Here is a 54,414-nt window from a genome sequence, read left to right as displayed (position 1 = left end):
CAGGGCGATGGCCGACAACGGCTGCCGGTCGTGGTGCAGCTTGCCCACCAACTCGGCGGTCAGGTGCTGGGCCTCGGCGGCGCTACCGCCGTTGCCGGCGACCAGCAACCGGCCGCCGGCCACCAGCCGGTGGGCCAACTCGGCGCCCCAACGCGCCAACTGCGGCTCGCAGAGCCGGTACGGCACCAGCGCCGCGGCCAGGTTCGTCAGGTGGGTGTCCAGCAGGCTGCCGGTCGGCATCAGGCCACCACCCGGGTCGGCCGGCGCACCGCGACCACCTCGCCGTAGACCTCCGCCAGCCGCTCCGCGGTGGCCGCCCACGAGTACCGCGACCGGGCCCGCTCGCGCGCCGCCGTGGCGTACGCGAAGCGCCGGATCCGGTCGTCGAGCAGCCCCTGGATCGCGGTGGCCAGCGCCCGCGGGTCCCGCGCCGGTACGAGGTCCCCGGTCGTCCCGTCGACAACGGTGTCCCGGATGCCGCCCACGGCGGTGCCGACGACCGGCACCCCGCAGGCCATCGCCTCCAGCGGGGTCAGGCCGAACGGCTCGTACCAGGGTGCGGCGACGAGCAGGTCCGCCGAGCGGTACCAGCGGCCTATCTCCTCCCGGGGCACCGCGCCGACCAGGTGCACCCGGTCAGCCACCCCGCACGTCTCGGCGAGCGCCCGCAGCCGCCGGGCGTACGGGTCGGTCTCCAGCAGCCCCTCGGGCGGGCCGCCGACCACCACGCACTCGGCGTCGGGCACCAGCGCCATCGCGCGCACGACCGTCTGGAAGCCCTTGCGCTCGACCAACCGACCGACGGTCAGGATCCGGGCCCGGCCGGGCTCCCGGTCGGCGGCCGGTCCGAGCGGGGCGAACGTGGTGAGGTTGACGCCGGAGGGCACCACAGTCATCCGGGACCGGGGCACCCCCATCCGGACCAGCTCGCCGACCTCGTCGCGGCACTGCGCGACCACCCGGTCCACCGAGCGGCCCAACTCCCGCTCGTAGGCGATCCGCCGGGCCGGGCTGGTGTCCTGTACGCCCTGGTAGCGGCGCTTCACGGTGCCCAACGCGTGGTACGTCTGCACCACCGGCACCCCGGTCTGCCGCCCGGCGGTCAACGCGGCGAGACCGCTCATCCAGAAGTGCGCGTGGATCACCTCGGGCGTCCAGTCGCCGCCCCGCCACCGATCGACCAGCCAGCGGCTGAACTCCCGCATGTGCGGCAGCAACGCGTCCTTGGCCACCGGCTCGGCAGGCCCGGCGGGTACGTGCACCACGTCGTACCCGTCCGGGCTGCGGACCGTCACCGGCAGGTCGAGCGCGTCGCGGCGGGTGTAGACCCGCACCTCGTGGCCGGCGGCGGCGAGCGCGGCGGACAGCTCCGCGACGTGCGTGTTCTGGCCGCCGGCGTCCTCGCCTCCGAGGATGGCGAGCGGGCTGGCGTGCTCCGAGATCATCGCGATCCGCATACTTCCTCCTCCAGCAGCCGGTCCCAGTCAGCGAGGAAACGGTCGAGGCCGTATCTGTCCCGTGCGGCGGTCCGTGCCACCGCGCCGGCCTGACGCGCGGCCTCCGGTTCGGCGATGAACCGGCGGGCGGCGTCGAGCAGGGTGTCCGTCCGGGTGGCGAGTGCCCCCGCCGCCGGGGGTACGGCCGTCACCGCCTCGGTGGTGGCGAGCGCGACGACCGGCATGCCGATCGCCATGGCCTCGATGAGGCTGAGCCCGAGCGAGGTCCAGCGGCACAGGTGCAGGTACGCGCGCCGCCGGGCCAGTTCGGCGTGCATCCGGTCCTGGGGTACGTCGTCGTGGCTGGTGAGCCGGTCGGCGCTCAGGCCCAGGTGGTCGGCGAGGCCGGCGACGCCCATGCCGAACACGTCCAGCGGCGCGATCTCGGCGAAGCGGGGCAGCAGGTCGGTGCCGGTGACCCGCCCCCGGCGCACCGGCTCGTTGATCACGACGGCGAGCCGGTCCAGCTCGCCGGTGTAGGACACGGCGGGGGCGACGATGCCGTGGTCGACCACTGTGGTGCGGCTGGCGCCGGTGTCCCAGAAGATCTGGTTGAAGCCGGTGACGTGGGCGATGAGCAGGTCGTCACGGCCGGCCATCGGGTGGCGCGTGTTCGGCACGTCGCCCTTGGGGGTGTTGTGCTCGACGTAGATGGCGGGGACGTCCCGGCCGGGGCGGCGGCCCAGCCACTGTTCGGCCAGGTCGATCTCCTCGGGCCGTTGCAGGATGACCAGGTCGACGTCGGTGCCGGGCAGCTCGTCGGGGCTGACCTCGATGGCGGTGTCCGGCCACGGGTAGGTGCGGGCCCGGCCGAGGCCGTAGGGACCCCGGTCGGGTGTGGTGGGGATGAGGTAGCGGTGACTGCCGTGCACGAACGACGTGGTCCAGGAGCCGTGCACGTGCCAGAGCAGGACGTTCATCGGCCGCCACCACCGGTGACGGCGAACGCCCGCAGCGCCTCGACCACCTCGGCCGGCTCCACGTCGCTCAGGCACGGGTGTCCGGGGACCGGGCAGCTGGCGGCCCGGGTGTCCCGGCAGGGCGCGGCGGCGTCCCCGAGTCGGACGGTCGGCACCCGGTACGGCCCCCACTGTCCGAACGGGACGGTCGGCGCGAACAGGCTCACCACCGGAACCCCGGCGGCGGCGGCGAGGTGCGCGGGGCCGGTGTTGCCGACCACCACCGCGCCGGCGTCCGCCACGATCGCGGCGAGGCCGGCCAGATCGGTCCGGCCACCCAGGTCGATGCCGCCGGCCGCCGCGACGCGGGCGGTGACCGCGCGCTCGTCGGGGCTGCCGGTGACCAGCACCCGGTGTCCGGCCGCGCTCAGCGCGCCGGCGATCCGGGTCGCCAGTTCGGGCGGGCAGGCCCGGCTCGACGCGGCCGAGCCGGGATGCAGCACCACGTACCCGGGGTCGCCGAGACCGGCCGGGCGCGGGGGCAGGGCATCCGGCCGGAGCCGGAGCACGGGTTCGTCGCCGTCGGGCAGCCGGTGGCCGGCGGCGGCGGCGAGGGAGAGCGCGCGTTCGGGTTCGGGGACGCCCACCGGCACCCGGTGGCGTACGTCCAGCAGGGAGCCCGGGTAGTCGTCGCTGATCGCCGCGATTCGGCCGATCTCGGCCATCCGCAGCAGCAGCGCCAGGGGCAGGGCCGACTGGTGGAAGGAGGTGAACACCACTGCCTGGTCGGCGCCGACGGCGGCGAGGCGCGCGGTCAGGTCGCGCACGGCCGCCGGGTCGACCGGCGCCGGAGTCGGGTCGATCCACGGCAGCGGGTGTTCGATGATCTCGTCGACGCCGGGCAGCAGCTCGGCGGCGGCTCGGCCCCGCGGCCCGCACAGCAGCACCACCCGCTGCGCGCTCGCCGCCACCGCCCGGATCGCCGGCCCGGTGACCAGCACGTCCCCGGCCGAGTCTGACCGCACCACCAACGCCGTCCCGACCCGCGCACCGGCCGGCTCGGGGCGTACCGCCTCCTGGCGGCGCAGGATCTCCCGCGCCGCCGAGGGCAGATCGGCGGCCACCCACCCGGCGGCGGCGACCTCCTCCGGCCGGGTCACCGGTGTGGGCACCAGCACCCCCGCCGCGCCGGCGGCCAGCGCGGCGGCGACGTCCCGGCCGATGTCGCCGACCATGACGCACCGTGACGCGCTCGTGCCCAGCTGTCGGGCGGCGGCGTGCACCAGACCCGGCGCCGGTTTACGGCAGTCGCACCCGTCGGCGTCGTCGTGCGGGCAGACCAACCACGCGTCGAAGCGGCCCAGCAGCTCCTCGACGCGGGCGTGCACCGCCCGCATCTGCTCCTCGGTGAAGTAGCCACGGGCCAGACCCGACTGGTTGGTCACGACCGCCAGTCGCAGGCCGGCCGCCCGCAACCGGTCCAGCGCCACCCGCGCGCCCGGCACCGGCCGCACCTTCTCCGGATCACCGTTGTACGGCACGTCCTCGATCAGGGTGCCGTCCCGGTCGAGCAGCACGGCGTCGTACAGGACCCCGCAGGGGCTCCCGACGGGCCCGGACCAGGCCTGGCCAGCGCGGGCGTACACCCGGGCTGACCTGCGCTGATCCGGATCCTCCTGGTCCTGTCGCACAGGCGGCGGGTTCCCTGCGCCCCGAGGAGTAAACGTCGCCGTGGACGCGGTGGGCCAGCGCCGCAAGCGGTGCCCCGCGTCCGCCTTACCCGCCGCCCCGGAGAAGCTAACCCGCAGGTCGTTAGCCCCACCGCCGCGTGGGTACGGGAGTCCAGTGGCGATTGTGGAGAAAGTGATCGAAGCTCCCCCGCAGCAGGTTTTCGACGTGCTGGCCGACGGGTGGACGTACAGCGACTGGGTGGTCGGCACGGCACACATGCGGGACGTCGACGACGCGTGGCCGAGAGTGGGCACTCAGCTGCACCACCGGGCCGGCCCGTGGCCGTTCTCGTTGCAGGACGCCTCCACGGTGCTGGCCTGCGAACCACCGCGCCGGCTCGTGCTGCGGGCCGGTCTGTGGCCGGCCGGCGAGGCGATCGTGTCGTTCACCCTGGAACCCGTGGGCGACGGCGCCACCCGGGTCCGGCTCGGGGAGGACTTCGCCGCCGGCCCGCTGCGCTGGATCCGCAACAAGGCCAACGACCTGGTGCTGCACCTGCGTAACCGGGAGACGCTGAACCGGCTGTCCGACATCGCCACCCGGCAGAAGGGGTGACCGTGACGCAGACCGTGGTGGTGACCGGCGCGAGCGCCGGCGTGGGCCGGGCGGTGGCGCAGGCGTACGCGGCCCGGGGCGCCCGGTTGGCGTTGCTGGCCCGGGGCGAGGCCGGGCTGGCCGCCGCCGAGCGGGACTGCCGGCTGCGCGGTGCCGCCGACGTGCGCGTCTACCGGGTCGACGTGGCGGACGCGGGCGCGGTGCAGCAGGCCGCCGACGACGTCGTGCACCGCTGGGGCGGCATCGACGTGTGGATCAACAACGCCATGGTGTCGGTGTTCGCACCGGCGTGGGAGATCCCGGCCCGCGAGTTCCGCCGGGTCACCGAGGTCACCTACCTGGGCACGGTGCACGGCACCCTCGCCGCGCTGCGGCACATGCGCGCGCACGGCCGGGGCGCGATCGTGCAGGTGGGCTCCGCGCTGGCGTACCGGGGGATCCCGTTGCAGTCGGCGTACTGCGCGAGCAAGCACGCCGTCCAGGGGTTCAACGACTCCCTGCGGGCCGAGCTGCTGCACGACTGCCCGGGGGTGAAGCTGTCGATGGTGCAGCTGCCCGCGGTGAACACGCCACAGTTCTCCTGGGTGCGTACCCGGTTGCCCCGGCATCCGCAGCCGGTGCCGCCGATCTTCGCGCCGGAGGTGGCCGCCCGCGCGATCGTCTGGGCCGCCGACCACGGCCCCCGGGAACTAAACGTCGGCGGTCCGACCTGGCGTGCCCGCCTCGGCGACATCCTGATCCCCGGGCTGCTCGACCGGAAGCTGGCCCGCGACGGGTACGACAGCCAGCAGACCGGCGAGAAGATAGACCCCGGCACGTGGCGGGACAACCTGGACCACCCCGGCGACGAGGACCGGGACCGGGGCGCGGCGGGCGTGTTCGTGGACCGGGCGCGCGACCGCTCGGCGGCGCTGTGGGTCGGCACCCACAAGCCGGAGCTGTCCGGAGTCGCGCTCGCCGGTGTGGCGCTGGCCCTCACCGCCGTGGCCCGGCGACTGCGTTGACCCGCGCTGTGGGCACCCGCCGCCATTGGGATGACCTCGCCCGCAACGCCCGGAAGGGGAGCGTTTTCCACTCGGGCGCGACAACTGGATACCCTCTCAGGTAGCCCTGTCCGCAAACCGAGGATGTCCGACATGATCGAGCCCGTGCAGCTGCCGTCGCCGTGGCGGGACGCACGCCTGACCGTCGTGGTGCCCACCTACAACGAGGCGGGCAACCTCCCGGCGCTGGTCGAGCGGCTGCTCGCGCTGCCGCTGCCGGGGCTGCGCATCCTCGTCGCCGACGACAACTCCCCCGACGGCACCGGCGAGGTGGCCGACAAGTTGGCCATCGAGCACCCGGATCGGATCGAGGTGGTGCACCGGGCCGGCAAGGAGGGCCTGGGCCGGGCCTACGTGGACGGGATCGGGCGTGCCCTCGACGGTGGCGCCGAGTACGTGGCCCAGATGGACGCCGACCTGTCGCACCCGCCGGAGGCGCTGCCGGGGATGCTGGGCGCCCTGCTCTCCACCCAGGCCGGCGTGGTGATCGGTTCCCGGTACGTGCCCGGTGGCGAGCTGGACGAGAACTGGCCGCTGTACCGCCGGGCGCTCAGCGGCTGGGCGAACCTGTACGTGCACACCCTGCTGCGGGTGCGGATCCGGGACCTGACGGCCGGCTTCAAGATCTGGCGGGCGGACGCCCTGCGGGACATCGGCCTGGACCGGGTGCAGTCCAACGGCTACAGCTTCCAGGTGGAGATGCACTACCTGGCGACCAAGCTGGGGCACACCATCCTGGAGGTGCCGATCCGCTTCGAGGAGCGGCGCGACGGCGAGTCGAAGATGACCACCGCCACCAAGATCGAGAGCGCCCTGATGCCGTTCCGCCTCCGCAACAAGCACCGCAACATCACCCGCTGACCCACTCCACCCACCCCTCATCTCGCGGGTGATCAAGAGGTTTGCGTCATCAGCACGCCGAAATCTGACGCGAACCTCTTGATCACCGAGGCCGGGGCGGGGGCGGGTCAGGTGGGGTAGACCGCCTGGTGGGCTTTCGCGATGGCTGCCGCGTAGGCGCGGCCGGTGAGCGCGCGGTCGCGGGCCAGCGCCGCGCGGGCAGCGTTCGCGCCGGGTGCGCCGTGCACCCCGCCACCGGGGTGCGCCGACGAACTGGCCAGGAAGAGCCGGTCCACCGGGGTGTCCGCCCGGCCCAGGCCTGGGATCGGACGCAGGAACAGCTGCTGGTACGCGGCGGCCGTGCCACCACCGATCGCACCGCCGACCAGGCTCGGGTTCTGCTTCTCCAGGTCGGCCGGCCCGGCCACGTGCCGGCCCACGATCAGCTGCCGGAAGCCCGGAGCCGCCGCCTCCAACACGTCCTCCATCCGCTGCACGTGCCCGACGACGTCGTCGGCCCGCCAGTCCCGCCGGAACGGCAGGTGGGTGTACGCCCACAACGACTCGGTGCCCGGCGGGGAGTGACTCGGGTCGGCCACCGACATCTGCCCCACCAGCAGGAACGGGTCGCGGGGCAGCTCGCCCCGGGCCAGCTCGCCGGCGTAGTGGGTGAGCCCGTCCAGGTCCGCGCCGAGGTGCACGGTGCCCGCGCCGGCGACCTGCCGGTTCGTCCACGGCACCGGCGCGGAGAGCGCCCAGTCCACCTTGAGCGTCGAGCCGTCCCACCGGAAGTGCGCCAGGTCCTCGACCAGCCGGGACGGCAGCGCCGCCGCGCCGACCAGGTCGAGGTAGAGCGCGGGGGCCGGGACGTCGGCGAGCACGGCCCGCCGGGCCCGCCACAGCGCCCCGCCGACGGTACGGACGCCCATCGCCCGACCTCGGGCGGTGAGCACCCGGTCGACCTGGGCGCCGTAGAGGATCGCCCCGCCGCGCTCCTGGAGGCGGGCGACGAGCGCGTCGGTGATCCGCTGCGCGCCGCCGTCGGGCACCGGCCAGCCGACCTGCTGCCCGAGCATGGCCAGCAGCCACCCGTACACCCCGGAGCCGGCCTCCTCCGGGGACAGGTCGGTGTGCAGGGCGCAGCCGGCCAGCAGCGCCGGCCCGCCGGGGCCGTCGAAGAGTTCGTCGCCGAGCTTGCGCACCGGCACCACGAGCCGACGGGCCAGCCGTAGCGCGCCGGCGATCCGCAGCCGGCGCAACAGACCCAGCCCGCCGCGTACCGGCGGGAACGGTGCGGTGATGGTGTCCAGCATCGGCTCGGCCACGTCGAGCCAGTCGGTGTACGCGTTGAGCCAGCGCTTGCCGTCGCCCGGGGCGAACTGCTCCAGAGAGGCGGCGGTGACGTCCGGATCCCGGTTGATCACCGCGGCCCGTCCGTCGGGCAGCAGGTGCGCCAGCACGTCCGGGGCGTGCCGCCAGGACAGGCCATGCCGGCCCAGGTCGAGCCCGCGCAGCACCGGCGAGGCGTACCCCAGGGGGTAGAAGGAGCTGTAGAGGTCGCTGAGGTAGCCGGGCGCGGTCACCTCGGCGGAGCGGACGGCGCCACCGGGCACGGCGGTGGCCTCCAGCACCACCACGTCCCATCCGGCGTCGGCCAGCAGGTTGGCCGCGACCAGGCCATTGTGACCGGCCCCGACGACGACGGCGTCCGCGCTCTGCGCGCCGGTGGTAGTCATCCGATCCGGCTACCCGGCGCGCAACCGGGCGAAACGCGTTTGCCTCGCCCGGGCCGGGGCATCCAGCGCCGCATGTACACGATTGCGCAGCTGGTGGGCGGGGTGTGGGGTGCGGGCGGCGACGGCGGTGAGCTGGTCGTGCACGACCCGGCGGACGGTTCGCCGGTCAGCACGGCGCCGGTGGCCACGGCCGACGAGGTCGGCAAGGCGGCACAGGCGGCGCGCGGCGCGGCGGCGGAGTGGGCGGCGACCGCGCCGGCCGCACGGGCGGCGGCGCTGCACCGGGCCGCGGACGCGGTCGCCGCGGCCACCGACGAGTTGGCGGCGGTGGTCACGGCGGAGATGGGCAAACCCCTGGCGGACGCCCGCGGCGGCGTCGAGGCGGGCATCGGCACCCTGCGACAGTACGCGGAGCTGGCCCCGCTGCGCGGCGGACGGACGCTCAACGGCGCGGGGGACGCGCTGGACTTCATGACTCCGCAGCCGCGCGGCGTGGTGGCCGCGATCACCCCGTGGAACGACCCGGTGGCGGTCTCCTGTGGGCTGCTCGGCGCGGCCCTGGTCACCGGCAACGTGGTGCTCTACAAGCCCAGCGAGCGGACGCCGGCGACGGGTTGGCTGCTGGCGCGGGCGCTGGACGGGGCGCTGCCGGCCGGGGTGCTGTCGCTGCTCACCGGCGGTCCGCAGGTCGGTGCGGCGCTGGCCGCCCAGGAGGTCGACGTGGTGGCGCACGTGGGCTCCACGGCGACCGGACGGGCCATCGCCGCGGCGGCGGCCGGCACCGGCGCGAAGGTGCTGCTGGAGAACGGTGGCAGCGACCCCCTCGTGGTCGACGCGGGCGTGGATCCGGAGTGGGCGGCGGAGCAGGCGGCGCTCGGCGCGTTCGCCAACGCCGGGCAGATCTGCGTCGCGGTGGAACGCATCTACGCGCACCGGGACGTGGCCGAGGACTTCGTGGCGGCGCTTGTGCGACGGGCGGGCGCGCTGCGGACCGGACCGGGGCGGAACCCGGACACCGAGCTCGGTCCGCTTGTCGACCGGCGGCACCGGGACCACGTGCACGGGCAGGTTGCGGCCGCCGTGGCCGCGGGTGCGCGGGTACGCGTCGGCGGGGAGGTGCCGGACGGGCCGGGGGCGTTCTACCCCGCCACCGTGGTCACCGACTGCCGGCACGACATGCCGCTGGTGCGGGAGGAGACGTTCGGGCCGGTCGCCCCGGTGGTGGTCGTCGACTCGTACGAGGAGGCGCTGCGCTGCGCGGCGGACTCCCCGTACGGGCTGGCCGCCACGGTGCTCACCGCCTCGATGAGCCACGCGCAGCGGGCGTGGCGGGAGCTGCCGGTGGGCACGGTGAAGATCAACTCGGTGTTCGGCGGGGCGCCGGGCGGCGCCGCGCATCCACGCGGTGCCAGCGGGCAGGGCTTCGGCTACGGCCCGGAGCTGCTGGACGAGTTCACGGCCACCAAGGCGGTGCACATCGAGGCGCCGGCCGGCGGGCACTGGTGACGAGGCACGGGCGGACGCGGGTGTGCCGCGTCCGCCCGTGCGTACCGTCGTGGGTGGTCAGTCGCCGCGGGCCTTGCGGGTCGCGCGGTCGTTGGCCTTCTCGATGGCCTTGACCAGCTCCGGCTTGGTCATGCTGGACCGGCCGGGCACGTCCAGCTTACGGGCCACCGACATCAGGTGGTCCTTGCTGGCGTTGGCGTCCACCCCGCCCGCGGTGGGCGCGCGGCGTTCCGGTCCACCGCCTGCCGCCTGGGCGTCGCTCGGGCCCTTGCGGCCCTTGGGCTCCCAGTGGTCGCCCACCTTCTCGAACTCGTGCTTCACCGCCGCGAAGGCGGTGCGGTGCGACCGCTCCCCCTCGCCGTAGGTCTGCACCGCCGAGTCGTGCGTCTTCTCCCAGGTGCGCTGCGCCTTGTCCGGGGAGCGTCGCAGCGTGCTGGGCATGTCCTCGCGCCCGGGCATCTCGTCCTCCTCCGTGTCGGTCAGATTCCCCTGCCGTTCCCCTGACGCCCGCGGGCAAACCGCCGGGCGGGTTTGCCGATTTCCCGGCTGGGGTACCGGCCGGCCAGGCCCGACCGGACGACCGGTCATCCGGCGGCCGGGCGCACATGGGAGCGGCATGACGACCACTGAGTCGGGTACGACCCTCGGCGGCGCCTCCGGCGCGCGGCTGCCCCGGCGGGTGCGCCAGCTCAACTGGCGGACCTGGCGTGGCGTGCTGGTCCGCAGCGTGCGGAACTTCGTCACCGACAACTGCTCGGACTGGGCCGCCGCGTTGACGTACTACGGCGTTCTGGCGCTCTTCCCGTCCGCCATCGTGGTGGTGGCCCTGGTCGGCCTGGTGTCCTCCGGCGAACAGACCGTCGACACGGTGGTCGACCTCGCCGACCAGGTGGGCGCCGGGTCGGTGCTGACCGACGACGAGGGTGGCGTGGTCGGGGTGATCCGGTCGGTGGTGGTCGAGCAGAGCAATCCCAAGCTGCTGCTGAGTTTCGGTCTGCTCGGTGCGCTGTGGTCGGCGTCGGGCTTCATCGGGGCGTTCACGCGGGCCTCGAACGCCATCTACGGGGTGACCGAGGGCCGGGCGGTGTGGAAGCTGCGGCCGCTGCAGATCGGTCTGGCCGCGATCACGTTGGTGCTCCTCGCGGTGGTCGCCCTCGGGCTGATCGTCAGCGGCCCGGTCACCGACGCGGTCGGCGACCTGGTCAACGCCGGTGGCCTGGCCCGCACGGTGTGGAGCGTGGCGAAGTGGCCGGTCCTCGCCATGATCATGATGGCGCTGCTGTCGCTGCTGTTCTGGATCGCCCCGAACGTGCGCCAGCCCCGGTTCCGCTGGCTCACCCCGGGCGGCGCGGTGGCGCTCGTCTCCTGGGCGCTGGTCTCCTTCGGCTTCGGTCTGTACGTGGCCAACTTCGCCTCGTACGACGCGACATACGGCAGCCTGGGCGCGGCCATCGCCTTCCTCGTCTGGCTCTACCTGTCGAACTCGGCGCTGATGCTGGGCGTGCAGATCAACGCCGAGGTGCAGCGGGGGCGGCAGTTGCAGGCCGGCGACCCGGACCCGGAGGAACCGGTGCTGCCGCCCCGCAAGCCCGCCGACGACTGAACCGCCGTGCCCGGATGTCCGGTCCGGGGGCCGCTTCGTGGTCGGGTTCCGGTTTACCGGCCCTGGCGTCGGGTAGCGCAGAAGGCATGGAGCGTGGCAACAGCAAGCACGGACCGAGGATTGACGAGCAGATGAGCCAGGAGGTCAGCGGCCTCGTACAGGGGCCGGGGACCGGCGGCTCTCGGGTCGACGAGTCGCGGGTCCCGGAACCGGCGGGCGAGGACCAGCCGGAGACGACGACCGCCCCGGCCGGCGACCTGCGCACCGGCACCCCGCAGGGGATGAGTTCCACGGATGTCGAGCAGCGCAGCCGGCTCGGCCGATTCATCTCGATGAGCGCCCTGCCGGGCGACCGCCTCGTCCTCATCGCCAGCGCCCGCGAGAACGAGGCGCCGGACGACATCGTGGCGGCCCTGGAGCGGTTGCCCGAGGGCACCGAGTACCAGACCGTCTCCGAGGTGTGGGCCGCGCTCGGCCACAAGAACGAGACAACCCGCTGGTGAGGCAGGGATCGCCCCCGATCCGCGCGCTCACCGGCCGAAGGAGGTTCCCCAGATGAGTGGCGTTACCGAACACGTCGACGTTGCCGTACCCGTCCGCACCGCCTACGACCAGTGGACGCAGTTCGAGGAGTTCCCCCAGTTCATGGAGGGTGTGCAGGAGGTCCGGCAGCTCTCCGACACGATGACCCACTGGACGGTGGACATCGCCGGGGTGAAGCGGGAGTTCGACGCCGAGATCACCGAGCAGCTGCCCGACGAGCGGGTGGCCTGGCGTTCCACAGGCGGTACGCAGCAGGCCGGTGTGGTGACCTTCCACCGCCTGGACGAGGACAAGACCCGGGTCACCCTCCAGCTCGAGTTCGAGCCGCACGGGGTGGTCGAGCAGGCCGGCGACAAGCTCGGCATCGTCGACCGGCGGGCCAAGGGCGACCTGGAGCGGTTCAAGACCTTCATCGAGCGGCGCGGTCAGGAGACCGGCGCCTGGCGCGGGTCGGTGGACCGCCCGCAGCCGTGACCCCGAGTAGCACCCACGCGATGGCCGCCGGAGTTCCCGGCGGCCATCGCCGTGTCCGAGCCCGCCCGCGCGGCGCCGTTTGCGATCATCGCGCCCGGGTACGGCTGAGGGCATGACCGACGACAACAGGGTGTGGCGGGACGAGGAACGACTCCCGCTGGAGGAGTTGGAACGCGCCGTGTCGGGCTCCAGCCTCGACGGGCAGGCCGACGACGTGACCGGCAACGACGCCGGCGAGGAGGCCGCGTTCGGGCACGGACCGGCGGCGGCGGACCGCGCCGGGCAGGCCCGGGGCGCCGGCCGGGAGCCGACCGACCCGGAGCGCGCCTACCGTCCCTCCACCACCGGCCGTACCGGACCGGACAACGGCTGAGCCGACTCGGGCCCGGGGCGTCCGACCGGCCGGGTGGGACGGCGGGCACCCAGCTCGTACAGCACGAACAGCGCCACCGCGAGCACCACCAGGGCCGGGCCGAGCACCTGCACCGACAGGGCGTCGATCAGGACGCCGAGCACACCGGGGACGAGCGCGGCGCCCAGCCCGGCGGCGCCGATCTGGAGGCCGATGGCGCGGTCCGCGTGGGCCGCGCCGACCCGGTCGGCGGTGGTGAGGGTGAGCAGCGGGAACACCGGCGCGGCGGCGAAGCCGACCACGACCAGGCCGACGACGGCCAGGGCCGCCGACCCGGGTACGGCGATCAGCGCCGCCCCGACGACCATCCCGGCCAGGCTGGCGCGCAGCACGAGTCGGGTGCCCAGCCGCTCGGCCACCACGCCCTGCACCACCCGGCCCACGAAGAGACTCCCCCAGTACGCGGACACGCAGCCGCCGGCGACCGCGCCGCTGAGCCCGCGCCCCTCGGTGAGCAGCAGGAACGCCCACAGCCCGGCGGACACCTCGATCGCCACGTACAGCGCGAAGCCGACCGTCCCCGACCAGACCGCCGGCAACCGCAGCGTGGCGCGTACCGGCACGCGGACCGCCGGTGTGGTCGGCGCCGGCGCGGCGCCCGGATCGGTGGGTGCGCGGCGCCAGGCGCGCACGGTGAGCGCGAACGCGGTGGCGAGGGCGAGTTGGGCGGCGGCCACGATGCCGTACCCCCAGCGCCAGGCCAGCCCGGCGCTCAACGCACCGGTCATGATCAGCGGGCCGATCGCCACACCCAGGCCGAAGAACGCGTGCATCCAGTTCATGTGTCGCGGGCCGAACGCCCCGGCGGCGTACGCGTTGAGCCCGGAGTCGATCGCGCCGGAGCCCAGCCCGAGCAGCAGCGCGCAGCCGACGATCACGGCGAGCCCCGGGCTCACCGTGTAGCCGGTCAGCGCCAGGCTGGCCAGCAGGGTGCTGCCGGCGAGCAGCGCGCCCACCCCGACCCGGGCGAGCGTGAACCCGGCCAGCACGCTGGAGGTCAGGTAGCCGACGGTGCCGGCGGTGAGCAGCAACCCCACCGCCTTGGTCGGCACGTCGAAGTCCGCCCGGATCGAGGGCCAGCCGACGCCGAGCAGCCCGTCCGGCAGGCCGAGACTGACGAACGCAAGGTAGGCCAGCAGCAGCAGTGACGCGCGGGGCGCGGGCGCAGTGGGCACGGGACAGCATCCTGCCGCAGGCGCACCTTACCGTCATCGCCGGCCACGGGCCTCCCGCGACAAGAAGTGGTGTCCGGACGGTCGAGAAAACGGACAGCTCATCCAGAATCGGCCGATCGGAGGACGGCAACCCGGTTGATTCGCGTAAGAATTTCGGAATGCATCAAGGCTCCGGAATCCTCTCCACGCGTCAGCGCCGGCTCGCCTGGCTCGGCTTCCTGCTCGCCGCGCTCCAGGCGCCGGTCTCGGCCCGACTCGTCTCCGACGACTCCTGGCTGTTCAGCCTCTGCGTCGCGCTGATGGTGGCCACCGTGATCATCGCTGACGACGCGACACGGCGCCGGCCCACCGGCGCGACCGGCGACTAGCCGCCGCTTGCCGGCCGGGCCTCGTGCCCCGGCCTGCCCCGGCTGCGGCGGCGCTCCTTCATCTCGGCCTCGTAGAGGTGCCGCCGCCCACCCACCAACTCGTCCCGGGCCTGCTGGTCCAGCTCCCGGAACAGCGCGTGGTAGCCGTCGTCGAAGTCCTCGACGATCTGGAACGTCCACCGCCCGGCGATGACGTTGCGGCCCACCAGCTCGGTGGCGATCCGGTCGGCGAGCTGCTGGTGCCCGGCCGCGCGGAACCGCTCCACGGCCTCGTCGAGCATCAGGTCGGCGTGCCCGATCAGCTGGTGCAGCGAGTACAGGTGCCCCCGGGCCCTCTCCACGCACTCCAGCGCCTCGCTGAGCTTGCCCAGGGCGGCGACCGTCTCGTCGCTCACCCCGTCCGGCCGGCGGTGCCGCTCGTCCGGCGCGTCCGCTCGCTGTCCCATCGGTGCCTCCGCGCTCTGGTGTGTGCCGTGGTTCTCCTGCTGCCCCGTCTGTGCCGGATCAACCCTCGCGGCCAGCCCGGGGTCGTCCGGTGGCGTGGCCGACACCGCCGAGCGGCCGAGGCCGGCCCGCTCACCTGTCGGTTAGCCTCGGTCACCATGCGTGTGCCGTTCACCCGGGTCGCCTCCCGTACCGCCGTCGACTCGGCGCGGTCCACCCTGGCCGCCCTCACCGTCTCCGTGGGCACCGTCGGGCTCGCCGCGGCCGCCACCCGCCCCGGGCTGCTCGCCCTCGTCGACCAGCACGCCGCGGCCGTACGGGACAGCCTCGACGGCGACCGGCAGCCCCTCACGGCCGCGTCCCTCGCCGGCTACGCCGAGGGCCTGCGCGAGGCGGCTCTGGAGCACGGGTGGACCCCGCCGCGCGGCCCGGTGGACTGGAGTGAGCCGGAGTGGCCGCTCGCCCGACTGCTCGCCGTCTGCGCGCTGGCCCGATCGCTCGACGGGGCCTGAGCCGCAGGCAGGGGGCGTCCGCGCCGCAGCGCGAACGCCCCCTTCTTCGGTTCCGAGCCTGCCGGCGCGTCACCTACGAGCGGTACTGCTGGGCCTCGTCGACCCGGGGCATGGCCTGGGTGCGGTCGCCGCCACGGTCGGCCATCTGCCGCTCCATGTCGCTACGCCCGGCCGCCGTGGCCTGACGCTGCTGCTGCACCGCCCGGGCTTCCCTCGCAGCCCGGTCCAGCCAGCCGTCCCAGCGCTTCTGCATCGGCTTCACCAGACCACCACCGACACCGACGATCAGGATGCCGGCCACCGTGGCGAGCACCGCGATCAGCACCGGGGTGGTCACCGTCGTGGCGATGCCCACCTGGTTCAGCGCGGCGATCACGCCGAGGGCGATGATGAAGATCGCCGTCAGGTCGGCCAGGACCTTGCCGTACGAGAGCCCGCCCAGCGCCCCGGTGACCAGATCCCGGACGGCGTTGGCGATCGCGGCCGCCACCACCACGATGACGATCGCGATGAAGGCCCGCGGCAGCCAGGCCACCACGCCGCTGATCAGGTCACTGATCGCGTTGGGACCCCAGACTCCGAAGGCGAACTGCAGAGTGAACAGCAGTACCGCGTAGTACGCCAGTCTGGCCAGAATGTCGCTGGCGTCGTACTTCGTTCTCTCCAGGGCCCGTTTGATGCCTCCGCGTTCGACCGCTTCGTCGAAGCGCACCCGTTCTAGCACCGTATCCACGATCTTGAGGACGGCTCTGGCGATGAGCCAGCCGACCACGAGGATGACGATGAAGGCCACTGCCTTCGGGATGAAGAGCAGCACCGACCTCCAGGTGTCGGCGATGGCATCGCCGATGTCGGCCTGCCGGACCGCGAGGGTTTTCAGCATGACGTCCCTCCTGTCGCATGGACTGCGCCGGGCGCATACCCGGCCGGGGGTGCGGCAGTCCGCGCGGCTCGCGGAGTTTTTTCCGACAAGCCATAGGAGAAGGGCCCTGAACTGGCCGAACAGTCACCACGGCGGAGCCCACGACGACCCGCCGCCATGATCGGATGCCGTTCTCGCGGGGCCGGATAGGCTGCGGACATGCCAGGAACGGTCGGGCGAGTCCCCACGCCAGCAACTCCGGTCCCCGGCGCATCCACGGAAGCGGGGGCGGACGCCGGCGTGCTCGCCCACGACTGGGCCGGCACCCCGCTGGGCCCACCCGAGGCATGGGACCCGTCGGTCCGGGCCGTGGTCGAGCTGATCCTCGCCTCACCGATGCCTATGGCACTGGCGTACGGCGACGACCTCGTGCTGCTCTACAACGCCGGGTACGCCGAGCTGCTGGGCAGTAGACACCCCGGCGCCCTCGGCCGCCCGGCCGCCGAGGTGTACGCGGAGGTCTGGGCGCTGCCCGGCGTCGGTGAGGTGATCGAGCGGACCTACCGGCAGGGCGTGTCGTTCCTGGAGAAGGAGTCGACAGTCCCCCTGGTGCGGGAGCACTCCGCCGTGGCGGAGCAGGCGGTCTTCACCCGGGGTTACTCGCCGGTGCGGGACAGCGCCGGGCGGATCGTCGGCATGTTGACGGTGGCCGCCGAGACCACCCACGTCACCGAGCAGTTGCAGAGCCTCAGCGAGGTGGCCGCCGCGCTCGCCGGCACGCTCACCCTCGACGACGTGGCCCGGGTGGCGCTGCGGCACACGATCAACACCTTCGACGCCGACCAGGTGGCGTTCGCTGTCGACGAGGGCGGCGGCGGTTGGCGGACCGTGCGCCGGGTACGCGGCGAGCTGATGGACGAGGCCGACGAGCGTCTCCCGCCGCTGTGGCGGCGCGTACCGGCGGACTGGTCGGCCCCGGTGGTGCGGGTGGCGCGGGCCGGTGATCCGTCGTTCCTGCGGGACGGGCAGCCGCTGCGGGAGACCGCGGTCGACCGCCACGATCAGAAGATCCGGTCGATGGCGGCCCTGCCGCTGGGCACCTCGGTGGTGCGTGGCGGGCTGGCGGTCGGCTTTCAGGCGACACATGCCTGGTCGGCCGCTGAGCGGGCGTTGCTGGCCGCCTCCTGCGAGCTGATCGGCCAGGCGGCCGAGCGGGCCCGTCGCTTCGAGACCCAGCACGGCACCGCCCAGTTGCTGCAACGCAGCATGTTGCCGGCGCACCTGCCGGACCTGCCCCGACTGCGGATCGCGGCCCGCTACGACCCGGGGGTGGACGGCAACGCCGCGGGCGGGGACTTCTACGACGCGTTCCTGCTGCCCACCGGCGACCTCGGCGTGGTGCTGGGCGACGTCGCCGGGCACGACGTGCAGGCGGCGGCACGGATGGGACAGGTCCGCGCGGCCCTGCGGGCGCTGGCCCTGGCCGACCCGGCCCCGGACGCGGTGCTGGCCGGACTGGACCGGCTGGTGACCAGCCTGGGCGCGGAGGCCGGTACCGACGAACTGTTCGTCACCGTGGTGTTCGGGGTCGTCGACGCGGACCGCCGGCAGGTCACCCTCGCCAGCGCCGGTCATCCGGCCCCGCTGATCCGCCGCAGCGACCCGGACGGCCGTTCCCGCGCCGAGTACGTGGACCTGCCGGCCGGCCCTCCGCTGGGGCTCGGCGGCCGGCCGGTCACCGCCACCGTGCCGTTCCGTCCCGGCGACACCCTGCTGCTCTTCAGCGACGGTGTGGTGGAGCGCCGTCGGCAGAGCCTCACCGCCGGGCTGGACTCCCTCGTCGACGCGCTCGCGAAGGCCGGCAGCAGTGATCCGCGCGCGCTGTGCGCGGTGGCCACCGCCGCCGTGCCCGGTGGCACCGAGGACGACGTGGCCGTCCTGGCGGTCGAGCACGCGCTCAAGCCGAGCCGATCGGCGAGCATGGAGGTGCCGGCGGAGCCGACCGCGCCGAGCCGGGTCCGGCACTGGATGACCGGCCAGCTCACCGAGTGGCAGGTGCCCGAGTCGGTGATCGGCGCGGCGGTGCTCTGCACGAGCGAGTTGACCACCAACGCCCTCCTGCACGCCGGCACCGCCGCCCGGGTGGAGATCGACCTCAGCCCGGAGCGGCTGCTGGTCTCGGTCGCCGACACCGGCACCCGGGGGACCGTGACCCGTACCCGCACCGACACGTTGAGCAGTCGGGGTCGCGGTCTCGGGCTGATCGAGCAGCTCAGCGACGCCTGGGGCACCGATCCGACGGTCCGCGGCTCCACGGTCTGGTTCGAGATCCTCGTTCCGGCCGTCGAGCGCCGCTGACGTAGCGGGCGTCCGCACGAATCAGCCGACCCCGCAGCGGGTAGGGGGACGCGCATGGCCACTGACCGCCCCGCGGGCGTCCTCTTCGACGTCGACGGCACCCTCGTCGACACCACCTACCTGCACACCGTGTCCTGGTGGGAGGCGCTGCGCCAGACCGACCATCCGGTGCCGATGGCGACCGTGCACCGGTCGATCGGGATGGGCGCGGACAAGCTCCTCGATCATCTGCTGGGCCCGGAGCGCGACCGCGACGCCGACACGAAGCTGCGCGACGCGCACGACACCCTGTACGCCGAGTACTGGGAACGCCTCACACCGCTGCCCCGGGCGGCGGACCTGCTGCGCGCCTGCGCCGAGCGGGGCCTGCGGGTGGTGCTGGCCACCAGCGCGTCGGAGCACGAGGTCGGCGCGCTACGCCGGGCGCTGGGCGCCGACGACGTCGTGGACACGGTCACCTCCTCGGCGGACGCGGAGCAGAGCAAGCCGGCCCCGGACATCCTGGTCGCCGCACTGGAGCAGTCCGGGCTGGCCGCCGAGCGGGTGGTCTTCGTCGGCGACTCGGTGTGGGACGTCGCGGCGGCCGGCAAGCTCGACATCCCGTGTGTGGGCCTGACCTGCGGCGGCACCAGCCGCGGTGAGCTGGCCGGCGCCGGGGCGGTGGCGGTGTACGACGACCCGGCCGCCCTGCTCGCCGAGCTGTCCGACTCTCCCCTGACCCAGGCGAGGTGAAGCCCACTCGGGTTGGTCGGGGCGCGTACGCATAGCCGGAGTTCCGGCGGGGCATGGTCTGTCACCACCTGCCCGCAACCCGTGGGCGCGGGTGGAGGGTGGCATGGTGGAGCCGGTAGACGTGGCGTTCGCGCTGGTGGGCCTTGGCGCTCTGCTCGCGGGCATCCTGCCCCGGGTGTTGGAGCAGCGTCCACTGTCCATGCCGATCGCCTTTCTGGCCCTCGGCATGCTGGTCTTCCTGCTGCCGGTGGGTCTGCCCACACCGGACCCGCTGGCCCATCCGACGCTTACCACCCACCTGACCGAGATCGGCGTGATCGTCGCCCTGATGGGCGCCGGCCTCAAGATCGACCGCCCGTTGAGCTGGGTCCGCTGGTCGTCGACCTGGCGGCTGCTGGCCATCGCGATGCCGCTGTGCATCGCGGCGGTCGCGTTGCTCGGCTGGTGGTGGGCGGGCCTGGTGCCGGCGGCGGCGCTGCTGCTGGGCGCGGCGCTGGCCCCGACCGACCCGGTGCTCGCCGCCGACGTGCAGGTCGGCGAACCGACCGATGTCGAGGACTCCGAGGACGAGGTCCGCTTCGCGTTGACCTCCGAGGCCGGCCTCAACGACGGGCTGGCGTTCCCGTTCGTCTACGCGGCCATCGCCATCGCCTCGACGAGCCTCGCCCCGGGCGACTGGCTGGCGACATGGTTCACCGTGGACGTGCTGTGGAAGGTGTCCGTCGGTGTCGGTGGCGGCCTGCTCATCGGCTGGCTGCTCGGCAAGCTCTTCTTCCGGGCGCCCAGCAAGCTGCGGCTGGCCCGGCACGCCGAGGGTTTCCTCGCGTTGGCCGCCACCTTCCTGGCGTACGGCCTGGTGGAGGTGGTCGGCGGGTACGGCTTCCTGGCGGTGTTCGTGGCAGCCCGGGCGATCCGGGCGGCGGAGCGGACCCACGAGTTCCACGCGGTGCTGCACGACTTCGCCGAACAGATCGAACGACTGCTCACGCTGGTGTTGCTGCTCCTGCTCGGCGGCGCGATCGTGGGCGGCCTGCTCGCCCCGTTGACCTGGTCGGCGGCGGCGGTCGGGTTGGCGCTGGTGTTCCTGATCCGGCCGTTGACGGGCTGGCTGTCGCTGCGTGGGGCGCCGGGCCGCTCGGCCGAGCACTGGGTGATCTCGCTGTTCGGCATCCGTGGGGTGGGCTCGTTCTACTACCTCGCGTACGCCACCACGAAGGCCGACTTTCCGCAGGCGGAACTGCTCTGGGCCACGGTCGGGCTGGTGGTGCTCGTGTCGGTGGTGGTGCACGGCGTCACGGCGACCCCGGTCATGCAGCTGCTGGACCGCGAGGGCGAACGGACGTCCGATCCGGCCGAACGGGACGCCTCCGCCCAGCCCGTCGCCGCCGCCGGACACGGCTAAGCGGGCGACGACCCGTCAGGCGAGGCGGGCGGCCAGCGCGCGGCCGAGGTCCCGTCCGGAGCGCCAGGCGCTCTGCACCCGGGGCTTGCCGAAGGCGTCACCGGCCAGGCCGATCCCGTCGGCGTCCAGGTGGAAGGTGTCGCCGCCGGCGGCGCCGGTCGGGGCCGCGTACGTCCACCTGTGCACGTGCACGTCGGTGGCCTGCTCGGGCAGCCCCAGCAGGTCCCGTACGGCCTGCGCGATCGCCGGCCCGGCCCCGGTGGGCTGGGCGAGGTGACCGCTGGCGAACGCCGGCACGGTGTGCGCGACGAGCACCGGCGCCCCGTCGCCGCGCCGGTCGCCGTCGTCGCAGACGAGGCTGAGCACCTGGTGGTCGTTGACGAACGCGCCGCCGAAGTCGGGCCAGCGGCGGCTCGGGAAGCGCAGCACGGCGGCGAGCGCAGGTGACCAGCTCTGCGCCTGCACGGCCCGGGTGGCGTCGGCGAGGGCCGGGTCGAGCAGCAGCGCGGCCTGCGGGCCGGGCATGGCCAGGACGGCGGCGGCGGACGCCTCGCCGTCCACGACAGGCCCGGCCTCGACGCTGAGCACCAGCCGGTCGACGGTCAGTGGCAGCGGGGCGGCCAGGTCCTCGACCAGCGAGCGGAGCCCGCGCGGCGCGGCGAAGCGCATCGGACCGGGCACGTCGTGGCGCCCCTGCCGGTCGTACGCCTGGAAGGTGTCGGTCCACTCCCGGACCAGGCCGGCGGAGCGCCACCGATCGACGACGACCCCGAAGTCCGGGTCGCTGACGGTGAAGTACGCGGCGCCGATGTCGGCGGGGCGGCCGGCGAAGCGTTTGCTGGCCATCCGGCCGCCGCAGACGTGCCCCCGCTCGCGCAGCCGTACCGGCACCCCGGCACGGGTCAGCTCCAGTGCGCAGGCCACGCCCGCGATGCCCGCACCCACAACCGTCACACTCATCGGCTGATCGTAGGCGGCGGGTGGCATGAACCACGGATGATCGGGGTAGTGGCACACCTGTTCGAAGAGAGGGTGATGACGATGACGGACCGCAGCAACGAGCAGGCCGACCCGCGCGGCGCGATCAAGGACCCGGACGAGTGGGTCACCGGCGACGAGCCACCCACCGCCGCACAGGAGTCCTACCTGAGGACGCTCGCCCGTGAGGCCGACGAGCATCTTCCGGACGACCTCACCAAGGCCGAGGCGTCCAAGCGGATCGACGAGCTCCAGGCCGAGACCGGCCGAGGCCGGTAGCCCCTCCCCCACTCCGGCGATCGTGCGCCTGCTGTCACGCCAGACCGGCCGACAGGGCACGGAACGGCAGCGGCGAGCGCACGATCGCTGGGGTGTGTGTCGTCACGGGCGGGGCAGGCGGTGCAGGCGCACGCTGGTCAGGCGACCTTCGGTGATCTCGGCTTCCAGGTAGGTGGCGTGCGGTTGGGAGCGGCGGTCGGTGGGTGAGCCGGGGTTGAGCAGGCGCAGACCGCCAGGCGCCTCGGTGTCCCAGGGGATGTGCGAGTGCCCGAAGACCAGCAGGTCGACGTCGGGGTAGCCCGCCGCGCAGCGCTGCTCGCGCCCGGTCCGGGGCCCGGTCTCGTGCACCACGGCGACCCGCAGGCCGTCGAGGTCCACGCGGGCGACCTCGGGCAGCCGGGCGCGCAGCGCCGGGCCGTCGTTGTTGCCGTACACGCCGATCAGCCGCCGCGACCGCGCGAGCATCGCGTCGAGCAGCGCCTCGTCGACCCAGTCGCCGGCGTGCACCACCACGTCCGCCGCCTCGATCGCCGTCCACAGCGGCTCGGGCAGGTCCCGGGCCCGCTTCGGTAGGTGGGTGTCCGCCGTGAGCACCAGCCGCATGCCGCCATTGTCCCCCGCGCCCCGGCCGCCCGCCCGGCGACGGGGGCGCCCCGCGCGAGAGCACAGGTCAGGGACGCACCGGGCTGAAGTGCGCGGGGGGCATGCCGAGTCCCCGTGCCACCGGGTCCCGCTCGACGTCGGTCAGCACACCAGCGGCGTTGATCAGGCCGATGTGCGAGAACGCCTGGGGAAAGTTGCCCAGCTGCTCCCCGGTCAGCGGGTCGATCTGTTCGGCGAACAGGCCGAGGTCGTTGACCCGCCCCGCCAACACACCGAACAGCTCGTGTGCCCGGTCCCGCTCACCGGCAAGCGCCAGGCAGCACACCAGCCAGAACGAGCAGATGAGGAACCCCGCCGGGTCGCCGTCCCAGCGCCGCAGCAGCCCGTCGTGCGACAGCCCCTGCTCCACGGCGCGGATCGTCGAGCGCATCCGTGGGTCGTCGGCCCGCAGGAAACCCACCAACGGCATCACCAGCACCGACGCGTCCAGCTCGTCGGACTCGAAACTCCCGGTGTACGACTGGAGCCGCTCGCTCCACCCCCGCTCAAGGACCTCCGCGCGCACCTGGTCGCGGGCAGCCGCCCAGCGGGCCACGTCCTGCGGCCCGCCGAGCTGGTCACCGAAGCGGACCGCCCGGTCCAGGGCCACCCAGCACTGCACCTTCGAGGACACGTGGTGGTGTTGGACGCCGCGCTCCTCCCACATCCCCGCGTCGGGCAGCGTCCAGACCCGTCCGGCCTGGTCGGCGAGCACCCGCAGGACGTGCCGCACCTCCGGGTCCATCGGCTTGAGCTTGTCGCGCATCAACCAGGCGGCGTCCATCGCCTCGCCGAAGATGTCGGTCTGCCGCTGCTGCCACGCGTCGTTGCCGATCATCACCGGTGGGCTGTCGCGGTAGCCGCCGAGCTGGTCCAGTCGATGCTCGGTGAGGTCCCGCTCGCCGAGCACCCCGTACATGATGGGCACCGGTTCGTCGTCGACCCGGCCCATCGCCCGACCCAACCAGGCGAACTGCCGCTGCACCTCGGCTAAGCACGCCGAGCGCCACAGCGCCCGCAGCGTGAGACTGAAGTCGCGTACCCAGACGTAGCGGTAGTCGTAGTTGCGGTCCCCGCCGAGTTCCTCCGGCAGCGAGGTGGTCACCGAGGCCACCACCGCCCCGCTCGGGCCGTACGTCATGCCCTGCACCACGAGTCGGCTGCGCCGCACCTGCTCCGGGTAGAGGCCCTGGTAGTCGTGCTGGTCGGCCCAGGACCGCCAGCCGGCGACGGTGTCGGCGATGGCCTCGTCGGCGTCCGGCACCTCCGGCAGGGGCGAGTCGTAGGTCGGGGCGTACCCGAGGGAGAAGTTGTGCGTCGTGCCGGCGCCGACGGTGAACGACGCGGTGGCCTCGCCGTCGCCGCAGCTCAACGGCACGTCGCTGCGCAGCGTGAGCCGGGCGGCCCCGGCGATGGCCTCCAGCATGTCGTCCCGCTCGACCATGTACGCGATGGCGCGCCCGTACTCGAAGCGGGGCCGGTAGAGCACCCGCATCGGCACCGCGCCGGACAGCCCCCGCAGGCTGCGGACCAGAACCTGGGGCGAGCGCGCTCCGATCTCGTGACCGCGCGCGCCGGGCTCGAAGGCGAGCGCGTCGGTCAGCGCGACCTCCCCCTGAGCGGTACGGAACTCGGTGCGCAGCACCAGAGCGTCGTCGAGGTAGCGGCGCTGCACGGTGAAGTCGATCGCCGGTTGGACAGCCCAGTGCCCGGCACCGTCGTCGAGCAGTCGACCGAACACCGACGGGGCGTCGAACCGGCCCGGGCACCACCAGTTGATCGAGCCCGAGGTGTCCACGAGCGCCGCGCTGCGGCCGTCGGCGAGGAACCCGTAGTCGCTGATCTGTCCGCTCTCCACCCGACTGGCTACCCGAGTGGCCCGCGCGCATTCCCCGGGCGCAACGGCAGCCAGCCGGGCGGTAGGCGTTACCGCTCGGCGTGGGCGGGAACCCGGGACGTTGACCGAGGGAGGATGCTCATGACGTCAGCTTCGGGTCCGGCCGCCGCCTGGCGGCCCGGCACACAGGGTGGCGACCTGCTTCCAACCGGACCGGCCGGTCGCCTGGCGACACCAGCCGGTGACGGGAATGGTCCGGAGACCGGCCCACCAACCGTTACGATCGGCGCTTATCCGGACTATCCGTCCGCGCAGCGGGTGGTGGACTATCTCGCCGACAACCGCTTCCCGGTGGAGCACAGCGCCATCATCGGCACCAACCTCACCCTGGTGGAGACGGTGCTGGGGCGGATGACCACCGGACGGGCGGCCCTGCTCGGCGCCGGCACCGGCGCCTGGTTCGGGCTGTTCATCGGCCTGTTGTTCGGCATCTTCACGATCGGCAACTGGCTGGCGGTGATCCTGGTCGGCCTCGTCATCGGCGCGATCTGGGGTGCCGTGTTCGGCGCTGTCGCGCACGCGATGACGGGTGGGCAGCGGGACTTCACCTCCGCCAGCTCGCTGCGTGCCGGCCAGTACGCGGTGACCGTCGACGCGCAGCTCGCGGACCAGGCCCGGCAGCTGCTGGGTCGGATGGGGATGGGCAACCGCCCCGCCAACGCCTGAGTGGTCACGGTCCGATCGGCCGTCCCGGCTCCACGCCGGGGCGGCCGTCAGCCGTGGTACGCCAGTTCGCCGGCCCGCAGCGGCACGTCGACGCGGTTCTCCGGCGGCGCGAGCGGGCAGGCCCAGCGGTCGTCGTACGCGCAGCTCGGGTTGTACAGGTAGTTGGCGTCCAGGCGGACCCGGTCGCCGTGCAGCAGCTCGACGCCCCGGCCGAAGGTGCCCTTCACGGTGTCGGTGAGGTAGCGCCCACCGCCGTAGGTCTCGGAGCCGCAGGTGGCGTCACGCAGCGGCACGAACAGTCCACCCCCGTACGCCTCGATCCACCAGAGGGTCAGCGGCCCCCACGGTGTCTCGGCCACCGCGATCCGGCGGTACGCGACGACGCCGTCCGGCCCGCCGGTGTCGACCCGCAGCTCTCCGCTGGCCGGTCGCAGCGGCGCCTGCACGACGGCATCGGGGTTGGGCGGGTAGTAGCGCACTCCGGGGAACCCCTGACGCTCCGCGGGTGGGATCGGGCTCTGCGGGTGGGTGGCGAAGAGGTCGTCGCGGCCGGCGCGGAAGCCGGCCAGGTCGACGTCGGAGAGGTAGAGCCGGGCCACCCGCTCCCGCCAGTCGGCCAGTTCCAGATCGTCCACACCCCGAGCCTATGCCGGCCAGTTGCTCAGGACGGCGTCAAGGGCGTCAAGGGTGCGGGCCCAGGAGTCGTCGGTGCTGCGCGGGGTGTGCCGGAATCCCCCTGTCTTCTCCAGGCTCACGAAACCGTGGAAGGTGCTGTGCATCATCCGTACCGCGTCGGTCTGGTCCGGCTCGGCCAGGCGGTAGCCGCGCAGGATGGCCCGGGTCATCTCCGCGTGCCGGACGCCGGCGCTGGCGGCTGCCGTCTCGGGGTCGAGGTCGATCTGCATGGCCGCGTACCGGCCCGGGTGCTCGTTCGCGTAGGTGCGGTACGCGTTGGCGAAGGCCACCAGGGCGTCCTTGCCGGCGCGACCGGCCAGCGCCGAGGCGACCCGGTCGGCGAGTTCGGTAAGCGCCAGCAGGGCCACCCGCACCCGCAGGTCGTGTGCGTTACGGATGTGGAAGTACAGGCTCGCGTCCTTGACGCCGAACTGGCGGGCGAGCGCGGCGACTGTGACGTTCTCCATGCCGATCTCGTCGGCCAGTTCCGCCGCGGCCAGGGTCAGCCGCTCGGCGGTCACCCCCGCACGTGCCATGCGCCACACTCCTCTAGTTTTTTACCTAGGGTGACTAGGCTAGACCCTATGTTGGTCCCCACCGAGTCTGCCATCCGCGCCTCCTTCGTCAACACGACCCAGGGCGAGGCGAAGCGACTGGCCGTACCCAACGACCTCGAATTCCGCCCCTGGGACGACCTCGACTTCCTCGGCTGGCGGGACCCCTCCGCGCCGCAGCGGGCCTACCTCGTCACCGAGGCCGACCACGGACTGGTCGGCGTGGCGTTGCGCGTCGCGCCCCAGCAGACCGGGCGGGTCCGACGCAGCATGTGCTCGCTCTGCCTGACCACGCACACCGGCGACGGCGTCTCGCTGATGACCGCCCGCAAGGCCGGAGCCGATGGGCGGCAGGGCAACTCCGTGGGCGCGTACATCTGCTCCGACCTGGCCTGCTCGCTCTACCTGCGGGGCAAGAAGCACGCCGGGCCTCGCGTCTACGAGACCCTGACCGTGGCGGAGAAGATCGAGCGCACGAGGAGCCACCTCACGGCGTTCCTGCGCAAGATCACTGAGTGACGGCCGACTGATCAGCGGTCGGTGGCCAGGCGGGCGTGCAGGTGCTCGTCGTAGCGGCGCCCGTCGCCGTACTGGTACGACTCGCGCAGCGTGCCCTCGGCGGTGTAGCCGGCCCGGTCGGCGACCCGGCAGGAGGCCGGGTTGGCCACCGCGTGGCACAGCTCCACCCGGTGCAGCCGCAGGTCGGTGAACGCCCACTCGGTGAGCCGGACGACGGCGCATGCCGCCACCCCGCGCCCGCGCGCCGCCGGCACCGTCCAGTAGCCGATCGACGCGTCGCCGTGGTGGATGTGGTGCAGGGACACCGAGCCCAGCAGCTCACCCCCGTCCGCCGCGGTGACCGCCAGGGAGGCGTGGTCACCGGCGGACCAGTCGGCCCGGCGGCGCACCCAGAGCAGGGCGTACTCGTCGTCGACCGGGCCGGCGGACTGCGGGTTCCACTGGGCGATGGCCGGGTCGCGCAGGGCGCCACGGACGGCGGGGGCGTCCGCGTCGCGCCAGGGGCGCAGCAGCAGGTCGGCGGCGGCGAGTTCCACGTGTTCCACGAGGGCGGAGTCTGGCACATCGCCGGACCCGCCCGCCGCCCGTTTTCCGTCCACGTCCTTCAAAGCTGCACGGCCCCCTCCCACCGAGCGTTCCCTGTGACGCAGCCGACGGCCGGAAGCATTACTTAAATTTTGAAAGACTGCTACCGTCGGGGACGTGACAGAGAGCCTGGACAGCACCCGAGAGGCGGCCTGGCGCGCCTACATCGAGGCCAGCCAGCGTCTCTACACCCAGTTGGAAGAGGACCTACGGGTCGACAGCGGCCTGAGCTTCGCCGACTACCACGTGCTGGTCGTGCTCTCCGAGGCGCCGGGCCAACGGCTGCGCATGGGCGAGCTGGCCAGCCGACTGATCTTCTCGCCGAGCCGACTGACGTACCAGATCTCCTCCATGCAGCGGCGCGGCCTGGTCAGCAAGGAGCCCTGCCCGGACGACCGACGCGGCAGCGAGGCCGTGCTCACCGCCGCCGGGTTGCTCACCCTGTCCGAGGCCGCACCCCATCATCTGACGTCGGTGCGTACCCATCTGATGGACGACCTCGACGACGACGAGGTCGCCTGCCTCACCCGGATCTTCGACCGGCTCGGCCGCCGCCTGCGGGCGGCCGGGACCACGTCGAACACCCACGCCTCACGCTAAGGAGCCCCGCGATGCCCGCGATCACCGTTGACAACGTCCTCGTCCTGCCCCGCCTGCCCAAGCTCGACGAGACCACCCGATTCCGCCCGGTCCGCACGGTGACCACCGCGCCCAGCGGCTTCGAGGGCGAGGGTTTCCCGGTCCGCCGGGCCTTCGCCGGGGTGTCGACGACCGACCTGGACCCGTTCATCCACCTCGACCAGATGGGCGAGGTCGACTATGCGCCGGGTGAGCCGAAGGGCACCCCGTGGCACCCGCACCGCGGCTTCGAGACCGTCACGTACATCATCGACGGCGTCTTCGACCACCAGGACTCGCAGGGTGGCGGCGGCACCATCACCGACGGCGACACCCAGTGGATGACCGCCGGCAGTGGTCTGCTGCACATCGAGGCGCCGCCGGAGCACCTGGTCACGAGCGGTGGCCTCTTCCACGGCACGCAGCTCTGGGTCAATCTGCCCCGCAAGGCCAAGATGAACCCGCCCCAGTACCAGGACATCCGGGGCCGGGAGTCCGCGCTGCTCACCACCGAGGACGGCGGCGCGCTCATCCGGGTCATCGCCGGTGAGGTCGCCGGGCACAAGGGGCCGGGCTCCACCTTCACGCCGATCACCATCAGCCACGTCACCGTCCAGCCCGGCGCGCAGGTCGACCTGCCCTGGAACCCCGACTTCAACGCCCTGGTGTACGTGCTCGGCGGGCGCGGCACCGTCGGCGCCGAACGCCGTCCGGTGCACACCGGTCAGCTCGCGGTGCACGGTCCGGGCAGCGCGCTGCGGTTCAGCGCGAACGCCACGCAGGACAGCAACACCCCGGCGCTCGACCTCTACATCATGGGCGGCCAGCCCATCCGGGAGCCGGTGGCGCAGTACGGGCCGTTCGTGATGAACACCCGCGACGAGCTGCTCCAGGCGTTCGAGGACTTCAAGGCCGGCCGACTCGGCGTCATCCCCAGCGAGCGCATCCCGCACACCAACGGCCAGGGCCCGCGCCCCTGATCCCGATCATGCGAAAGGCCCCCGGATCGTTCCGGGGGCCTTTGGCGTAGCAATGATCAGGAGACGGGGCCGAGAGCCTTCGCGAGGTCGACGAAGCCCTGCCATTGCACCGGCCCGAAGGCCAGCGTCCCGCCGTCACGGTTCTTCGTGTCGCGAACAAGGACGACACCGGGGAGATTGTCGGCGACCTCGACGCACGCGCCGCCGTTGCTACCGCTCTTCGTGCTCTTGCGCCACCGCGCGCCGGTCATGTCCATGATGATGCCGCTTCCCTGATGAGATCGAGAGACTGCGTCCTAGGTAGAGCATCACCAACTATGCGCGCCCATCGCCGTTCGAGGGTAGCAATTTCCGCTGCATTGTCTGTGATGTGCGCCTTGACCTGGCTGTCTTGGTGCGCCATCCGGGGACCATCGAGCACGTCGGCGAGGATGAACGGGCCGCCCATTCCGAGGTACATCGGAGTCTCACGCGGAACCACATGGATCTGCACCAACTCGGCGCACACGGCGATGTGCTCGCACTGCTCACGCATAACCGTGTTGGTAGGTCCCACCCGCCGACGCAAAACCGACTCGTCCATCACGACGACGACGAGCGGTGGCCGCTTCCGGTGCAGGATGGCCTGCCGCTGCATCCGCGCCGCGGTCAGCTCGTCGACTTCGTCAGCGCTGAAGGATTCGATCTCAAGCGTGGCCCTGGCGTACGCCTCGGTCTGTAGCAGACCGGGCACCCAGGCCAGCTCGAACCATCGAATGACGGTGGCCTCGTGCTCGATCTCGGCCCATTGACGAAACCATGATGGTTCACGGCGCTTAAGCACGTCCGGCCAAAGGTCCCCTACGTCCCGAGCGAGCAGCGTTGCGATCTGGGAACGGTGACGTGGTCGCGGCACACGTCCGGGGTTGACCCATCGTTGCGCAGTCTTCGGGTCGACGCCCACATCGACCTGTTCCTGGTCGCGGTCGACGACGCCACCGGCCAACCGCTCGGCTGCGCCGCGCTGCGCCGCCTCGACCCGGTCACCGTCGAGATCAAGCGGATGTACGTGGTACCGGCACGCCGCGGCTCGGGACTGGCGACCGACTTGCTCCGAGGGCTGGAGGAGGCCGCACTCGAGCGAGGTTGGACGACCATCCGGCTGGAGACCGGCGTGGCCCAGCCGGACGCGATGCGCTTCTACGAGCGCGAGGGCTACCGCGAGATCCCGCTGTACGGCGCGTACGTGGGCTCCGACAACTCGGTCTGCTACGAACGCGTCCTACCTGACAGAGCACCTGCTGTCGGCCACGTCCTGGGAAGCGTTCATATGCATGATCCCGGGTCTTCGGCCGAGCCGATGATGACGTAGAGGGCCCGTCGCAGCTGTGCGACCTCGGCCGCCGGGATGGGCCGGACCGCGTCGGCCTCCCGAGCTTCGGCGCCGGCGGCGACAGCCGCCCGCGCCGCGTCGCCCTTCGGGGTGACGGCGATGATGCGGGCCCGCCGGTCTCGCGGGTTGACGCGCCGTGAGACGAGCTCCATGCGCTCGAGCCGGTCGATCTCCGCAGTAAGAGTCGTCTTGTCCATGCCGAGGGCTTGCCCGAGTTCGACCTGGGTGAGATCGGCGGTCTTGTGCAGAGCACTGAGGACGATGTGGTCGCGCAGCGACAGGCCGTGGCGTTCTGCTTCCGCGCCGACGAGTGCGTGCATCCGCTGGGCCGCCCGGTGGAGCAGCCACGTGAGTTCGGAGTCGGGCCCCGGTCCCAGAGTGGGGCGCTGCGGTGCCTCGTCGTCGATCGTCGGATCGGAACGGCTTGAGGCGGGTGAGGCAGGCATGGTCACAGTGTCACGCTCGGGAACCGGGACGGCAGAAGCGGGATGCTGTCGTAGGCGGCGACATCGTGGGCCGGAACGACCTGCAACACGCGGCTGAGGGCGATGCTGCGCTGCAGTCCGACCCGGACGGTTTTGGCGTCGACATCGGCGACGCGGCGCATCAACCACGGACGTTCCGCACCACGGCGGATGCCGTCCATCTGCCAGGTGAGGTCGCCGATGAACGCATACCGCTTCCCGGAGGGCAGCGTGACGAACACGACGACAGAACCCGAGGTGTGCCCGGCGGCGAGGGCCACGATCACGGAGCCGTCTCCGTAGACGTCGAAGCTCGCCGGAAAGCCGAGATGCTCCGGGCCGTCGAAGGCGTACTCCCGGATCTCCAGACCTTGCGACACCGCGCGGAACACCCTGCCGTGCGAGTCGTCGGCGCCGTAGCGGATCTCGGCCTCGTTGATCCACACCGGCACCCGCAGGGAGTCCAGGCCGCTGACGTGATCCCAGTGCACGTGCGTGACGAGCACGCCCAGAAGCCGGGACCGGTCATAGCCGGCCGCGTCGAGTTGCTGCGCCGCGGTCCGGTCGAGCCGGTACGGAGCACGCTCCATCCGCGCCAGCATCGTGATGTGCTCCGCCACGTGCTCCCCGAACCCGGCGTCGATGAGCAGGTCGCCCTTCGGGTGGGAGATGAGCACGGCGGTGGCCGCGAAATCCCGCTTCTCCCGGATGGACCCTCCGGTCACGGCAAACACCGCTCGCGTCGTATAGGTGCCGGTGGGCAGACGGTACAGCGCCATGTCGGCCGGCGGAGTCGCCTCCGGCGGCCGCCCTGTCCAGTACGAGGAAGGCGAGATAACCACGCCCGAAACCGTACGACCCAATAACGTCCGAGTCAAGAACGTCTGAGCTAGGAGGATTCAGTCCGCCGATCGTGCACTTTCTGCTCGGGAGCCGCAGCGCCGTCTTACGAGACCGCGAAAATACCGGCGACGCCCAGGATCACCATCACCAACACCGCTACCAGCGCCCCCCGCTCGCTCTCCACCGCCGGCTCGCGGTGCTCGGTCACGGGGTTGGTCGTCTCGCGGGGCATGGTGTGGCCTCCTCGGCTGTTGTCGCTGCTCACGTGGGGTCATCCAGGTCACCGGTCGGCTGACCTGGCATGCGGACCCGCGTCCGGGGTCCTACCGTGAGGACGTTGTCGACCTCCGGGGGGCTGGACGGTGCCGTTGCAAGAGTGGTTCCTCACCGCGCGGGAACGGGCCAACCCGGTCTCTGAGTTACCCGTCTGGACCAGCGGAAACCTCGCCGAGCCGTTGATTCACGGCGCGGCGTACTTCGACCGGCTGGTCGAGGAGGTGGAGGCGCTGACCGCCGGCGACCACCTCTTCTTCACCGACTGGCGGGGCGACCCCGACCAACGGCTGCGCCCTGACGGCCCCACCGTGGCGCAGCTCTTCGCCCAGGCCGCGCAGCGTGGCGTCGTGGTCAAGGGCCTGATCTGGCGCTCCCACCTCGACGTGCTGGCCTACAGCGAGGCGGAGAACCGCAACCTCAGCGAGGCCATCTCCGCGGCCGGCGGCGAGGTGCTGCTCGACCAGCGGGTCCGCCGCGGCGGCTCGCACCACCAGAAGCTGGTGGTGCTGCGGCACCCGGGCGCCCCGGAGCGGGACATCGCGTTCGCCGGCGGGATCGACCTGTGCCACAGCCGCCGCGACGACGCCGCCCACCACGGCGACCCGCAGCCGGTGCAGATGTCCCCCCGGTACGGCCCGAACCCGCCCTGGCACGACGTGCAGCTCGCGGTGCGCGGGCCGGTGGTCGGCGCCCTGGACACCGTCTTCCGGGAACGCTGGACCGACCCGATGCCCCTGGACTCGGAGAACCCGATGGCGTACGCGCGGGACCGGCTGCGCGGCGCGGACCTGCGGCCCGACCCGCTGCCCGAGCAGCCCGCCGACCCGCCCGAGTGCGGGCCGCACCACATCCAGGTGCTGCGCACCTACCCCGCCGTGCGGCCCCGCTACTCGTTCGCGCCCGACGGCGAGCGGACCGTGGCCCGGGGCTACACCAAGGCGGTCCGCCGGGCACGCCGGCTCATCTACCTGGAGGACCAGTACCTCTGGTCGACCGAGGTCGCCGACCTGTTCGCGCAGGCGCTGCGGGACAACCCCGAGCTGCACCTGGTCGCCGTCGTACCCCGGCACCCGGACGTGGACGGCAGGCTGGCGCTGCCGCCGAACATGGTCGGCCGCGAGCAGGCGCTGTCGCTGTGCGAGCGGGCCGCACCGGACCGGGTGCACGTGTTCGACGTGGAGAACCACGCCGGCGACCCGGTCTACGTACACGCCAAGGTCTGCGTGGTCGACGACGTCTGGGCCAGCGTCGGCAGCGACAACTTCAACCGCCGGTCCTGGACGCACGACAGTGAGCTGTCCTGCGCCGTGCTGGACGACACCCGCGACGAGCGGGAGCCCACCGACCCGGCCGGGCAGGGCGACGGGGCGCGGGTCTTCGCCCGGGACCTGCGACTGCGGCTCTGGCGCGAGCACCTGGACCGCGACCCGGACGGCCGTGACGACGCCGACCTGCTCGACCCGGCCGACGCCGTCGCGGCGATCACGGCCGCCGCCGACGCCCTGCAACAGTGGTACGACGGCGGCCAGGCGGGTGAACGCCCGTCCGGGCGGCTGCGTCCGCACCGACCCGAGCGGCTGCCGTGGTACACCCGCGCCTGGGCGCTGCCGGCGTACCGGTTGGTCTACGACCCGGACGGCCGGCCGCTGCGGGCCAGACTGGCGGGCACCTGGTGAACCGTCCGGGCCTGCTCCGGCATGCTGGCCGAGCCCGGGTGCACGGTCAGGCCACCGGGGTACGCGAACGAGGAGCGCGGGGAGAAGTAGCCGAAGCCGATGGTCAGCGGGTTGTCCGGTCGTAGCGCGTACAGCGGGTGCCCGGGCTGGAGGAACTCCACCGACTCGATCTCGAACGGCGCGACCGGCTCGGCCACGAACGGGTAGACCGAGCTGAGGAGCTGACCGTCGCGCCGGGTGAAGTAGCGGTGGTGCCCGCTGCTGATCACATGCCCGGTCTCGCCCACCCGGCAGCGCGCCCGGACCAGCGGCACACCGTCGATCTCGGTCTCGGAGCACAGGTCCTCGCCGTCGACCTCGATGCGGGTGCGACCGGCGAACGTCGGGGCGCCACGGGCGGCGGCGTACTCCCGCACGCGCCGGCTGGAGGCCACGTAGTGGGTCCACCAGCCGCCCGGGTTGAGCCCTCCGGGCGCGTCCGCGCCGGCCAGCGACACACCGAGGTACGTCAGCGAGTACGCGCCGAAGCCGGAGGTCTGCGTCTCGTCATCGACGACGTACTGGTTGAGGAACACCTGGCGGTCGGGGCGGGGGCACAGCCCCACCGGGACCAGGGCGGCGACCGCGTCCGGATCCGCCGGCAGCCAGCTGAAGTAGAGCGTGCGACTGTTCACGACGAGCTGGGGAGCGGCTGGATCGAGCATGGTGCCTCCGAACCGGGTGTGTACAGGCGACGCTACGGCCGGTCCCACCGGCGGGACAACGACGGATAGGCGACACTCCTGCCCCGTTGTCGGATTTCCTGTTGACCGTCCGGTGGTCGGGGTCGACCGATCGGCTCGGCGGCGGTGGGCGACCGGCCGGTCGGAAACAGGTAAGAGACCTCACACTCCCCAGGAGTTCCGCCCGATATGGGCTTTTCATGAGTGAAAATCACATAAGTACATCAGCCTTTCGGCTAGATTTCGGCGAGACGATCAGGCTAAGGTGAGTCCCGAACGGCCCATACGAAGCTAAACCAAAAAGCGTCACGTCTTTTGTCCGCGGACGAGGTGCAGGGAGGACCACCCATGACCGCGCCAACGATCACCGAGCAGCCGAGCACCGCTGTCCGGAGCACCACCAAGCTGGACCCGCGCGCGCTCACCGACAGCGCCGCCGATCTGCTCAACGCCATGGCGGCGCTGCCGGCCAACCACCCGTCCCGCGCCGCGCTGCGCGACCGGGCGATCGAGGCCTGGCTGCCCCTGGCGAACCACCTCGCCCACCGCTACAGCGGGCGGGGCGAGCCGACCGACGACCTGGCCCAGACCGCCGCCGTCGGCCTCATCAAGGCAATCGACAAGTTCGACCCGACGCGCGGCGTCGACTTCGCCGGGTACGCCATCCCCACCATCATCGGTGAGCTCAAGCGGCACTTCCGCGACCGCACCTGGGACATCCGGGTGCCGCGCCGCCTCCAGGAGCTGCGGCTGGCCATCTCGGACGCCAACAGCTCGCTGCTGCAGACCCTCGGCCGCTCGCCGACGGTCGCCGACATCGCCGCCCACCTCAAGCTCACCGAGGAAGAGGTCCTGGAGGGCCTGGAGGGCGCCCGCGCGTACAACGCGGTGTCGCTGTCCACCCCGACGGGGGACGGCGACCGGGCCACCGAGCTGGGCGACATGCTCGGCGGCGAGGACAACGAGTTCGAGCTGGCCGAGCTGCGGGTCGCCCTCGGCCCCGCGCTGGCCACCCTCGACGAGCGCGAGCAGAAGATCCTCACGCTGCGGTTCTACGGCAACCTGACCCAGTCGCAGATCGCCGACCAGATCGGTGTGTCGCAGATGCACGTCTCCCGACTGCTGGCCCGGGCGCTGACCAAGCTGCGCGGCCAGCTCGACGGCACGTACTAGACCCCCTGACGAAGAGGGGCCGGGTCCAGATGGACCCGGCCCCTCTTCGCGTCACACGCGGTACGTGTCACGCGGACGTGACAAGTCGGTCAGCTACCGGCCGGCTCGCGCCACATCGGCCAGAACGGCGTGCCGTCGGGCACCCGGAACGGCTCACCGGCCCGGTAACCGTGCTTCGCGTACAGGTCCCGGCTGCGCGGACTGCTCGCCTCCAGGTACGCCGGCATCGCGTTGGCGTCCAGCCACGCGTGGTGGTGCTCCAGCAGCGCGGTGCCCAGCCCGTGCCCCTGCCGATCCGGCCGCGTCGCCAGGAATGCCAGGTGGTGGTGGTCGGGATGCGGGTGGTTCGCCGCGAACAGGTCGTCGAGGTGGCGGAACCGGTCGGTCCACTCGCCGCACGCGGCGGCGAGCCGGGCGTCGTAGTCCTCCGGCGCCGGAGGCTGCTCGCCGACCGACGGGAACCACACCGCGACCGAGGTGCGGTCGGCGGTGGCGTACACCATGCCGTGGCGCATCGCGTGCCCGACCAGGATCTCGAAGTTCCCGGCCAGGACGGCCTCACGCTTGCTCGCGTCGGGCACCAGCCAGGACGTCACCTCCAGGGCGGTGAACGCCTCGGCGATCCGGCCGGCAACGAGCGCGGTGTCCTCCGGCTCGAGCCGGTCGATGTGCACGCTCACCGCGTCACCTGCACGCTGGCCGGCGCGTCCGCCTTCACGGCGGCGGCGGCGCTCGCCGCGCCGAGCCCGATCCGGGCGTACGTGTCCGGGCGGCTGCCGCGCAGCACCAGCGCCCAGATCACGCCCAGCGCGGCCGCCACCGGGTACACGGCCGGCAGCGCCCAGCGCAGGGTGGAGTCCGGCTCGACGCCGAGCAGGTTCGCGAAGTTCGACACGGCCAGCCAGATGATCACGAGGAGGGCGATTGTCGCCAGGCCGGGGGCGATGGCCCGCCGCCAGACGTTCTCGCCGGCGCCGCCGGAGCGGGCGAAGTAGGCGATCACCGCCACCGAGGTGGTGGCGATCAGCAGCAGCACGCCGAAGCCGCCGGTGGTGCCGCCCCAGAAGAACAGCTGGACCACCGGGTCCCAGCCGTTCGCCGCGTACAGCAGGATGACGAGCAGGCCGAGGGCGCTCTGCGCCAGCGAGGCGGCCCTGGGCGCGCCGGAGCGCGGCGAGGTCTGCCCGAACACCGCCGGCAGCACCCGTTCGCGGCCCAGGGCGAACGTGTAGCGCGCCGTGGTGTTGTGGAAGGAGATCATCGCGGCCAGCACCGAGGTCAGGAAGAGCACCTGGCCGATGGTGACCGCGGTGTCGCCGAGCTGCGCGGCAGCCAGGTTGAAGATCAGGCCCACGCTCTGCTCGCCGGCCTCGGCGACGATCCGGTCCGGTCCGACGGCGACAGTCATCGTCCAGGACGACAGCGCGTACAGCCCGGCGATGATCGCCACCGACAGGTACGTGGCCAGCGGCACGGTCCGCTTCGGGTCCTTGCTCTCCTCGCTGAAGACCACCGCGGACTCGAAGCCCACGAACCCGAGGATCGCCAGCACCAGCACGGCGCCCACGCCCGGCACGAAGAGATTGTCCGGCGACAGGGCGGCGAAGCTGACCTGACCGTCGGCCGGGTTGCCGAGCTGACCGATGTCGAAGACGAGGATCACCACGATCTCGGCGACCAGCAAGGCGGCCAGCACGAGGCCGTTGATGTCGACCCGGAGCAGGCCGAGCAGGCCGACCAGCGCCCACGCCACCAGGGCGACGATCGACCAGTGCGGGTGGCCGCCGAAGATCCGGTCGAGCACCGGCTCGGCGGCGACGCCGATGGTCCCGTACAGCCCGACCTGCAACGCGTTGTACGCGAGGAGCGCCACCCAGGCGGCACCCACACCCGCCGGCCGGCCGAGGCCACGGGAGATGTAGGCGTAGAAGGCGCCGGCGTTCTCCACCCGGCGCGACATCGCCACGTAGCCGACCGAGAACAGGCCGAGCACCGCGGCGACCACGAGGAAGGCCAACGGGATGCCGGTCACACCGATGACGCCGTAGCCGGTGGTGACCACACCGGCGACCACGGTCAGCGGCGCGGCCGCCGAGAGCACGAAGAAGATGACCGAGGGGACGCCGAGGCGACCCCGGGCGAGGGCTTCGGAGACGTTGCTGGGTCGGTCGACTGTCGATGTCGGGGGCATACGACTACTCCGGTTGTCGAGGGGAGGGGAAGGGGGTTACCGGGTGGGTCACGGAAAGCCGCGCAGCACCGCGGCGCCGACGGCGGCCTCGGTGTGCCCGACGAGTTCCTTCAGGGGCGCCGGCAGCGCGGGGATGAGAACGTTCAACCGGTGGTGGGCGCGGGGGCCGGCGCTCCACAGCACCTCACGGGTCAGCCCAGCCGCCACGACCAGCCCGAGCAGCAGCGCGTCCGGCACGCTCGGCGGGTCCGGTCGCTCCAGCAGCGCCCGCAACCGGGTGGCCGGCCAGGCCACCGCGTTGAGGTCGATCGGCAGGTAGGTGACCGACGTCCGCAGCAGTCGGCGGCTCTCCCGGCGGCGGAGCACCCCGGCGCGGGCCAGCCGCTCCCCCACCGAGCTCGTCGCGCTCTGCGACAGGAAGCTGAGCCAGGTGTTCACGGCCTGGTGGTGGGACTCGCCGATCAGCTGGTCGAGGACGGTGTGTGCCAGCGCGTCGGCGGGAGGACGCCTGTCGACGACGCTCACCTGCCCGGCGGAGACCGTGAGGTGTCCATACAGGATCAGCTCACCGAGAAGGCCCGCCGCCAACCCGAGGCCGGTCGCCGCGGGGTGCAGTTTGGCCTTGCCACGACTGTCGTTGTGAGCGATCAGGAAGAACTCGTCGGCGATGAGCAAACGGTCCTCCCGGAAGGGTGTATGTCCACAGTGATCGCAACCGGGGAAAGGATGCACCGAGAGCTACTGCAATGCAACTCCCAGATTTGAAAGTTGCACTCCGTACAGGCGCGACCTGCGGATCTCGCCATGTCAGACTCGGACGGTGACCGCCACCCCCGCCATCCGACCCACCGCCAGCCCGACCGTGCGCCGTCGACGCATCGCTCGGGAACTCCGCCAGCTTCGGGAACGCGCGGGGATGACCCTCGATGTGGCGGCCCGGCAGCTCGACATGTCCAAGAGCAACCTCTCCCGGATCGAGACCGCGCAGATCGGCATCAAGCCACGCGACGTCCGCGCGGCTCTGGCCCTCTACCAGGTGACCGGCGCGGACGCCGAGGCGTTGATCGAGATCGCCCGCGGCGCCCAGCAGCGCGGCTGGTGGCAGAACTACAGCGACGTGCTGCCCGAGTGGTTCGAGTTCTACGTGGGGCTGGAGGCCGAGGCGGCGGCGCTGCGCACGTACGAGGCCGAGTCGGTGCCCGGGCTCCTGCAGACCGAGGCGTACGCGCGGGAGATCTACCGGCGCACCGCGGGCGAGGACGGCCTGGAGCGCAAGGTCGCCGCCCGGCTGCACCGGCAGGAGGTGCTACGCCGTGACGACCCCGTCCACCTGTCGGTCGTGCTCAACGAGGCGGTCCTGCTGCGCCCGGTCGGCGGCGCCGCGGTGATGGCCGAACAGGTGGCCCACATGAATCGAATCGCTCAACTACCCAACGTGACAATCCAGGTACTTCCGTTCGCTGCCGGCGGGCACCCGGCGATGAGCACCCCGTACGTGATCCTCAACTTCGCCGACGCCGCCGACGCGTCCGTGGTTTACCTGGATAACCTCACGATGGGACTGGCTCTGGAGGATGCCGATCAAGTGCTCGGGTATAGCCTTCTGCACGAGGAGCTGTGCCGGATGGCGCTCGATCCGACGGCGTCGTTGACCCGCTTGGAGCAGGCTTCTCGTAACTTTGCGTGACCGCGTCTGCGGCACGCCGACGCAGACGAGAGGCACCGCGGATGACGGCGTACGACCGGACCGGGGCGGACTGGCGCACCAGCACGCGCAGCAGTGGCAACGGCAACTGCGTGGAGGTCGCGACAGTCGACGGTCAGGCCGCCGTCCGGGACAGCAAGGACCGCTCCGGTCCGGTCCTCGCGTTCGCGGCGCCTGCCTGGCGGAGCTTCCTGCGCGGCGTGGGCGGCGTCCGCCGCCGGTGAGTCAAGCGAGCCGGTGCGAGACTGGGCCGTGCTCTCCGACGTAACAGTGGACCTGCCGGTCCGCCCGGTGCTGCCGGCGCTGGTCGCGGCACTCGACGCGGCCGGCGCCGGGGTGCTGGTCGCGCCGCCCGGCACCGGCAAGACCACGCTCGCGCCGCTGGCCGTGGCCGACCGGGTCACCGGTCGGGTGGTGATCGCGCAACCGCGTCGGGTGGCGGCCCGCGCCGCCGCCCGGCGGATGGCCGAGCTGCTCGGCGAGCGGGTCGGCGAACGCGTCGGCTACGCGGTCCGCGGCGAGCGCCGGGTCGGCCCGTCCACCCGCGTGGAGGTGGTCACGACCGGCCTGCTGGTCCGCCGCCTGCACCAGGACCCGGAGCTGCCCGGTACGGGTGCCGTGCTGCTCGACGAGTGCCACGAGCGGCACCTCGACGCCGACCTGGCGCTGGCGTTCACTGTGGAGGCCCGGGCCACCCTCCGGCCGGACCTGTGGCTGCTGGCCATGTCCGCCACCCCGGACACCGACCGGTTCGCCGCGCTGCTCGGCGGGGACGCCCCCGCCCCGGTCGTCCGGGCCGAGTCGGCGCTGCACCCGGTGCGGCGGATCTGGGCGCCACCGCCACGGCCGGTCGCGCCCCCCGGAGCGGGACCGGTCGACCGGGCCCTGCTCGACCACGTGGCGGCCACCGTACGGCGGGCACTGCGCGAGCACGACGGCGACGTGCTGGTCTTCCTGCCCGGCGCCGGCGAGATCGCGGCCGTCAGCGGCCGGCTCGCCGATCTGCGGGACACCGTCGCGCTCCTGCCCCTGCACGGCCGTCAGCGCGGCAGTGAGCAGGACGCCGCCCTGCGTCCGGCCGACCGGCGACGCGTCGTGCTGTCCACCGCCCTGGCCGAGACCAGCCTGACCGTCCCGGGCGTGCGGGTCGTGGTGGACGCCGGGCTGTCCCGGGTGCCCCGCGTCGACCTGGCCCGAGGGCTGGGCGCGCTGGTCACCGTGCCCGTCTCCCGGGCCGCCGCCACCCAGCGGGCCGGCCGGGCCGGCCGGGAGGCCCCCGGGTCCGTCTACCGGTGCTGGTCCGCGGCGACCCACGAACGGCTGCCCGCCCGCGCCGAGCCGGAGATCGCCACCGCCGACCTGACCGGCTTCGCGCTGGAGCTGGCCGCCTGGGGCCAGCCGGACGGCGTCGGGTTGGCGCTGCCCGACGCGCCTCCGGCGGCGGCGATGACGGTGGCCCGGGACACCCTGGTCACCCTGGGCGCGGTCGACGCCGACGGCCGGATCACCGCGCGCGGACGGGCGATCGCCGCCGCCGGCGCGCACCCACGGCTGGCGCGGGCGCTGCTCGACGGCGCGGGCCGGGTCGGCCCGGACCGTGCCGCCGAGGTGGTGGCCCTGCTCGCCGAGGAGAGCGCCGCCGGCCCCGGCGACGACCTGGTCGCCGGTTGGCGCCGCCTGCGTGCCGGCGCCGACCCGGGAGCGACCGCCCGCTGGCGCACCGAGGTACGACGGCTGCGCGCCGCGCTGCCCGTCGACGCCCCGACCGGGGGCCACGGCCTGGCCGGTCCACGGGGCACGGCCGGCGGACGGGCCGACTCCGCCGGGCTCACCGACGATCTCGCCGCGGGGCTGCTGGTCGGTCTGGCGTACCCGGAACGGCTGGCGCGGGCGCGGCGACCGGGCGGCTCGGCGTACCTCATGACCGGCGGAACCGCCGCGGAGCTGGCGGCCGGGTCGGCGCTGGTCGGCTCCGACTGGCTGGCGGTCGCCGTCGCGGACCGCACCCCCGGCGCGCCGTCGGCACGGATCCGCCGAGCCGCGCCGGTGGACGAGGCGACCGCCCGGGACGCGGCCGGCCCGCTGCTGTCCACCCGGCGGGAGGTCGGCTGGTCCGACGGGGACGTGGTGGCCCGGGAGGTGACCCGGCTGGGTGCCATCGAGCTGCTCCAGCGCCGGCTCGACCGCCCGGAACGCGCCGAGCTGACCGGGGCGCTGCTGAACGGCCTGCGCCAGGAGGGGGTCAGCCTGCTGTCCTGGACGCCGGCCGCCCGGTCCCTGCGCGAGCGGCTGGCGTTCAGCAGGCACCACCTCGGCGCCGAGTGGCCGGACGTCGGCGACGAGGCACTGCTCGACGCCGCCCCCACCTGGCTCGGCCCGGAACTGGCCGCCGCCCGGCGGCGCGCGGACCTGGCCCGGGTGGACGTGGCCTCGGCGCTGCGCCGGCTGTTGCCCTGGCGGCAGGCGGCCCGGCTGGACGAGCTGGCCCCCGAGCGGATCGAGGTGCCCAGCGGCTCACGGATCCGGGTCGACTACACCGACCCGGCGGCGCCGGTGCTGGCGGTGAAACTCCAGGAGACGTTCGGCTGGCCGGCGGCTCCGCGCATCGCCGACGGCCGGGTGCCGGTGCTGCTGCACCTGCTCTCCCCCGCCGGACGGCCGGTCGCGGTCACCGCCGATCTGGCCTCGTTCTGGCGCACCGGCTACCCGCAGGTGCGCTCGGAGCTGCGCGGACGCTATCCCCGGCATCCGTGGCCGGAGGACCCGGGCACGGCGACGCCCACCCGCCGGGTCACGCCACGCCGGCGCTGAGGGCGCCTGTCACTCCTGCACCACGTCGGCCACCACCACTGTGACGTTGTCCGGTGCGCCGGCGTGCAGCGCCAGGTCGATGAGCTTGCCCACGCAGGCGGCCCGGTCCGGATGGTCGGCGAGCACCTCGGCGAGCGTGTCCGGGCGGACCACGTTGGAGAGGCCGTCGCTGCACAGCAGCCACCGGTCACCGGCGCGGGGCACCATCGTGGCGTACGACGGGGAGACCTCCTCGCCCTGCAACGCCTGGGTGACGACCGCCCGGCGCGGATGACTGCTGGCCTGGTCCGCGGTGATCACGCCCTGCTCCACCAGCAGCTGGACGAATGTGTCGTCCCGGGTGACCTGCTTGAGCACGCCCTCGCGGAACAGGTACGCCCGCGAGTCGCCGACGTGGGCGAGGGCCAGGCAGCTGCCGGTACGGGCGAAGAGCAGGGCGGTCAGTGTGGTGCCCATGCCCTGACGCTCGGGATCCTCGGCGACCGCCTGCCGGATCCTCGCGGTGGCCAGGGCTATGCCGCCCTGGAGCGCGGCCACCAGGGCGTCCTCGGGCGTCTCCACGTCGAGCGGGGCGACCGCGTCGATGGTGAGCGCGCTGGCGAGGTCACCGGCGGCCATCCCGCCCATGCCGTCGGCGACGGCGACGAGCCAGGTCCCGGCGTGCAGGGCGTCCTGGTTTCCGCTGCGGATCAGCCCACGGTCGCTCGTTCCCACGGAACGCAGCTTCAGGGTCATGGGAGGCAGCCTGCCAGGCGAAGGGCGCAGTTGTCTCTAGGAGATCAGGACGGCGGCGCGTGGCGCGGTCAATCTCACGTCTCGGGGTCGGCACGTCACCGCGACGTTGCCCATGTTGCACGGCAAAACCCATCCAGTCAGATCAATTGACACGGCGGATCGCCACTGGAAACATCGAGCCGACACCTGGGAGCGCTCCCAGGTCCTGCCACCACCACCGTCCCACCCCCGGTCCCGGAAGGACTCCCCGTGACGACACCCCGACGCCGCCTCCTGCTGGCCGCGGCGACCGCCCTCGCCCTCACCGGCGCGGGCGCCGGCGCGGCCCACGCCGACCCCCCACCGGACGCCCCCGAACAGATCGACAACGGCGACTTCAGCGCCGGCGTCAGCCCCTGGTTCTCCTTCGGCACCGGCGCGCTCGCGGTCACCGACGGGCGGCTCTGCACCACTGTCGCAGGCCGGCTCGCCAACCCCTGGGACGCCGGCATCGGCCAGGACGGCGTACCGCTGATCGCCGGCGCCGAGTACACCCTCGGCTTCGCCGTCTCCGCCACCCCCGGCGCGGCGGTCAAGGCCGTGCTCCAGCTCGGCAGCGCCCCGTACACCACGTACGCCGCCGTGGACGCCACCGCCACCGGCACCGCCCAGCGCGTCGAGCAGACCTTCACCGTCCCGGACGACAACCCGAACGCCCAACTGATCTTCCAGGTCGGCGGCTCCCCCGAGACGCAGACCATCTGCCTGGACGACGTCTCGCTGCGCGGCGGCGAGCCGCCCGAGCCGTACGTGCCGGACACCGGGCCGCGGGTCCGCGTCAACCAGGTCGGCTACCTGCCCGGCGGGCCGAAGAACGCCACAGTGGTCACCGACGCCACCGGGCCGCTGCCCTGGCAGTTGCGCTCGGCCGCCGGCACCGTGGTGGCCAGCGGCACCACCACCGCCCGGGGTGTCGACGCCGCCTCCGGACAGAACGTGCAGACCGTCGACTTCTCCGGCTACCGCACCCCCGGGACCGGGCTGACGCTCACCGTGGACGGGGAGACCAGCCGCCCGTTCGACATCTCCGGCACGCTCTACGACCAGCTGCGCTCGGACTCGTTGCAGTTCTTCTACGCCCAGCGCAGCGGCATCGCCATCGACGGGGGCCTGATCGGCGACGAGTACGCCCGCCCCGCCGGTCACCTCGGCGTCGCGCCCAACAAGGGCGACACCAACGTGCCCTGCCAGCCGGGTGTCTGCGACTACTCGCTGGACGTACGCGGCGGCTGGTACGACGCCGGCGACCACGGCAAGTACGTGGTCAACGGCGGCATCGCCACCTACCAGCTGTTGAACACCTTCGAGCGGACCAAGACGGCCGCCACCGCGGCTGGCGGAGCCCGGCTCGCCGACAGCACGCTGCGGGTGCCCGAGCGCGGCAACGCCGTGCCGGACATCCTCGACGAGGCCCGCTGGGAGTTGGAGTTCCTGCTGCGCATGCAGGTGCCGGCCGGCAAGCCGCTCGCCGGTATGGTCCACCACAAGATCCACGACCAGAACTGGACCGGGCTTCCGCTCGCCCCGCAGGACGACCCGCAGCCGCGCGAGCTGCACCCGCCGTCGACCGCGGCCACCCTCAACCTGGCCGCCACCGCCGCCCAGTGCGCGCGGCTCTTCGCGCCGTACGACGCGGCGTTCGCCGGTCGCTGCGCCACCGCCGCGAAGACGGCCTACGCCGCGGCCAGGGCCCACCCCGCGGTGTACGCCAGCCCGACCGACGGCACCGGCGGCGGCGCGTACGACGACAGCAACGTCACCGACGAGTTCTACTGGGCGGCGGCCGAGCTGTACCTCACCACCGGGGCGCAGACCTACCTGTCCGACCTGACCGCCTCGCCGCACCACACCGGCGACGTGTTCGACGCCCGTGGCTTCGGCTGGCAGAGCGTCGCCGCGCTGGGCCGCCTCGACCTGGCCACCGTGCCGAACGGGCTGCCCGCCGCCGATCTGACCCGGGTCCGCGCCTCGGTCACCACCGCCGCCGACGCGTACCTCTCCGAGCTGCGCCGCCAGGCGTACGGGCTGCCGATGCCCGGTGACGCCAACAGCTACTTCTGGGGCGGCAACAGCAACATCATCAACAACGCCGTGGTGCTGGCCACCGCGTTCGACCTGACCCGCAACCCGGCCTACCGGGACGGGGCGGTGCAGGCGATGGACTACATCTTCGGTCGCAACGCCCTGAACATCTCCTACGTCACCGGGTGGGGCGAGCACGCGGCGCAGAACCAGCACAGCCGCATCTTCGGCCACCAGCTCGACCCGAGCCTGCCCCGCCCGCCCGCCGGTTCCCTCGCCGGTGGCGCGAACGCCGCCCTCCAGGACCCGTTCGCGGCGCAGCTGCTGGCCGGCTGCGCGCCACAGTTCTGCTACGTCGACGACATCAACTCGTACGCGACAAACGAGGTGGCGATCAACTGGAACTCGGCGCTGGCGTGGATCGCCTCGTTCCTGGCCGACCAGGGTGACGCCGGGGCGGTGCCGGCCACCACCTGCTCGGTGGACTACACCAACTACGGCGCCTGGCAGGGCGGCACCGGGTTCACCGCGCAGGTGACCGTGCGCAACACCGGTACCACGGCCGTCAACGGCTGGAGCGTGCGCTTCGCGTTCACCGGCGACCAGCGGGTCCGCGAGGCGTGGCTGGCGAAGGTCACCCAGTCCGGCGCGACGGTGACCACGCGCAACGAGTCGTACAACGCCAGGATCGCACCCGGCGGCACGGTGACGTTCGGCTTCAACGCGACGACGGCCGGCGGCGCCAATCCTGACCCGGGTCTGGTCACGGTCAACGGGGCGGCCTGCTCGCTGAGCTGACTCCCCTCCTGGTGGCCGCCCGTCACGGGCGGCCACCAGGAGGCCACGCTGTGACGAAGGCCGCTCCGCGTGGGGCATCGACGGGCGGGCGTCGCCTCTAGGTTCGATGTGTGGGCATCACGGCTGCGATTCTCGGCCGCTGGCGGTCGTTGTCGCCGCTGCCGCCGCCCGGTCGGCTGCGCACCCTGTCGCTTGCCACTCTCGCCAATACTGTCGGCACCGGGCTGTGGGTGACCGGCGCGGCGCTCTACCTCACCCGCGTCGTCGGGTTGACCCCCACCGAGGTGGGGCTGGGGCTCACCGCCGCCGGTCTGGTCGGGCTGACCGCCAGCGTGCCGATCGGCGGGCTGGCCGACCGGTGTGACCCCCGGAGCCTGCGGGCGGTGCTGCAACTGGCGCAGGCCGCCGTCGCGGCCACGTACCTGCTGGTCGGCTCATTTCCGGCCTTCCTCCTGGTGGCCACGCTGGACGCGCTGCTGGTCTCCGGCAACCTGGCGGTCCGCGCCGCGTTGGTAGCCGCCGTCGGCGGTCCGCGGGGCCGGGTGCACGCCTTCGCCACCCTGCGCGCGGTGGCCAACCTGGGCGTGGCGGTCGGCGCGGCGCTGGGCGGGTTCGCGCTGGTGGCGGACACCCGGTGGGCGTACCGGATGCTGGTGCTCGGCAACGTCGTGACCTACCTGGTCTCGGCGGCGCTGATCATGCGACTGCCGGCGTACCCGCCGGCCCGGCGGGCGGTCCGGCCGCGAGCTGGTCGGGCGCTGCGCGACGGGCCGTTCCTCGCGGTCGCCGGGGCCTCGGCGGTGCTCTCCCTGCACTGGGTGGCGCTGACGTTGGTGCTGCCGCTGTGGGTGGTGACCCGCACCGACGCGCCGCCGGTGACGGTCTCCGCCGTGCTCCTGGTCAACACGCTGCTCACCGTGCTGCTCGCGGTACGGCTGAATCGTGGCGCGCGGCGGGCGCTGCCGGCGGCGCGGACGATGCGCCGCGCCGGGCTCGTGCTCGCGGCCGGGATGCTGCTCTGGGCCGCGACCGACGCCGTACCCACCGCGCTGGCGATCATTCTGCTGCTCGGTGCCACCGTGATCTACACCGTCGGCGACCTGTGGCACGGCGCGTCCGGGGCGGCGCTGGCGTACGACCTGGCCGCCCCGGATGCCCTCGGCGCCTACCAGGGGGTCGACGGACTGCTGACCGGGCTGGCCCGCGCGGCGGGGCCGGCCCTACTGACCTGGCTGATCCTCGACGGCGGCCCGACCGGCTGGCTGGTCCTGGCCGGGCTGCTCGCCGTCACCGGTCTGGCCGTGCCGCCGCTCGCCCGGCGGGCCCTGGCGACACGCGCCGGATCAGCAGCGGTCAGCGATCAGCCGATCTCCTCGTCGACGTAGCACCAGCGCCAGGCCTCGCCGGGCTGCGCCGAACGGATCACCGGGTGACCGGTGGACGCGTAGTGCTTGCTGGCGTGCTGGTTGGGCGACGAGTCGCAGCAGCCGACCTGCCCGCAGGTCAGGCAGGTGCGCAGGTGCACCCAGTACGTCTCGCCGATGGCGACGCAGTCCGCGCACTCGTCGGGGGTGCGCGGCTCGGCGGCGCCGGCCTCGGCCAGGTGCTGGCAGCTCACTTCTCGACCTCCCGCAGCAACGACTCTTCCAGGTCCAGGTCACGATAGGCCTGCACCAGCACCTCCTCAGGGATCCGACCGGAGTCCCGGGCGGCCCGGAACACCTCCCGCTCGGCGTCGATCATCTCTTGTCGCAACCGACCGTACGCCTGCGACGGAGTCTCCCGCTCGGCCCCTCCGAGCCGCTCCCAGGCCATGTTGGTGCGGTCCTCCGACGCCCGGCGCAGCCGGTCCACCACCGCCTCCGGGGCACTGTCGGCCAGCTCGTCGAGGCGTTCCCGGGCTGCCCGGCTGGCCTGCTGCTGCACACCGGCGGCGGACAGCGCGTCCTGCACGGGGTCGTCCTGCGGCAGCTTCAACCGGCGGGCGACAAGCGGTAGCGTGGCGCCCTGACCGACAAGCGTGAAGACGATCACCGCGAAGGCCAGCCAGATGAACAGAGCCCTCGGGTACGGCTCACCGTCGGCCAGGGTGAGCGGCAGGGCGAGGGCGGCGGCCAGGGTCACCACACCGCGCATCCCGGCCCAGCCGATGATGATCGGGAACTTGGGCGACGGCCGGACATCCCGGCGGCGAACCCGCGGGACCAGCCGGGCCAGGTAGGTGGCCGGGAAGAGCCAGACGAACCGGGTCAGGAAGACGGCGGCGAGCACCGCGAAGGTGGTCAGGACGAGCGAGCCGACCGGTTCGTCCAGGTCGCGGAGCACCTCCCGCAGCTGGAGCCCGACCAGCAGGAAGACCAGGCCCTCCAGCAGGAAGCGGACCAGCCGCCAGAACGCGCCGACCTGCAACCGGGACGCCGCCGACAGCAGCTGGGGCAGCTTGTGCCCGAGCACCAGGCCGGTGACGACCACCGCGACCACACCGGAGGCGTGCAGGTGCTCGGCGGTGAACACCACCGCGAACGGGATGATCAGCGACAGCGCGTTGTCCAGCAGCGGGTCGGTGATCCGCCGGTGCAGGAAACCGAAGACCAGCGCGCCGAGCGCCCCGATCAGGATGCCGCCGCCGGTGGCCCGCAGCACCTCGACCGCGACCTCGGTGGTGCCGACCGCCGAGCCGATGGTGGCCAGCGTCGCGACCCGCAGCAGCACCAGCGCGGTGGCGTCGTTGACCAGGCTCTCGCCCTCCAGGATGGTGACCACCCGGCGGGGCAGGCCGACCCGGCGGGCGACCGCCGTGGCGGCCACCGCGTCCGGCGGGGCGACCACCGCGCCGAGGGCCAGGCAGATCGCGAACGGCAGCTGCGGCAGCAACAGGTGCAGCACGAACCCGACCACGAACGCGGTGAACAGCACCAGACCGACGGCGAGCAGCAGGATGGGCCTGATGTTGGTCTTGAACGCCGGCACCGACGTCTCCAACGCGGCGACGTAGAGCAGCGGCGGCAGGATGCCGACGAGCACCAGCTCGGGGTCGAGCTCGACCTGCGGGAAGCCCGGCACGAACGACAGCGCCAGGCCGAGGACGACCAGCACGATCGGCGCGAGCAGGCCGAACCGGCGGGCCAGCGCGGCGCCCAGGGTGGCGATCGCCAGGAACACGACGACCGGAAACAGGCTTTCCATGGGGTACGAGCCTAGGGGCACGCGCAGGCGCGCCCGGATCAGCCGCCCGGGCGCAGCTTCGGCAGCACTTCGGCGCCGAACGCGTCGATGAACGCGCGCTGCTCCTGCCCGACGTGGTGCAGGGCGATCTGGTCGAAGCCGAGCTCCAGGTACTCCTGGAGCCAACCGACGTGTCGGCCCAGGTCGGCGGAGACGTTCACCACCTCGGCGACCCGCTGCGCCGGCACGTCGGCGGAGACCACGTCGAAGTGCTCGACGGTCTCCAGGTCCCAGCAGACCGGCGGGGCGAAGACGTTGCTGCGCCACTGGTCGTACGCGAGGGCCTCGGCCTGCGCCTGCTCCGGTGCCCAGGAGACGTGCACCTGGAGGTGCAGGGACCCACGGCCACCGGCGTCCCGGTACGCGTCGATCATCTCGCGCAGGTGCGCCACCGGGGCGTTGACGGTGATCAGGCCGTCGGCCCACTCGGCGCACCAACGGGCGGTGGCCACGCTGACGGCGGCGCCGACCAGCGCGGGTGGCTCCTCGGGGCGGGTCCACAGCCGGGCCCGGTCCACCCGGACCAGGCCGTCGTGACTGACCTCCTCGCCGGCGAGGAGGGCGCGGATCACGTCCACGCACTCGCGCAGGCGGGCGGCGCGGACGTCCTTGCGCGGCCACGCGTCGCCGGTGATGTGCTCGTTGCTGGCCTCACCGGTGCCCAGCGCCGCCCAGAACCGACCCGGGTACATGGCGCCGAGGGTGCCGATCGCCTGCGCGATGATCGCCGGGTGGTACCGCTGCCCAGGTGCGTTGACCACGCCGAACGGCATGCCGGTGGCCTGCAGGGCCGCGCCCAGCCAGGACCAGGCGAAGCCGGACTCGCCCTGCCGGGCGCTCCACGGGGAGAAGTGGTCCGAGCACATGGCGGCGTCGAAGCCGGCCCGCTCGGCGTGCATCACCGCCTCCAGCAGGGCGCGCGGACCGATCTGTTCATGCGAGGCGTGGAACCCGAACGACGTCATGGGCGCACTTCCTACCCATCACGGCGTCCGGTGATGCGTGCCGCGCGGGAAGCTACTCGGCGTGCGCGCCGGCGCCGGCGGAAGCCGCACCCTCGCCCACCCAGACCGTCTTGATGTTGCAGAACTCCCGCATGCCCAGTTCGGACAGTTCCCGCCCGTAGCCGGAGTTCTTCACACCGCCGAACGGCAGCTCCGGGTACGAGGTGGTCATCCCGTTGATGAAGACGTTCCCGGCGTCCAGGTCGGTGGCGAAGCGTTCCTGCTCGGCCGGGTCCCGCGTCCAGGCGTTCGAGCCGAGCCCGAAGCTGGTGCCGTTGGCGACCTCGATCGCCTCGGAGTACGACGACACCCGGTACAGGCCGGCGACCGGGCCGAAGACCTCCTCGGACCACATCCGCATTTGCGGGGTGAGGTCGGTGACCACGGTCGGCGGGTAGAACCAGCCGTCGCCGCCGGGCAGCTCACCGCCGCAGAGCACGGTCGCGCCGTTGTCGACCGCGTCCCGCACCTGGGCGTGCACCTCGTCGCGGCCCCGCTCGCTGGCCAGCGGGCCGACGTCGGTGTTCGGGTCCATCGGGTCGCCGACGCGCAGCGCGGCCATGTTCGCGGCGAACTTCTCGGCGAACGCGTCGAAGACGTCGGTGTGCACGATGAACCGCTTGGCGGCGATGCAGGACTGGCCGTTGTTCTGGCAGCGGGCAGTGGTGGCGACCTCGGCGGCCCGGTCCACGTCGGCCGAGGGCATCACCACGAAGGGGTCGCTGCCGCCGAGTTCGAGGACTGTCTTCTTCAGTTCCCGTCCGGCGATCTGCGCGATGGACCGACCGGCGGTCTCGCTGCCGGTGAGCGTGGCGGCGCGTACCCGGGGGTCGCTGAGGATGCGGTCCACGGCGTCCGAGCCGACCAGCACGGCGGTGAACGCCCCCTCGGGGAAGCCGGCCCGCCGGAACACGTCCTCCAGCAGAAGCGCGGTCTGCGGCACGTTCGAGGCGTGCTTGAGCAGGCCGGTATTGCCGGCCATCAGCGCCGGCGCGGCGAAGCGCATCACCTGCCAGAGCGGGAAGTTCCACGGCATCACCGCGAGCACCACGCCGATCGGCTGGTAGCGGATGAACGCCCGGGTCGCCTTGACGGCGTCGGCGTCGGCCGGCTGGTCGGCGAGGAACGCCGACGCCTTGTCGGCGTAGAAGCGGGCGGCCGTGGCGCACTTGGTCACCTCGGCCTGCGCCGCCACGTACGTCTTGCCCATCTCCGTGGTCATGATCCGGGCGATCTCGTCGCGTTCGGCGTCGAGCAGGTCGGCCGCCGCCCTCATCCACCCGGCGCGCTGCTCGACGGTGGTCGCCCGGAGCTGCCGGAACGCGAGGTCGGTCCGCTCGATGGCGGCGTCGAGCTGTTCGGTGGACATCGCCTCGTAGGTCTTGAGCACCTGACCGGTGGCGGGGTTGGTGGTGGCGATGGGCATCTCGTCCTCCTGTCACTCGAACAGCGAGTGTCGTACGCCCGGCTCCTCGCGGCGGCGGGCGGCGCGGCGGCGCTGGATCACGACCAGGTCGACCACGGCGACGGCGGCGAGGATCGCGCAGACCACGCCGAGCCAGACGATGCCGGCCCAGAACGCCAGCACCGCGAAGATCACCATGATCACCAGGCCGAAGGTGGCGAGGGCGAGGCGGAGGTTCAGCGCGCTGTTCGCGTGGCCGACGGTGCCGCGGGCACGCCGGGGCTGCGATCTCGTCATACCTCCCGATCTACCCCCGATCGGGGGACTTAACCGGTACGGGGCTCGGGCCGTACCGGGCGGCCTCATAGCAGCCGAGCGATGCCGGCGCCGGCACTCTGCCGCATACCCGACAGCACCTTCCCGACAAACCACGTCCTACGCTTAGAGTTACCGGACTGTCGCTCTGCGCTGCGGAAACGGGAGACGTCATGCCTCGACGCTGGGTCGCCACCCTGGCCTGCCTCGCGGCGCTTGTCGCGTTGGCCTGCGAAGGAGGCGGTTCGGCGGCGCCCCGCCCCACCCGCAGCGCCGGGCAACCCGGCGGACCGGGCGGCATCGCCGCCCTCGGCGACTCGATAAGCACCGGCTTCGCCTCCTGCCTGGTGCTCACCTCCTGCGAGCGCAACTCCTGGTCGACCGGGGACGGCCTGCGGGTGCGCAGCCACTACCGGCGACTGCTCGACCAGGACCCGTCGATCCGCGGCCGGGCGTACAACCACGCCCGTTCCGGCGCCCGCGCGGACGCCCTGGAAGGGCAGGCGAAGGCCGCGGTACGCGACCGCGCCGACTACGTCACCGTGCTGATCGGCGCCAACGACGTCTGCCGGGGCGGGGTGGACGCCATGACACCGGTGGCCGAGTTCCGGGCCGACGTCGACCGCGGCCTGCGGGCACTGCGTACCGGCCGCCCCAAGGCCCGGGTGCTGGTGGTGAGCATCCCCGACCTGTACCGGCTCTGGGAGGTCGGGCACGGCGACGCGCGGGCGACGCGCGCCTGGCGACGCGGCGTCTGCCCGGCCCTGTTGGCCAACGCGACGTCGACCGCGCCCGCCGACCGAAGCCGTCGGGCCGCGGTGCGGGACCGGATCGACGCGTACAACAGCGAGTTGGTGGCGGCGTGCCGGGCGTACGGCTCGCGCTGCCGGCACGACGGCGGCGCGGTGCACCGGGTGCGGTTCACCCTGGACATGCTGAACCCGCTGGACTGGTTCCACCCGAACGTCGACGGGCAGGGCCGGCTCGCCGAGGTGACCTGGCGCTCCTCCGGCCTCGCCGACTGACGCTCAGCCCTGCCGGGGGCCCGGCAGGGCCGCGCCGCGCGGCCGGTAGAGCTCCCGGGAGCGCTCGGCGAGTTCCTTGGTGGCCGACGAGTTGGCCCAGGTGCCCAGCACGATCGCGGCGCCGGGCACGAGCTTGGCGACCATCCGCTTGGCCGCCCGCACACCGGCCATCCGGGCCAGCCGGACGCTGAGTTGCAGCATGACCCGGCCGAGCGGGCGGTGCCCGCCCAGTCCGAAGAGCGCGTCGGCGCGCTCGCGGCCGGCGGCGACGCCGAGTGCCAGGCGGGCACTCTCGGCGACCTTGTGCACCCGCTGGAGCACCAGCAGGTCGGTGGCCCGGTCGGTGTGCAGCGGGTCGACGTCGTACGCGGCGGCGATGTGCAGCACCATCCGCGCCTGCGTCCAGGCCAGCACACCCACGTCGAGGACGGCCCCGGGCAACCCGGCCGCACCGGACACCGCACCGGAGAGGCGGGCCAGGTTGACGAACTTGCGGGCCGCCTGGTCGGCCAGCGCGTCGGCCGGGATGCCGGGCTGCTCGGCGCGGGCGCGACCGGCCCACTGCGCGGCCTCCGGGCCGAGCCGGCGTACCGCCTCCAGGGCGAGATGCTCCGGGGCGTACTGCGGATCGTCGCGCATCCGGTCCCAGAGTCGGGCCGGCGGGCCTTCCACGGCCTCCGCCGGGCCGGCCGGCGACGTGGCGGACGGCGGGCAGGACGGCCGACGTGGTGGTCAGCGGCGACGGTTGGAGAACCGCGACGCCAACCCCTTGAGCTTCTGCTGGTTGGCGGGCTTGGCCATCTCGCGCCGACCGCGGTCGACCAGCTGCTGCCCCTTGGGCGATCTCAGAAAAGCGCTGATCCGCTGCATCAGTGACATAACGTCCTCCTGTCGATGATCCCTCAGTCATGTGTACCCCGAACCCGCAACGGATGTACCCGGGACGCGACAGGCTCAACCCTCACCGTCCATAGTGGTCGGTAGGCTACCGCCCGCTCGGCAGGATGGCGTCGACGACCCGGACGGCCCGCCACTCGTGCTTCTGGTAGTGCTCGGGGTACGCGGAGACCTGCACCGCCTGGGCGGCGTCGGTGAGCCGCATCCGCTCCCAGCCGGGCACCTGCTCAAGCGCGGTGAGGAACTGCCGGGTGGCGAACTCCGGGTCCATCAGCCGACCCACCGGCCCCCAACCGCTGCTGGAGCGCTGCTGGAACAGCCCGACCGAGTCGTGGTCCCAGCCGACGCCCTGGTGCGGGTAGTTCTGCGACTCGGGCAGCACACCGCTCGCCACGTTGTACAGGTTGCTCTCCTGCATGGCGGTGGCCACCGCGATGACCAGGCCACGACGCGGCACGCCCATCCCCCGCCCGGCGCGGACGATCGCCTCGGCGTTCTCCATCTGGTCCTCGTCCAGCCCGGCGACGGGCGCCGGGTCGGTCGGGGGGGCCGAGGCCGCCTTGCGGGCCGGCGACGCGGCGTCCGGGTCGGCGGAGGAAGGGGTGGCCGCGGGGGTCGACGGGGTGGCGGAG

Annotated in this window: 59 protein-coding genes and 1 pseudogene (1 of these 60 only partly in view); 27 read left to right on the top strand and 33 right to left on the bottom strand. The window is 73.0% G+C overall.

The genetic code is table 11. The annotated features are described in order from the left end of the window. The 4 genes in view from FHG89_RS21880 to FHG89_RS21865 are tightly spaced (each overlapping or abutting the next) and all read right to left on the bottom strand, a layout consistent with a single transcriptional unit that may run on beyond the window. Nucleotides 1-240, bottom strand: partial view of a D-sedoheptulose-7-phosphate isomerase gene (locus tag FHG89_RS21880; protein WP_425280200.1) — the 5' end (the start) only. The gene continues 417 nt to the left of window position 1, outside the view; 240 of the gene's 657 nt are visible here — the first part of the coding sequence; its start codon is at nt 238-240; its stop codon lies beyond the left edge, outside the window. Next, the gene (locus FHG89_RS21875) at nt 240-1,457 is read right to left on the bottom strand and encodes a glycosyltransferase (RefSeq protein ID WP_139586278.1); all 1,218 of its coding nucleotides are present in this window, start codon (nt 1,455-1,457) and stop codon (nt 240-242) included. The genes FHG89_RS21880 and FHG89_RS21875 overlap by 1 nt, the downstream gene beginning before the upstream one ends. Continuing rightward, a complete protein-coding gene (locus FHG89_RS21870) occupies nt 1,442-2,416 on the bottom strand; it encodes a glycosyltransferase (protein ID WP_139586277.1) in 975 nt (324 codons plus the stop codon). The genes FHG89_RS21875 and FHG89_RS21870 overlap by 16 nt, the downstream gene beginning before the upstream one ends. Further along, nucleotides 2,413-4,086: an HAD-IIIA family hydrolase gene (locus tag FHG89_RS21865; protein WP_139586276.1), complete on the bottom strand. Its 1,674-nt coding sequence runs from the start codon at nt 4,084-4,086 to the stop codon at nt 2,413-2,415. The genes FHG89_RS21870 and FHG89_RS21865 overlap by 4 nt, the downstream gene beginning before the upstream one ends. 172 nt (nt 4,087-4,258) lie before the next feature. Between FHG89_RS21865 and FHG89_RS21860 the strand changes: the two genes are divergently transcribed. The 3 genes from FHG89_RS21860 (at nt 4,259) to FHG89_RS21850 (ending at nt 6,585) form a co-directional block, all read left to right on the top strand. Beyond that, nucleotides 4,259-4,681 (top strand): SRPBCC family protein, encoded by a 423-nt coding sequence (locus FHG89_RS21860; RefSeq protein WP_425280199.1) that lies wholly within the window; start codon nt 4,259-4,261, stop codon nt 4,679-4,681. A 2-nt stretch (nt 4,682-4,683) separates the two neighbouring features. Further along, nucleotides 4,684-5,685 (top strand): SDR family oxidoreductase, encoded by a 1,002-nt coding sequence (locus tag FHG89_RS21855; protein ID WP_139586274.1) that lies wholly within the window; start codon nt 4,684-4,686, stop codon nt 5,683-5,685. Between the two features lie 132 nt (nt 5,686-5,817). Then, on the top strand, nt 5,818-6,585 hold the full coding sequence (locus tag FHG89_RS21850) for a polyprenol monophosphomannose synthase (protein ID WP_139586273.1): 768 nt from the start codon (nt 5,818-5,820) through the stop codon (nt 6,583-6,585). Nucleotides 6,586-6,692: 107 nt separating this feature from the next. On the opposite strand, the gene FHG89_RS21845 is transcribed toward FHG89_RS21850, so the two are convergent. Then, a complete protein-coding gene (locus FHG89_RS21845) occupies nt 6,693-8,300 on the bottom strand; it encodes a phytoene desaturase family protein (RefSeq protein ID WP_139586272.1) in 1,608 nt (535 codons plus the stop codon). A 72-nt stretch (nt 8,301-8,372) separates the two neighbouring features. Here FHG89_RS21845 and FHG89_RS21840 point away from each other — a divergent pair, with 72 nt between their 5' ends. Then, nucleotides 8,373-9,806, top strand: a complete 1,434-nt coding sequence (locus tag FHG89_RS21840; RefSeq protein ID WP_139586271.1) for an aldehyde dehydrogenase family protein — start codon at nt 8,373-8,375, stop codon at nt 9,804-9,806. 57 nt (nt 9,807-9,863) lie between these two features. On the opposite strand, the gene FHG89_RS21835 is transcribed toward FHG89_RS21840, so the two are convergent. After that, nucleotides 9,864-10,265, bottom strand: a complete 402-nt coding sequence (locus FHG89_RS21835) for a ChaB family protein (RefSeq protein WP_139586270.1) — start codon at nt 10,263-10,265, stop codon at nt 9,864-9,866. A gap of 157 nt (nt 10,266-10,422) precedes the next feature. Between FHG89_RS21835 and FHG89_RS21830 the strand changes: the two genes are divergently transcribed. The 4 genes from FHG89_RS21830 (at nt 10,423) to FHG89_RS21815 (ending at nt 12,799) form a co-directional block, all read left to right on the top strand. Further along, nucleotides 10,423-11,409, top strand: a complete 987-nt coding sequence (locus FHG89_RS21830; RefSeq protein WP_139586269.1) for a YihY/virulence factor BrkB family protein — start codon at nt 10,423-10,425, stop codon at nt 11,407-11,409. Nucleotides 11,410-11,495: 86 nt separating this feature from the next. Beyond that, nucleotides 11,496-11,912, top strand: coding sequence for a DUF2795 domain-containing protein (locus FHG89_RS21825; RefSeq protein ID WP_007458076.1), 417 nt, complete (start codon nt 11,496-11,498; stop codon nt 11,910-11,912). A gap of 52 nt (nt 11,913-11,964) precedes the next feature. Then, nucleotides 11,965-12,426, top strand: a complete 462-nt coding sequence (locus FHG89_RS21820) for an SRPBCC family protein (RefSeq protein WP_088947319.1) — start codon at nt 11,965-11,967, stop codon at nt 12,424-12,426. 112 nt (nt 12,427-12,538) lie between these two features. Next, entirely contained in the window at nt 12,539-12,799 is a 261-nt protein-coding gene (locus FHG89_RS21815; protein ID WP_139586268.1) for a hypothetical protein, read from the top strand. Here FHG89_RS21815 and FHG89_RS21810 read toward each other — a convergent pair. Next, a complete protein-coding gene (locus FHG89_RS21810) occupies nt 12,754-14,013 on the bottom strand; it encodes an MFS transporter (protein WP_139586267.1) in 1,260 nt (419 codons plus the stop codon). The two genes, FHG89_RS21815 and FHG89_RS21810, sit on opposite strands and share 46 nt — an antisense overlap. Before the next feature lie 158 nt (nt 14,014-14,171). Between FHG89_RS21810 and FHG89_RS21805 the strand changes: the two genes are divergently transcribed. Continuing rightward, nucleotides 14,172-14,381, top strand: coding sequence for a hypothetical protein (locus FHG89_RS21805; protein WP_139586266.1), 210 nt, complete (start codon nt 14,172-14,174; stop codon nt 14,379-14,381). Here the strand turns inward: FHG89_RS21805 and FHG89_RS21800 are convergent. After that, a complete protein-coding gene (locus FHG89_RS21800) occupies nt 14,378-14,827 on the bottom strand; it encodes a hypothetical protein (RefSeq protein WP_139586265.1) in 450 nt (149 codons plus the stop codon). The genes FHG89_RS21805 and FHG89_RS21800 overlap by 4 nt on opposite strands. Before the next feature lie 156 nt (nt 14,828-14,983). Between FHG89_RS21800 and FHG89_RS21795 the strand changes: the two genes are divergently transcribed. After that, nucleotides 14,984-15,337, top strand: a complete 354-nt coding sequence (locus tag FHG89_RS21795; protein WP_139586264.1) for a DUF6401 family natural product biosynthesis protein — start codon at nt 14,984-14,986, stop codon at nt 15,335-15,337. Nucleotides 15,338-15,410: 73 nt separating this feature from the next. Here the strand turns inward: FHG89_RS21795 and FHG89_RS21790 are convergent, their stop codons facing one another. Then, nucleotides 15,411-16,220 (bottom strand): mechanosensitive ion channel family protein, encoded by an 810-nt coding sequence (locus FHG89_RS21790; protein WP_139586263.1) that lies wholly within the window; start codon nt 16,218-16,220, stop codon nt 15,411-15,413. A 198-nt stretch (nt 16,221-16,418) separates the two neighbouring features. On the opposite strand from FHG89_RS21790, the gene FHG89_RS21785 reads away from it, so the two are divergent. The 3 genes from FHG89_RS21785 to FHG89_RS21775 all read left to right on the top strand — a co-directional run bounded on the left by FHG89_RS21785 (nt 16,419) and on the right by FHG89_RS21775 (nt 20,691). Then, nucleotides 16,419-18,557: a SpoIIE family protein phosphatase gene (locus tag FHG89_RS21785; protein WP_139586262.1), complete on the top strand. Its 2,139-nt coding sequence runs from the start codon at nt 16,419-16,421 to the stop codon at nt 18,555-18,557. A 54-nt stretch (nt 18,558-18,611) separates the two neighbouring features. After that, nucleotides 18,612-19,289, top strand: coding sequence for an HAD family hydrolase (locus FHG89_RS21780; protein ID WP_139586261.1), 678 nt, complete (start codon nt 18,612-18,614; stop codon nt 19,287-19,289). A gap of 106 nt (nt 19,290-19,395) precedes the next feature. Beyond that, the gene (locus FHG89_RS21775; RefSeq protein ID WP_139586314.1) at nt 19,396-20,691 is read left to right on the top strand and encodes a cation:proton antiporter domain-containing protein; all 1,296 of its coding nucleotides are present in this window, start codon (nt 19,396-19,398) and stop codon (nt 20,689-20,691) included. Between the two features lie 15 nt (nt 20,692-20,706). Here the strand turns inward: FHG89_RS21775 and FHG89_RS21770 are convergent, their stop codons facing one another. After that, nucleotides 20,707-21,645 (bottom strand): NAD(P)/FAD-dependent oxidoreductase, encoded by a 939-nt coding sequence (locus tag FHG89_RS21770; protein WP_208761049.1) that lies wholly within the window; start codon nt 21,643-21,645, stop codon nt 20,707-20,709. An 87-nt stretch (nt 21,646-21,732) separates the two neighbouring features. Between FHG89_RS21770 and FHG89_RS21765 the strand changes: the two genes are divergently transcribed. Then, nucleotides 21,733-21,948, top strand: coding sequence for a DUF3072 domain-containing protein (locus FHG89_RS21765; protein WP_139586313.1), 216 nt, complete (start codon nt 21,733-21,735; stop codon nt 21,946-21,948). A gap of 102 nt (nt 21,949-22,050) precedes the next feature. Here FHG89_RS21765 and FHG89_RS21760 read toward each other — a convergent pair whose 3' ends face one another. Both FHG89_RS21760 and FHG89_RS21755 read right to left on the bottom strand, forming a co-directional pair. Then, complete coding sequence (locus tag FHG89_RS21760; RefSeq protein WP_139586259.1) at nt 22,051-22,551, bottom strand: metallophosphoesterase family protein; 501 nt, start codon at nt 22,549-22,551, stop codon at nt 22,051-22,053. A gap of 67 nt (nt 22,552-22,618) precedes the next feature. Next, nucleotides 22,619-24,448, bottom strand: coding sequence for a glycoside hydrolase family 15 protein (locus FHG89_RS21755; protein ID WP_139586258.1), 1,830 nt, complete (start codon nt 24,446-24,448; stop codon nt 22,619-22,621). 120 nt (nt 24,449-24,568) lie between these two features. On the opposite strand from FHG89_RS21755, the gene FHG89_RS21750 reads away from it, so the two are divergent. After that, nucleotides 24,569-25,153: a general stress protein gene (locus tag FHG89_RS21750; RefSeq protein WP_139586257.1), complete on the top strand. Its 585-nt coding sequence runs from the start codon at nt 24,569-24,571 to the stop codon at nt 25,151-25,153. A gap of 47 nt (nt 25,154-25,200) precedes the next feature. On the opposite strand, the gene FHG89_RS21745 is transcribed toward FHG89_RS21750, so the two are convergent. After that, nucleotides 25,201-25,788, bottom strand: a complete 588-nt coding sequence (locus tag FHG89_RS21745) for a DUF1684 domain-containing protein (RefSeq protein WP_139586256.1) — start codon at nt 25,786-25,788, stop codon at nt 25,201-25,203. A gap of 9 nt (nt 25,789-25,797) precedes the next feature. Next, nucleotides 25,798-26,364, bottom strand: coding sequence for a TetR/AcrR family transcriptional regulator (locus FHG89_RS21740; RefSeq protein ID WP_139586255.1), 567 nt, complete (start codon nt 26,362-26,364; stop codon nt 25,798-25,800). Between the two features lie 48 nt (nt 26,365-26,412). On the opposite strand from FHG89_RS21740, the gene FHG89_RS21735 reads away from it, so the two are divergent. Then, nucleotides 26,413-26,901 carry an FBP domain-containing protein gene (locus FHG89_RS21735; RefSeq protein ID WP_139586254.1) on the top strand — a complete coding sequence of 163 codons (489 nt, stop codon included), beginning with the start codon at nt 26,413-26,415 and terminating at the stop codon, nt 26,899-26,901. Nucleotides 26,902-26,912: 11 nt separating this feature from the next. Here the strand turns inward: FHG89_RS21735 and FHG89_RS21730 are convergent, their stop codons facing one another. Next, entirely contained in the window at nt 26,913-27,446 is a 534-nt protein-coding gene (locus tag FHG89_RS21730) for a GNAT family N-acetyltransferase (RefSeq protein ID WP_139586253.1), read from the bottom strand. 157 nt (nt 27,447-27,603) lie between these two features. Between FHG89_RS21730 and FHG89_RS21725 the strand changes: the two genes are divergently transcribed. Together FHG89_RS21725 and FHG89_RS21720 are read left to right on the top strand one after the other, a co-directional pair. Then, nucleotides 27,604-28,086: a MarR family winged helix-turn-helix transcriptional regulator gene (locus FHG89_RS21725; RefSeq protein ID WP_139586252.1), complete on the top strand. Its 483-nt coding sequence runs from the start codon at nt 27,604-27,606 to the stop codon at nt 28,084-28,086. A gap of 11 nt (nt 28,087-28,097) precedes the next feature. Continuing rightward, a complete protein-coding gene (locus FHG89_RS21720; RefSeq protein ID WP_139586251.1) occupies nt 28,098-29,084 on the top strand; it encodes a pirin family protein in 987 nt (328 codons plus the stop codon). Between the two features lie 56 nt (nt 29,085-29,140). Here FHG89_RS21720 and FHG89_RS21715 read toward each other — a convergent pair whose 3' ends face one another. Both FHG89_RS21715 and FHG89_RS21710 read right to left on the bottom strand, forming a co-directional pair. Beyond that, nucleotides 29,141-29,335 (bottom strand): DUF397 domain-containing protein, encoded by a 195-nt coding sequence (locus tag FHG89_RS21715; protein WP_139586250.1) that lies wholly within the window; start codon nt 29,333-29,335, stop codon nt 29,141-29,143. Then, nucleotides 29,332-30,069: a DUF5753 domain-containing protein gene (locus FHG89_RS21710; RefSeq protein WP_139586249.1), complete on the bottom strand. Its 738-nt coding sequence runs from the start codon at nt 30,067-30,069 to the stop codon at nt 29,332-29,334. Before FHG89_RS21710 ends, FHG89_RS21715 begins: the two co-directional genes overlap by 4 nt. Between FHG89_RS21710 and FHG89_RS21705 the strand changes: the two genes are divergently transcribed. Beyond that, nucleotides 30,001-30,435: a GNAT family N-acetyltransferase gene (locus FHG89_RS21705; protein ID WP_244295702.1), complete on the top strand. Its 435-nt coding sequence runs from the start codon at nt 30,001-30,003 to the stop codon at nt 30,433-30,435. The genes FHG89_RS21710 and FHG89_RS21705 overlap by 69 nt on opposite strands. Here the strand turns inward: FHG89_RS21705 and FHG89_RS21700 are convergent. The 3 genes from FHG89_RS21700 to FHG89_RS34175 all read right to left on the bottom strand — a co-directional run bounded on the left by FHG89_RS21700 (nt 30,390) and on the right by FHG89_RS34175 (nt 31,995). Further along, nucleotides 30,390-30,902 carry a MarR family winged helix-turn-helix transcriptional regulator gene (locus tag FHG89_RS21700; protein WP_244295700.1) on the bottom strand — a complete coding sequence of 171 codons (513 nt, stop codon included), beginning with the start codon at nt 30,900-30,902 and terminating at the stop codon, nt 30,390-30,392. The two genes, FHG89_RS21705 and FHG89_RS21700, sit on opposite strands and share 46 nt — an antisense overlap. A 2-nt stretch (nt 30,903-30,904) precedes the next feature. Beyond that, nucleotides 30,905-31,798: an MBL fold metallo-hydrolase gene (locus FHG89_RS21695; RefSeq protein ID WP_244295698.1), complete on the bottom strand. Its 894-nt coding sequence runs from the start codon at nt 31,796-31,798 to the stop codon at nt 30,905-30,907. 68 nt (nt 31,799-31,866) lie between these two features. After that, nucleotides 31,867-31,995: a hypothetical protein gene (locus tag FHG89_RS34175; protein WP_280116081.1), complete on the bottom strand. Its 129-nt coding sequence runs from the start codon at nt 31,993-31,995 to the stop codon at nt 31,867-31,869. A gap of 130 nt (nt 31,996-32,125) precedes the next feature. Here FHG89_RS34175 and FHG89_RS21690 point away from each other — a divergent pair, with 130 nt between their 5' ends. Continuing rightward, nucleotides 32,126-33,715: a phospholipase D family protein gene (locus FHG89_RS21690; RefSeq protein ID WP_139586247.1), complete on the top strand. Its 1,590-nt coding sequence runs from the start codon at nt 32,126-32,128 to the stop codon at nt 33,713-33,715. On the opposite strand, the gene FHG89_RS21685 is transcribed toward FHG89_RS21690, so the two are convergent. Beyond that, entirely contained in the window at nt 33,664-34,419 is a 756-nt protein-coding gene (locus tag FHG89_RS21685) for a hypothetical protein (protein WP_139586246.1), read from the bottom strand. The two genes, FHG89_RS21690 and FHG89_RS21685, sit on opposite strands and share 52 nt — an antisense overlap. A 366-nt stretch (nt 34,420-34,785) precedes the next feature. On the opposite strand from FHG89_RS21685, the gene FHG89_RS21680 reads away from it, so the two are divergent. Continuing rightward, nucleotides 34,786-35,610, top strand: coding sequence for a SigB/SigF/SigG family RNA polymerase sigma factor (locus tag FHG89_RS21680; RefSeq protein ID WP_139586245.1), 825 nt, complete (start codon nt 34,786-34,788; stop codon nt 35,608-35,610). Between the two features lie 89 nt (nt 35,611-35,699). On the opposite strand, the gene FHG89_RS21675 is transcribed toward FHG89_RS21680, so the two are convergent. From FHG89_RS21675 to FHG89_RS21665, 3 genes are read right to left on the bottom strand one after another with little or no spacing between them, the layout of a single operon-like run. Then, on the bottom strand, nt 35,700-36,290 hold the full coding sequence (locus FHG89_RS21675) for a GNAT family N-acetyltransferase (protein WP_139586244.1): 591 nt from the start codon (nt 36,288-36,290) through the stop codon (nt 35,700-35,702). Continuing rightward, on the bottom strand, nt 36,287-37,801 hold the full coding sequence (locus FHG89_RS21670; protein ID WP_139586243.1) for an APC family permease: 1,515 nt from the start codon (nt 37,799-37,801) through the stop codon (nt 36,287-36,289). Before FHG89_RS21670 ends, FHG89_RS21675 begins: the two co-directional genes overlap by 4 nt. Before the next feature lie 48 nt (nt 37,802-37,849). Further along, a complete protein-coding gene (locus FHG89_RS21665) occupies nt 37,850-38,476 on the bottom strand; it encodes a GOLPH3/VPS74 family protein (RefSeq protein WP_139586242.1) in 627 nt (208 codons plus the stop codon). A gap of 187 nt (nt 38,477-38,663) precedes the next feature. Here FHG89_RS21665 and FHG89_RS21660 point away from each other — a divergent pair, with 187 nt between their 5' ends. From FHG89_RS21660 to hrpB, 3 genes are read left to right on the top strand one after another with little or no spacing between them, the layout of a single operon-like run. Further along, nucleotides 38,664-39,488 (top strand): helix-turn-helix domain-containing protein, encoded by an 825-nt coding sequence (locus tag FHG89_RS21660; protein WP_280116082.1) that lies wholly within the window; start codon nt 38,664-38,666, stop codon nt 39,486-39,488. A 41-nt stretch (nt 39,489-39,529) separates the two neighbouring features. Continuing rightward, nucleotides 39,530-39,730: a DUF397 domain-containing protein gene (locus FHG89_RS21655; protein WP_139586241.1), complete on the top strand. Its 201-nt coding sequence runs from the start codon at nt 39,530-39,532 to the stop codon at nt 39,728-39,730. A 28-nt stretch (nt 39,731-39,758) separates the two neighbouring features. Next, nucleotides 39,759-42,317, top strand: coding sequence for an ATP-dependent helicase HrpB (hrpB, locus tag FHG89_RS21650; protein WP_139586240.1), 2,559 nt, complete (start codon nt 39,759-39,761; stop codon nt 42,315-42,317). A gap of 9 nt (nt 42,318-42,326) precedes the next feature. Here the strand turns inward: hrpB and FHG89_RS21645 are convergent, their stop codons facing one another. Beyond that, nucleotides 42,327-43,052 carry a PP2C family protein-serine/threonine phosphatase gene (locus FHG89_RS21645; protein WP_139586239.1) on the bottom strand — a complete coding sequence of 242 codons (726 nt, stop codon included), beginning with the start codon at nt 43,050-43,052 and terminating at the stop codon, nt 42,327-42,329. A 249-nt stretch (nt 43,053-43,301) separates the two neighbouring features. Between FHG89_RS21645 and FHG89_RS21640 the strand changes: the two genes are divergently transcribed. Continuing rightward, entirely contained in the window at nt 43,302-45,911 is a 2,610-nt protein-coding gene (locus tag FHG89_RS21640) for a glycoside hydrolase family 9 protein (protein ID WP_139586238.1), read from the top strand. Nucleotides 45,912-46,021: 110 nt separating this feature from the next. Next, nucleotides 46,022-47,296: an MFS transporter gene (locus tag FHG89_RS21635; protein ID WP_244295696.1), complete on the top strand. Its 1,275-nt coding sequence runs from the start codon at nt 46,022-46,024 to the stop codon at nt 47,294-47,296. Here FHG89_RS21635 and FHG89_RS21630 read toward each other — a convergent pair. The 5 genes from FHG89_RS21630 to FHG89_RS21610 are packed head-to-tail and all read right to left on the bottom strand — an operon-like array spanning nt 47,272 to nt 51,842. Next, nucleotides 47,272-47,529 carry a UBP-type zinc finger domain-containing protein gene (locus FHG89_RS21630; RefSeq protein ID WP_139586237.1) on the bottom strand — a complete coding sequence of 86 codons (258 nt, stop codon included), beginning with the start codon at nt 47,527-47,529 and terminating at the stop codon, nt 47,272-47,274. The two genes, FHG89_RS21635 and FHG89_RS21630, sit on opposite strands and share 25 nt — an antisense overlap. Further along, nucleotides 47,526-49,097, bottom strand: coding sequence for a Na+/H+ antiporter (locus FHG89_RS21625; RefSeq protein ID WP_139586236.1), 1,572 nt, complete (start codon nt 49,095-49,097; stop codon nt 47,526-47,528). The genes FHG89_RS21630 and FHG89_RS21625 overlap by 4 nt, the downstream gene beginning before the upstream one ends. Nucleotides 49,098-49,135: 38 nt before the next feature. Then, nucleotides 49,136-50,101 carry a TIGR03885 family FMN-dependent LLM class oxidoreductase gene (locus FHG89_RS21620; RefSeq protein ID WP_139586235.1) on the bottom strand — a complete coding sequence of 322 codons (966 nt, stop codon included), beginning with the start codon at nt 50,099-50,101 and terminating at the stop codon, nt 49,136-49,138. Nucleotides 50,102-50,153: 52 nt separating this feature from the next. Further along, nucleotides 50,154-51,566: an NADP-dependent succinic semialdehyde dehydrogenase gene (locus tag FHG89_RS21615; RefSeq protein WP_139586234.1), complete on the bottom strand. Its 1,413-nt coding sequence runs from the start codon at nt 51,564-51,566 to the stop codon at nt 50,154-50,156. Between the two features lie 12 nt (nt 51,567-51,578). Then, nucleotides 51,579-51,842: a DUF6343 family protein gene (locus FHG89_RS21610; RefSeq protein ID WP_139586233.1), complete on the bottom strand. Its 264-nt coding sequence runs from the start codon at nt 51,840-51,842 to the stop codon at nt 51,579-51,581. Between the two features lie 191 nt (nt 51,843-52,033). On the opposite strand from FHG89_RS21610, the gene FHG89_RS21605 reads away from it, so the two are divergent. Further along, entirely contained in the window at nt 52,034-52,885 is an 852-nt protein-coding gene (locus tag FHG89_RS21605; RefSeq protein WP_139586232.1) for a GDSL-type esterase/lipase family protein, read from the top strand. A gap of 3 nt (nt 52,886-52,888) precedes the next feature. On the opposite strand, the gene FHG89_RS21600 is transcribed toward FHG89_RS21605, so the two are convergent. The 3 genes and pseudogenes from FHG89_RS21600 to FHG89_RS21595 all read right to left on the bottom strand — a co-directional run. Continuing rightward, nucleotides 52,889-53,557 (bottom strand): EcsC family protein, encoded by a 669-nt coding sequence (locus tag FHG89_RS21600; RefSeq protein WP_139586231.1) that lies wholly within the window; start codon nt 53,555-53,557, stop codon nt 52,889-52,891. A 60-nt stretch (nt 53,558-53,617) separates the two neighbouring features. Then, entirely contained in the window at nt 53,618-53,764 is a 147-nt protein-coding gene (locus FHG89_RS33075; RefSeq protein ID WP_167517487.1) for a hypothetical protein, read from the bottom strand. Nucleotides 53,765-53,870: 106 nt separating this feature from the next. After that, nucleotides 53,871-54,414 (bottom strand): annotated as a pseudogene (locus FHG89_RS21595) (peptidase M23); the annotation flags it as partial.

This window comes from Micromonospora orduensis (assembly GCF_006228125.1).
GTDB lineage: Bacteria > Actinomycetota > Actinomycetes > Mycobacteriales > Micromonosporaceae > Micromonospora > Micromonospora orduensis.
This window is presented reverse-complemented; position numbering and strand designations above follow the sequence as displayed.

Bases quoted from the DNA above. Each gene is read 5' to 3' on its own strand.
- FHG89_RS21655 (WP_139586241.1), top strand. From the start codon at position 39,530: ATGACGGCGTACGACCGGACCGGGGCGGACTGGCGCACCAGCACGCGC.
- FHG89_RS21720 (WP_139586251.1), top strand. From the start codon at position 28,098: ATGCCCGCGATCACCGTTGACAACGTCCTCGTCCTGCCCCGCCTGCCC.
- FHG89_RS21615 (WP_139586234.1), bottom strand. From the start codon at position 51,566: ATGCCCATCGCCACCACCAACCCCGCCACCGGTCAGGTGCTCAAGACC.
- FHG89_RS21735 (WP_139586254.1), top strand. From the start codon at position 26,413: ATGTTGGTCCCCACCGAGTCTGCCATCCGCGCCTCCTTCGTCAACACG.
- FHG89_RS21765 (WP_139586313.1), top strand. From the start codon at position 21,733: ATGACGGACCGCAGCAACGAGCAGGCCGACCCGCGCGGCGCGATCAAG.
- FHG89_RS21685 (WP_139586246.1), bottom strand. From the start codon at position 34,419: ATGCTCGATCCAGCCGCTCCCCAGCTCGTCGTGAACAGTCGCACGCTC.
- FHG89_RS21680 (WP_139586245.1), top strand. From the start codon at position 34,786: ATGACCGCGCCAACGATCACCGAGCAGCCGAGCACCGCTGTCCGGAGC.
- FHG89_RS21795 (WP_139586264.1), top strand. From the start codon at position 14,984: ATGCGTGTGCCGTTCACCCGGGTCGCCTCCCGTACCGCCGTCGACTCG.
- FHG89_RS21700 (WP_244295700.1), bottom strand. From the start codon at position 30,902: ATGCCTGCCTCACCCGCCTCAAGCCGTTCCGATCCGACGATCGACGAC.
- FHG89_RS21805 (WP_139586266.1), top strand. From the start codon at position 14,172: ATGCATCAAGGCTCCGGAATCCTCTCCACGCGTCAGCGCCGGCTCGCC.
- FHG89_RS21715 (WP_139586250.1), bottom strand. From the start codon at position 29,335: ATGACCGGCGCGCGGTGGCGCAAGAGCACGAAGAGCGGTAGCAACGGC.
- FHG89_RS21790 (WP_139586263.1), bottom strand. From the start codon at position 16,220: ATGCTGAAAACCCTCGCGGTCCGGCAGGCCGACATCGGCGATGCCATC.
- FHG89_RS21610 (WP_139586233.1), bottom strand. From the start codon at position 51,842: ATGACGAGATCGCAGCCCCGGCGTGCCCGCGGCACCGTCGGCCACGCG.
- FHG89_RS21780 (WP_139586261.1), top strand. From the start codon at position 18,612: ATGGCCACTGACCGCCCCGCGGGCGTCCTCTTCGACGTCGACGGCACC.
- FHG89_RS21800 (WP_139586265.1), bottom strand. From the start codon at position 14,827: ATGGGACAGCGAGCGGACGCGCCGGACGAGCGGCACCGCCGGCCGGAC.
- FHG89_RS21750 (WP_139586257.1), top strand. From the start codon at position 24,569: ATGACGTCAGCTTCGGGTCCGGCCGCCGCCTGGCGGCCCGGCACACAG.
- FHG89_RS21620 (WP_139586235.1), bottom strand. From the start codon at position 50,101: ATGACGTCGTTCGGGTTCCACGCCTCGCATGAACAGATCGGTCCGCGC.
- FHG89_RS21850 (WP_139586273.1), top strand. From the start codon at position 5,818: ATGATCGAGCCCGTGCAGCTGCCGTCGCCGTGGCGGGACGCACGCCTG.
- FHG89_RS21830 (WP_139586269.1), top strand. From the start codon at position 10,423: ATGACGACCACTGAGTCGGGTACGACCCTCGGCGGCGCCTCCGGCGCG.
- FHG89_RS21760 (WP_139586259.1), bottom strand. From the start codon at position 22,551: ATGCGGCTGGTGCTCACGGCGGACACCCACCTACCGAAGCGGGCCCGG.
- FHG89_RS21605 (WP_139586232.1), top strand. From the start codon at position 52,034: ATGCCTCGACGCTGGGTCGCCACCCTGGCCTGCCTCGCGGCGCTTGTC.
- FHG89_RS21840 (WP_139586271.1), top strand. From the start codon at position 8,373: ATGTACACGATTGCGCAGCTGGTGGGCGGGGTGTGGGGTGCGGGCGGC.
- FHG89_RS21835 (WP_139586270.1), bottom strand. From the start codon at position 10,265: ATGCCCGGGCGCGAGGACATGCCCAGCACGCTGCGACGCTCCCCGGAC.
- FHG89_RS21670 (WP_139586243.1), bottom strand. From the start codon at position 37,801: ATGCCCCCGACATCGACAGTCGACCGACCCAGCAACGTCTCCGAAGCC.
- FHG89_RS21645 (WP_139586239.1), bottom strand. From the start codon at position 43,052: ATGACCCTGAAGCTGCGTTCCGTGGGAACGAGCGACCGTGGGCTGATC.
- FHG89_RS34175 (WP_280116081.1), bottom strand. From the start codon at position 31,995: ATGCCCCGCGAGACGACCAACCCCGTGACCGAGCACCGCGAGCCGGCG.
- FHG89_RS21825 (WP_007458076.1), top strand. From the start codon at position 11,496: ATGGAGCGTGGCAACAGCAAGCACGGACCGAGGATTGACGAGCAGATG.
- FHG89_RS21870 (WP_139586277.1), bottom strand. From the start codon at position 2,416: ATGAACGTCCTGCTCTGGCACGTGCACGGCTCCTGGACCACGTCGTTC.
- FHG89_RS33075 (WP_167517487.1), bottom strand. From the start codon at position 53,764: ATGTCACTGATGCAGCGGATCAGCGCTTTTCTGAGATCGCCCAAGGGG.
- FHG89_RS21785 (WP_139586262.1), top strand. From the start codon at position 16,419: ATGCCAGGAACGGTCGGGCGAGTCCCCACGCCAGCAACTCCGGTCCCC.
- FHG89_RS21625 (WP_139586236.1), bottom strand. From the start codon at position 49,097: ATGGAAAGCCTGTTTCCGGTCGTCGTGTTCCTGGCGATCGCCACCCTG.
- FHG89_RS21875 (WP_139586278.1), bottom strand. From the start codon at position 1,457: ATGCGGATCGCGATGATCTCGGAGCACGCCAGCCCGCTCGCCATCCTC.
- FHG89_RS21820 (WP_088947319.1), top strand. From the start codon at position 11,965: ATGAGTGGCGTTACCGAACACGTCGACGTTGCCGTACCCGTCCGCACC.
- FHG89_RS21845 (WP_139586272.1), bottom strand. From the start codon at position 8,300: ATGACTACCACCGGCGCGCAGAGCGCGGACGCCGTCGTCGTCGGGGCC.
- FHG89_RS21740 (WP_139586255.1), bottom strand. From the start codon at position 26,364: ATGGCACGTGCGGGGGTGACCGCCGAGCGGCTGACCCTGGCCGCGGCG.
- FHG89_RS21815 (WP_139586268.1), top strand. From the start codon at position 12,539: ATGACCGACGACAACAGGGTGTGGCGGGACGAGGAACGACTCCCGCTG.